37 protein-coding genes and 1 pseudogene (1 of these 38 running past the window's edge) are annotated in these 40,692 nt (G+C 60.3%); 21 read left to right on the forward strand and 17 right to left on the reverse strand.

Features of this window, described 5'->3' with window-relative positions:
- From NW846_RS04170 to NW846_RS04215, 10 genes are all read left to right on the forward strand, one after another.
- Nucleotides 1-591: the final stretch of an MFS transporter gene (locus NW846_RS04170; RefSeq protein WP_240527765.1), read on the forward strand. It extends 783 nt beyond the left edge of the window; 591 of the gene's 1,374 nt are visible here — the last part of the coding sequence; its start codon lies beyond the left edge, outside the window; it ends in the stop codon at nt 589-591.
- Nucleotides 592-773: 182 nt separating this feature from the next.
- The gene (locus NW846_RS04175; protein ID WP_011429021.1) at nt 774-1,964 is read left to right on the forward strand and encodes a glycosyltransferase family 4 protein; all 1,191 of its coding nucleotides are present in this window, start codon (nt 774-776) and stop codon (nt 1,962-1,964) included.
- A gap of 101 nt (nt 1,965-2,065) precedes the next feature.
- Complete coding sequence (locus tag NW846_RS04180; RefSeq protein ID WP_228375389.1) at nt 2,066-3,805, forward strand: PP2C family protein-serine/threonine phosphatase; 1,740 nt, start codon at nt 2,066-2,068, stop codon at nt 3,803-3,805.
- Nucleotides 3,806-3,898: 93 nt separating this feature from the next.
- Nucleotides 3,899-4,117 carry a hypothetical protein gene (locus tag NW846_RS04185; RefSeq protein ID WP_099812611.1) on the forward strand — a complete coding sequence of 73 codons (219 nt, stop codon included), beginning with the start codon at nt 3,899-3,901 and terminating at the stop codon, nt 4,115-4,117.
- Nucleotides 4,118-4,248: 131 nt separating this feature from the next.
- Nucleotides 4,249-5,718 carry an argininosuccinate lyase gene (gene argH / locus NW846_RS04190; protein WP_011429025.1) on the forward strand — a complete coding sequence of 490 codons (1,470 nt, stop codon included), beginning with the start codon at nt 4,249-4,251 and terminating at the stop codon, nt 5,716-5,718.
- Between the two features lie 91 nt (nt 5,719-5,809).
- Nucleotides 5,810-6,430: a hypothetical protein gene (locus NW846_RS04195; RefSeq protein ID WP_011429026.1), complete on the forward strand. Its 621-nt coding sequence runs from the start codon at nt 5,810-5,812 to the stop codon at nt 6,428-6,430.
- A 1,186-nt stretch (nt 6,431-7,616) separates the two neighbouring features.
- Entirely contained in the window at nt 7,617-8,744 is a 1,128-nt protein-coding gene (gene wecB, locus NW846_RS04200) for a non-hydrolyzing UDP-N-acetylglucosamine 2-epimerase (protein ID WP_011429028.1), read from the forward strand.
- Nucleotides 8,745-8,950: 206 nt separating this feature from the next.
- The gene (locus NW846_RS04205) at nt 8,951-9,175 is read left to right on the forward strand and encodes an ureidoglycolate lyase (RefSeq protein ID WP_206336818.1); all 225 of its coding nucleotides are present in this window, start codon (nt 8,951-8,953) and stop codon (nt 9,173-9,175) included.
- 738 nt (nt 9,176-9,913) lie between these two features.
- Complete coding sequence (gene ftsZ, locus NW846_RS04210) at nt 9,914-11,035, forward strand: cell division protein FtsZ (RefSeq protein ID WP_011429031.1); 1,122 nt, start codon at nt 9,914-9,916, stop codon at nt 11,033-11,035.
- 69 nt (nt 11,036-11,104) lie between these two features.
- Nucleotides 11,105-12,076, forward strand: coding sequence for a D-alanine--D-alanine ligase (locus NW846_RS04215; RefSeq protein WP_011429032.1), 972 nt, complete (start codon nt 11,105-11,107; stop codon nt 12,074-12,076).
- Nucleotides 12,077-12,095: 19 nt separating this feature from the next.
- Here the strand turns inward: NW846_RS04215 and NW846_RS04220 are convergent, their stop codons facing one another.
- Nucleotides 12,096-12,593 (reverse strand): hypothetical protein, encoded by a 498-nt coding sequence (locus NW846_RS04220; protein WP_041438022.1) that lies wholly within the window; start codon nt 12,591-12,593, stop codon nt 12,096-12,098.
- Nucleotides 12,594-12,733: 140 nt separating this feature from the next.
- On the opposite strand from NW846_RS04220, the gene bchM reads away from it, so the two are divergent.
- Nucleotides 12,734-13,399 (forward strand): magnesium protoporphyrin IX methyltransferase, encoded by a 666-nt coding sequence (gene bchM, locus NW846_RS04225; RefSeq protein ID WP_011429034.1) that lies wholly within the window; start codon nt 12,734-12,736, stop codon nt 13,397-13,399.
- A gap of 51 nt (nt 13,400-13,450) precedes the next feature.
- On the opposite strand, the gene NW846_RS04230 is transcribed toward bchM, so the two are convergent.
- The 5 genes from NW846_RS04230 to NW846_RS04250 all read right to left on the reverse strand — a co-directional run bounded on the left by NW846_RS04230 (nt 13,451) and on the right by NW846_RS04250 (nt 18,404).
- The gene (locus NW846_RS04230; RefSeq protein ID WP_414347554.1) at nt 13,451-14,218 is read right to left on the reverse strand and encodes a HEAT repeat domain-containing protein; all 768 of its coding nucleotides are present in this window, start codon (nt 14,216-14,218) and stop codon (nt 13,451-13,453) included.
- 99 nt (nt 14,219-14,317) lie between these two features.
- Nucleotides 14,318-15,064 carry a peptidylprolyl isomerase gene (locus tag NW846_RS04235; protein WP_011429036.1) on the reverse strand — a complete coding sequence of 249 codons (747 nt, stop codon included), beginning with the start codon at nt 15,062-15,064 and terminating at the stop codon, nt 14,318-14,320.
- Nucleotides 15,065-15,136: 72 nt separating this feature from the next.
- A complete protein-coding gene (locus tag NW846_RS04240; protein ID WP_011429037.1) occupies nt 15,137-15,931 on the reverse strand; it encodes a hypothetical protein in 795 nt (264 codons plus the stop codon).
- Nucleotides 15,932-15,992: 61 nt separating this feature from the next.
- Entirely contained in the window at nt 15,993-16,910 is a 918-nt protein-coding gene (locus NW846_RS04245; RefSeq protein ID WP_041438024.1) for a DUF1517 domain-containing protein, read from the reverse strand.
- Between the two features lie 547 nt (nt 16,911-17,457).
- A protein-coding gene (locus tag NW846_RS04250; RefSeq protein WP_414515374.1) for an IS630-like element ISSoc15 family transposase occupies nt 17,458-18,404 on the reverse strand; the annotation gives its coding sequence in 2 pieces (ribosomal slippage) (nt 17,458-18,068 and nt 18,068-18,404; 948 coding nt in all).
- Nucleotides 18,405-18,592: 188 nt separating this feature from the next.
- On the opposite strand from NW846_RS04250, the gene NW846_RS04255 reads away from it, so the two are divergent.
- Together NW846_RS04255 and NW846_RS04260 are read left to right on the forward strand one after the other, a co-directional pair.
- Nucleotides 18,593-18,781: a hypothetical protein gene (locus tag NW846_RS04255; RefSeq protein ID WP_414347108.1), complete on the forward strand. Its 189-nt coding sequence runs from the start codon at nt 18,593-18,595 to the stop codon at nt 18,779-18,781.
- Between the two features lie 13 nt (nt 18,782-18,794).
- Nucleotides 18,795-21,152 carry an ExeM/NucH family extracellular endonuclease gene (locus NW846_RS04260; protein ID WP_414515376.1) on the forward strand — a complete coding sequence of 786 codons (2,358 nt, stop codon included), beginning with the start codon at nt 18,795-18,797 and terminating at the stop codon, nt 21,150-21,152.
- 140 nt (nt 21,153-21,292) lie between these two features.
- On the opposite strand, the gene cbiD is transcribed toward NW846_RS04260, so the two are convergent.
- On the reverse strand, nt 21,293-22,411 hold the full coding sequence (gene cbiD / locus NW846_RS04265) for a cobalt-precorrin-5B (C(1))-methyltransferase CbiD (RefSeq protein WP_011429040.1): 1,119 nt from the start codon (nt 22,409-22,411) through the stop codon (nt 21,293-21,295).
- A 223-nt stretch (nt 22,412-22,634) separates the two neighbouring features.
- Between cbiD and NW846_RS04270 the strand changes: the two genes are divergently transcribed.
- A complete protein-coding gene (locus NW846_RS04270) occupies nt 22,635-22,988 on the forward strand; it encodes a hypothetical protein (protein ID WP_011429041.1) in 354 nt (117 codons plus the stop codon).
- Between the two features lies 1 nt (nt 22,989).
- Here the strand turns inward: NW846_RS04270 and def are convergent, their stop codons facing one another.
- From def to NW846_RS04290, 4 genes are all read right to left on the reverse strand, one after another.
- Entirely contained in the window at nt 22,990-23,586 is a 597-nt protein-coding gene (def, locus tag NW846_RS04275; protein WP_099812609.1) for a peptide deformylase, read from the reverse strand.
- 459 nt (nt 23,587-24,045) lie between these two features.
- On the reverse strand, nt 24,046-24,357 hold the full coding sequence (locus NW846_RS04280) for a DUF3593 domain-containing protein (RefSeq protein WP_011429043.1): 312 nt from the start codon (nt 24,355-24,357) through the stop codon (nt 24,046-24,048).
- Between the two features lie 3 nt (nt 24,358-24,360).
- On the reverse strand, nt 24,361-24,687 hold the full coding sequence (locus NW846_RS04285) for a DUF2499 domain-containing protein (RefSeq protein WP_011429044.1): 327 nt from the start codon (nt 24,685-24,687) through the stop codon (nt 24,361-24,363).
- Nucleotides 24,687-24,863 carry an NblA/ycf18 family protein gene (locus NW846_RS04290; RefSeq protein ID WP_011429045.1) on the reverse strand — a complete coding sequence of 59 codons (177 nt, stop codon included), beginning with the start codon at nt 24,861-24,863 and terminating at the stop codon, nt 24,687-24,689. Before NW846_RS04290 ends, NW846_RS04285 begins: the two co-directional genes overlap by 1 nt.
- Before the next feature lie 379 nt (nt 24,864-25,242).
- On the opposite strand from NW846_RS04290, the gene NW846_RS04295 reads away from it, so the two are divergent.
- Together NW846_RS04295 and NW846_RS04300 are read left to right on the forward strand one after the other, a co-directional pair.
- On the forward strand, nt 25,243-25,494 hold the full coding sequence (locus NW846_RS04295; protein WP_011429047.1) for an RNA recognition motif domain-containing protein: 252 nt from the start codon (nt 25,243-25,245) through the stop codon (nt 25,492-25,494).
- Between the two features lie 118 nt (nt 25,495-25,612).
- On the forward strand, nt 25,613-26,917 hold the full coding sequence (locus tag NW846_RS04300) for a metallophosphoesterase family protein (protein ID WP_011429048.1): 1,305 nt from the start codon (nt 25,613-25,615) through the stop codon (nt 26,915-26,917).
- A 265-nt stretch (nt 26,918-27,182) separates the two neighbouring features.
- On the opposite strand, the gene speA is transcribed toward NW846_RS04300, so the two are convergent.
- Entirely contained in the window at nt 27,183-29,108 is a 1,926-nt protein-coding gene (gene speA / locus NW846_RS04305) for a biosynthetic arginine decarboxylase (RefSeq protein ID WP_414515378.1), read from the reverse strand.
- Nucleotides 29,109-29,566: 458 nt separating this feature from the next.
- On the opposite strand from speA, the gene pstS reads away from it, so the two are divergent.
- The 3 genes from pstS to NW846_RS04320 all read left to right on the forward strand — a co-directional run bounded on the left by pstS (nt 29,567) and on the right by NW846_RS04320 (nt 33,952).
- Nucleotides 29,567-30,649 carry a phosphate ABC transporter substrate-binding protein PstS gene (gene pstS / locus NW846_RS04310; RefSeq protein ID WP_414347099.1) on the forward strand — a complete coding sequence of 361 codons (1,083 nt, stop codon included), beginning with the start codon at nt 29,567-29,569 and terminating at the stop codon, nt 30,647-30,649.
- Between the two features lie 249 nt (nt 30,650-30,898).
- Entirely contained in the window at nt 30,899-32,785 is a 1,887-nt protein-coding gene (gene dnaK, locus NW846_RS04315; protein WP_011429052.1) for a molecular chaperone DnaK, read from the forward strand.
- Between the two features lie 198 nt (nt 32,786-32,983).
- Nucleotides 32,984-33,952, forward strand: coding sequence for a DnaJ C-terminal domain-containing protein (locus tag NW846_RS04320; protein ID WP_011429053.1), 969 nt, complete (start codon nt 32,984-32,986; stop codon nt 33,950-33,952).
- Here the strand turns inward: NW846_RS04320 and NW846_RS04325 are convergent.
- Nucleotides 33,949-35,274 (reverse strand): (Fe-S)-binding protein, encoded by a 1,326-nt coding sequence (locus NW846_RS04325; protein WP_414515381.1) that lies wholly within the window; start codon nt 35,272-35,274, stop codon nt 33,949-33,951. The genes NW846_RS04320 and NW846_RS04325 overlap by 4 nt on opposite strands.
- Before the next feature lie 220 nt (nt 35,275-35,494).
- Here NW846_RS04325 and NW846_RS04330 point away from each other — a divergent pair, with 220 nt between their 5' ends.
- The gene (locus NW846_RS04330; RefSeq protein WP_011429055.1) at nt 35,495-35,815 is read left to right on the forward strand and encodes a hypothetical protein; all 321 of its coding nucleotides are present in this window, start codon (nt 35,495-35,497) and stop codon (nt 35,813-35,815) included.
- Here NW846_RS04330 and NW846_RS04335 read toward each other — a convergent pair.
- From NW846_RS04335 to NW846_RS04350, 4 genes are all read right to left on the reverse strand, one after another.
- On the reverse strand, nt 35,812-37,692 hold the full coding sequence (locus NW846_RS04335; RefSeq protein WP_414348203.1) for an AMP-dependent synthetase/ligase: 1,881 nt from the start codon (nt 37,690-37,692) through the stop codon (nt 35,812-35,814). The two genes, NW846_RS04330 and NW846_RS04335, sit on opposite strands and share 4 nt — an antisense overlap.
- Before the next feature lie 393 nt (nt 37,693-38,085).
- Nucleotides 38,086-38,343 carry a CRISPR-associated endonuclease Cas2 gene (gene cas2 / locus NW846_RS04340; RefSeq protein WP_240527297.1) on the reverse strand — a complete coding sequence of 86 codons (258 nt, stop codon included), beginning with the start codon at nt 38,341-38,343 and terminating at the stop codon, nt 38,086-38,088.
- Nucleotides 38,344-38,351: 8 nt separating this feature from the next.
- Nucleotides 38,352-38,534: a hypothetical protein gene (locus tag NW846_RS04345; protein ID WP_041438029.1), complete on the reverse strand. Its 183-nt coding sequence runs from the start codon at nt 38,532-38,534 to the stop codon at nt 38,352-38,354.
- Between the two features lie 244 nt (nt 38,535-38,778).
- Entirely contained in the window at nt 38,779-40,368 is a 1,590-nt protein-coding gene (locus NW846_RS04350; RefSeq protein ID WP_011429058.1) for a glycosyltransferase family 39 protein, read from the reverse strand.
- 229 nt (nt 40,369-40,597) lie between these two features.
- On the opposite strand from NW846_RS04350, the pseudogene NW846_RS04355 reads away from it, so the two are divergent.
- Nucleotides 40,598-40,692 (forward strand): annotated as a pseudogene (locus NW846_RS04355) (IS630 family transposase); the annotation flags it as partial.

The following is a 40,692-nucleotide window of genomic DNA, read 5'->3' on the forward strand; positions in this document are numbered from 1 at the left end:
GATCTCAAGCTGGGCCTGGAATACATCGGGCAAATGCCCTTGATCCGCGCGGCCCTGCTGCAAATGGTGGTGCTCTACTCGCTGTTTGCGGCGCTGGCGGTCTTGGCGGTGCGCATGGCCGAGGTGACGGCGGAGCTGGAGGCAGATCAGTTTGGGGTGTTGCTGGCGGCTGCCGGCCTGGGCATGGCCATTGGGGCCTTTTGGGTGGGGCATACGGGCCGGCAGGTGAGCCGTCGCGCCTGGAGTGGGCTGGGATCCCTGTTGCTGTGTCTGTCCTTGGCGGCCTTGTCCTGGACGGAGGGGAAGCTGTTTCCCAGCTTGGCTTGGATTGCCCTGCTGGGCTGTGGAGGGGCGTTGGTGGCGGTGCCCATGCAAACCCTGCTCCAGGAGGAGACCCCCGAACATCTGCGCGGCAAGGTTTTTGGACTGCAGAACAATGCGGTCAACATTGCTCTCAGTTTGCCGCTGGTTTTGGCGGGGGTGGCGGAAACCTATTTCGGCCTTGCCTGGACGTTTCTCGGCCTGGCGGCCCTGACCGGGTCGGCGGGGCTGTACCTCTGGGGTCTGCTGGGCAGAGAGGGGCACAGATAAGTTTTTCTGCTGGATAGCTGCGACGTAGGGCTGGGTATCTGTCAATGCCTTGTCGGTCTGGGTTTCTCCCCTGAGAGGGGAGGAGCGGGCCGAGGTGGGATGCGAGTCTGCTACCCTTATAGAGGCTTTGGAATCGCACATCCCCTTGTAGATCAGCGTTCTGGCGCCGTAGGGATCCGCCCATGCACATCGCCTGGATAGGCAAGAAGGCACCTTTCTGTGGCAACGTCACCTATGGCCGTGAGGTGACCAACGGCCTCTTGGAGCGGGGACATCAGGTGAGCTTTTTCCATTTCACCAACGAAAGCCCCTCCCCCAGCCTGGAGGCGCCTGCTGTAGAGGGATCCCGTCCGGGGAGCCGTTGGCGTGCTGAGCTGGCGGGGCGGGATGTCTCCCTGCCCTGTCTGTACAAGTCGCAGATTTATACGATCCCAGCTCCCAACGCCAGGCGGCTGCTCACCCAGGCGCTGCGGGAGTTGCAGCCGGATCTGGTGCATGCCTCGCTGACGATTTCTCCCATCGACTTTGTCTTGCCGGAGATCTGTGCGGAGCTCAACCAGCCGCTGGTGGCCACCTTCCACCCGGCCTTCGACCGGCGGCGGCGCAACATTGCCTCCCGCACCCAATACCTGGCCTACCAGCTCTATGCTCCTTGTTTGGCCCACTACGACCGCACCATCGTCTTCTCGGAAACACAGCGGCAGATCTTGGTCAGGCTAGGGGTGAGCCGCGAGCAGGTGGTGGTCATTCCCAACGGCGTCGACGTGGATAAGTATTCGCCGGGGCCCTCCACCCTTAAGCAACGGTTGGGGCTGGAGCGGATCTTCGTTTACCAAGGGCGGATCTCGCCGGAAAAAAATGTGGAGGCCTTGCTCAAAGCCTGGAAGCAAGCTCAAATGGGCGAGAAGTGCGGCCTGCTCATTGTGGGGGATGGGCCGCTGCTCAATACCCTCAAGCCCTTCTACACCCGCCAGCACGGGATCCACTGGCTGGGCTACGTTGCCGACGAGCAGCAGCGCATCGAGATCCTGCGCGGATCCGACGTGTTTATCCTGCCCTCTTTAATCGAGGGGCTCTCTTTGTCGTTGCTGGAGGCGATGGCCTGTGGGGTGGCGGCGGTGGCCACCGACGTCGGGGCCGACGGCGAGGTTTTGGCCGATGGAGCCGGGATCCTGTTGGATCCGGCTCGGGTGACGGTGGAGCTGCAAACGCTGCTGCCCCTGCTGCGGGATCAACGGGAATTTACGCAACTGCTGGGGATGAAAGCCCGCCAGCGGGTGCTGGAGCGCTACACCCTCAGCCACAACCTCAGCCGGTTGGAGCAGCTCTACCAGGAGCTGTGCCGGGGATCCCGTCAGCGCCGCCGCGCGTAAGGAAGACTATTGGGATTGGGCTGAAACTTTTGCGACAAAGCTTTTGATATTTTTGCTAAACTGCATCGTTATGTTTCCAAGGGATTGCCTCTAAGTTCCCGATGGATGAGTACGGCCCGCAAAAAGCCTTTCCGGCGCAGCCCCCTGCCGGGCTGTCGGGTTCGTCCTGGACGGAGTCTTTGCTTGCCCAAGGCGCGGACAGAAACTCCTTTCCCGCCAACGTTCCGGCTGCGTCGCTGCCGCCCACCGACGAGCAGGGCGATCTGCGCTCGGCCCAAGCTGGCCCAGATGGGGATCCCGCCGGTGCGCCCAAGGCGGCCTCGGAGGAGAGAAAGCTGACGGAAGTGAAACCGGCCATCTTGCCCGCCCCGCCGAAGCCGGAGCCGGTGGCAGAGCTGGGGACAGACCAGCAGCCGATGCTGTATTTGCTGGGGGGATTGGCCTTTGCCCTGCGCTCCTTCAACAACCTGAACCAGATCCTAGAGCTCACGGCTTTTGTGGCCAGCCAACTCACCGCTGCCGACGGCGGCGCGCTGGTGTTGTTCAACCCCAACGGCACCATCCAGCTAGATCAACTGCATTGTTCGGACCTCGACCGCCGCGAGCAGATTCGCGCCGAGATGGAGCAGATCGCCCAAGCTCTGTCTGCGCAGGAGCCCATTTTAAAAACCGAGGGATCCCTGTCTGTGAAGATCCCAGCCCTGGAACATCTCTTGGACGAGCGCCTGCGCCAGAGTCTGGGGCCAGATGTCCGCCTGTTCGGGACGCCGCTGTTGATTCGCAGCTCCGTCCAGGGGCGCCTGTACGTCTTCAGCCGTCAGCCCGGCTACCAGTGGAATGAACGTCGCCAACAACTGCTGCGGTTGGTGGCTGACCAAGCGGGCGTGGCCATCGAGAACGAGCGCTTGACGGCGGCCTTGCGCCGCAAAATGGCCCTGGAAAAAGAAATGGAGATCGGCTCCTACATCCAGACCCAACTGTTGCCCCGCCAGTACCCCCAGGTTCCGGGCATTCGGCTGGCAGCCCGCTGCCGTGTGGCCAGCAAGGTGGGGGGCGATTACTACGATTTCATTAAGATCCCCAGCGAGCGACCGGAAAACTCTAGGGCCGCCGCCGATGAGCCGGTTGGATCCCTGGCCCCTTCCCCTGAGCCATCCGAAGACTTTCGCCTGGCCATCGTAATTGGGGACGTGATGGGCAAAGGTGTCCCTGCCGGCATGTTGATGAGCATGACCCGCGCCATGGTACGGGCAGAAGCCCTCAACCGCCACTCGCCGGCCCGCGTTCTCCAACATCTCAACCGGGCCATGTACAGCGATCTGGAGAACTCCAATCGCTTTATCAGCCTGTTCTACTCAGAGTACGATCCCCGCTCCCGTCGCCTCTGTTTCAGCAACGCCGCCCACAACCCCACCCTCTGGTGGCGGGCCCGCAGCCGCGACATCCAGCCCCTCGACACAGAGGGAGCGCTGATCGGCTTGGAGGAACACAGCCAATACTCGGAAAGCTGCGTGCACCTGCAGCCGGGAGATGTTGTAGTTTATTATACCGATGGCTATGTCGAGGCCGCCAATACCCGCGGGGAGCGGCTGGAGACTTCAGGTCTGATGGAGGCCATCCAGCGGGCTGCCAGTCGCTACGAGTCGCCCGAGGAGATCCTGGAGAACCTTTTTGAGCAGATGGACGCCTTCCGGGGCCGCCAGGGATCCCACCCTGTTGTCCCAGGGCCGCCAGTGGATGCAGGGCTCTTGTTTCAGGATGAGATTTCCCTGCGGCCTGAGCCGGTGGACGATACGACGCTGGTGGTGTTGAAAGTACTGCCCGATTCTGAGCCAACCTAGCTACGAAGGTTCAAACTAAGGGTACCCTCTAGCTAGGGAAGCCACTTAGGTGGCGGCCCGCTTTCCCAGTTGACCTTTGCCTGAGGTACATGCATGCACTCCACTGCTTCTGGCTCTGAGCCCTCCTTAGTTTACTTGCCGGCCTCGCCGGCCTTGCAGACGGAAGCGATCGTCGCCCAGGTGTTCCGGCAGGACGTGCTGGGCGATATCCGCAAGGGCTGGAACAACTTCGTGGAATCGGGCCAAATTTGGGCCCTTTTGATAGGGATCGTGGCAGGCTACATGCTCAAGAGCATCACCAGCTCTCACTAAAGGCGGTGGCGCCCGGATTCCCTGGCCCCAAGGTGGCGGCGTTTTGGCTGTCGTTGCCTTGCTTGCTCTTTTCCGCCTCAACTGCAGCCAAGTCTTTCTGTGGTGGTCATCTCTCTCCCCGTTCCAAGCCCATGGCTAAGCCGACGGCACCTTCCACCCCGCGCCCCTGGAGCGGACGCTTTGCGGGATCCCTCCACCCTAGGATTGCCCGCTTCAACGCCAGCATTGGCTTCGACATTCGCCTTTTGCCCTACGATGTGGCCGGATCCCTGGCCCATGTGCAGATGCTGGGGGCCTGCGGCATCTTGAGCCGCGAAGAGGCAGAGCAAATTCGGCAGGGGCTGGAGCAGATCGAGAAGGAAGTTGCCGAGGGCATCTTCCAGCCTGACCCTGAGGCAGAAGATGTCCACTACGCCGTCGAGCGCCGTCTGGTGGCCTTGGTGGGGGAAGTGGGCAAAAAACTGCACACGGGGCGCTCCCGCAACGACCAAGTGGCCACCGACCTGCGCCTCTACCTGCGGGATGAAATCGACACCATCCGGCAGGCTCTCTGGGAGCTGCGGGGGGTTTTGTTGGACTTGGCCAGCCAGCATGTGGAGACAATCCTGCCCGGCTACACCCACCTGCAGCGGGCCCAGCCCATCAGCTTGGCCCACCACCTTTTGGCCTATGAAGAAATGCTCTGGCGGGACTGGCAACGGTTGGGACGGGTGCGGGAAGAGGTCAACGTCTGTCCCCTGGGCTCCGGGGCCTTGGCCGGCACTTCCTTGCCCATCGACCGGCAACTGGTTGCTCATCTGCTGGGCTTTGAGCGCATCAGTGCCAACAGCCTAGACGCCGTCAGCGACCGGGACTACCTGGTGGAGTTCCACGCTGCCGCCAGCCTGATCTTGGTGCATCTCAGCCGTCTCTCGGAAGAGCTCATCCTCTGGGCCACCCAGGAGTTTGGCTTTGTCGCCCTCACCGATGCCTGTGCCACGGGCTCCAGCCTCATGCCCCAGAAGAAGAATCCCGATGTGCTGGAATTGGTGCGGGGCAAGACAGGGCGGGTGTTCGGCCATCTCCAAGCTCTGCTGGTCACCTTGAAGGGGCTGCCCCTGGCCTACAACAAAGATTTGCAAGAGGACAAAGAGGGGCTCTTCGATACCGTCGATACTGTGAAGGCTTGCTTGGAGGCGATGACCATCCTGCTGCGGGAAGGGATCCAATTCCAAACCCAACGCATGGAGGCCGCGGTGCAGGAAGACTTCTCCAACGCCACCGACGTGGCCGACTATCTGGTGCGAAAAGGGATCCCCTTTCGCGCCGCCCACGATCTGGTGGGTCAGATCGTGCGTACCTGTGTGGCAGAGGGAATTCTGCTCAAAGATCTGCCCCTGGAGCGGTGGAAAAGCTTTCATCGAGCCTTTGAGGAGGATATCTTTGCGGCCATCGATCCCCGCCAGGTGGTGGCCGCGCGGCTCAGCGCTGGAGGCACTGGCTTTGCGGTGGTGCGGGAAGCCTTGCAACGGGCCCAGGCCCGCTACCAACAGACAGAGCCGGCAGAAGAACCCCCGCTGCCCCCCTCCTCACCTGGCTCTGGGCTGCCCTTGGAGAGCTGAGCAGCGGCCCTGCCTCCATTCCCGCTTGCCCCCTCTGTCCGCGACCCCAGAGCGACCTCCCAGCCATTGGCCTTGAGAAAGCGGAGGAAGGATGCGATCCCAAGCCATCTCCCCACCCCCCTCTGCCCTGGGAGAAGTGGTGGAGGCCAACACCACCACCCTTGTGGCCCAGTGCCTAGAGCCAGAACGCCTGAGCTTCCCGCCCCTGCCCGCCCTCGGCAGTTGGATCCGCTCGCAAGACGAGGAGACCGGCAACTGGATCTATGGAGTGGTCTGCTATGCCGCCATCACTCCCATCGACACCGTTCACCGTCCCAGGGCCTTGGGCCTCTCCCCCCGGGAACTGCGGGAGCAGCAACCCCAGATTTTCGCCATGTTGCGCAGCGATTTCCGCGCTGCCATTGTCGGCTTCGTTGGCGGGGGGCGGGTTTATCAGTATCTGCCGCCGCGCCCGCCCCAGATCCACCAGCCAGTTTACCCCTGCTCTGAAAGCGAGGTAAGGGAGTTTTGCCGCTCTTTTGAGTTTTTGCGCACCCTGCTGCGTGTCAACGGGATCCCCAGCGACGAGTTGGTGGCCGCTGTCATCCGTCAGACTTACCGGATCTTGAACCGGGATCGCCACTGGTTGGTGCAAGCAGGGCGGCAGTTGAGCTCGCTGTTGCGGGACGACTACGAATACCTCAGCGCAATTTTACGAAAGATTGAAGCCTAAGCGAAGAAGTATTGAGAATAGTCCTGAATCCCGCCGAAATTTCATCTGAGAGTGATAGCCTGAGGCGAAATCCTTGTGAATCATCCCTTTTGTACCCCATTGCTTGCGTCAAAATGTTTAACAAATTTAATCCCTCTGACAAACCCTCCAAAGGCAACTGGGCAGGTCGCACTTTTTCTGCTGCTGTGGGCGCTTCCCTGGCAGCGGCTGTTTGCATGGCTCATGGCCAGCCGCCCTTTATATCGCTGCTAGTGGCCAGTTGTGCAACGGTGTTTACCCTCGTTTGTGATGAGATGGGCTGGATATAGGCTCGGGGTCAGCTTTGGGCTCTCAGCCCCTCTGAGGCAACCATCGAACGACATGCAAGATACCCACGGATCAAACGCCGCTAAGAGTCTCTCCGCCCCTGCGCAATTTGTTTCGGCGAGCCATAGCCCTCGGCAAGCTATTGGAGGGCAGTAGAAGAGGGCGGATACGGATTCCTGTCTCTCCAGGCTTTTGGCTGGATCTAGAGGCCCTGGTAACTGTCCCCGGCCCGGCAGCCTCTGGGCCCACTTGGGCGAGGTGGGCAGGGAGCGAGCAGCGCTGTTTGGTTTTGATGTTTTTTGCCGGATCCCTGCCCAGGGCTGGCTTCGGCGAAGCAAAAGGTAGAGCAATCGGGGGTTAAGATCGGGGGGAGCGCCCTCTGCTGGTTTCTGATACATTTACGCTGAACACTGCTGAACATCACTGTTCAACTATGCAGCGATAGCATTCTGCTTGTTTCCATTCGCGTTAGCGGGACGGAGTCCAAACAGAATGGCGGTATCCCGCAAAGCTTTGAGTAGAATACCCAAAGCGCAGTTTCCGTGTCGTCTTACTACCAATTTTCTGCTTTGCTTTGGCTACCATGTTGGCAGACTCGAAAGTAAACAGAAAGATCAACTGGTAGTAATCCGTACTGAACATATTATACATTATTTTCAGTATAGTTGAGCTTATTATTGACTAGAGTCATGCTCTTTGCCTATAGTTGGCCCCGGAAACATCCCCATCTACAGAGGCTGTGCTGCCGTAACTTGAGAACCAGGCAGGCGGGAGCCTCCGATCCCAGTCAGGGCCTTTCCAAAACCCGATTTGACGGCCGATCTGTCTGGAGCGGGGCCAGAGTTGCTCGCTTCCCCCAGGCGCCGATGCCCTTGAGCCTATGACCTCCCTTCCTCTGGTTTCTGTGATCTTGGGCACGCGGCCCGAAGCCATTAAGCTGGCTCCGGTAATCCAGGCCCTGCGGGCCAGTCCCCACCTGCGCACCGAGGTGATCCTGACAGGGCAACACCGGGAGATGGTGGATCAGGTGATGCGGCTCTTCGGCCTACGGGCGGATCGGGATCTGGAGATCATGCGTCCCCGCCAAAGCCTGACCGACATCACCGAAGCCACCCTGCGGGGTCTAGAACCCTACTTGCAGGCGCAGCGGCCCCAACTGGTTTTGGTGCAGGGCGATACCACCACCGCCTTTGCCGCTGCCCTGGCTGCTTTTTACCAACGCATTCCAGTAGGCCATGTGGAAGCCGGCCTGCGCACCGACGATCTCTACCACCCTTTTCCCGAAGAGGCCAATCGCCGTCTCATTTCTCAGTTGGCCAGCCTGCACTTTGCTCCCACGCCGCAAGCGGTGGATAACCTGAAGCAAAGCCGCGTGATCGGCTCTATCTATTGCACGGGCAACACCGTCATCGATGCCCTGCTACAGGTAGCTGCGCTTGGGATCCCCTGCCCCATCCCTGGCTTGGACTGGGGGCGCTATCGGGTTTTGTTGGTTACTGTGCACCGGCGGGAAAACTGGGGGGATCCCTTAATAGCCATCGGCCAGGCTCTGCTGCAGATTTTGGCGGAGTTCCCCGACACGGCCCTCCTCTTGCCTCTCCACCCCAACCCCGCGGTGCGAGAGCCCCTGCAGGCCCTGTTGGGATCCCGGGAGCGAGTTTTTCTTACCGAGCCCTTGGACTATCCCTGCTGGGTCAGCGCCATGCAGCGCTGCACTCTCATCCTCAGCGATTCCGGCGGCATTCAAGAAGAGGCGCCAGCTTTGGGCAAACCGGTGCTGGTGCTGCGGCAGACCACCGAGCGCCCTGAGGCGATTGCTGCCGGCACCGCCCGCCTGGTGGGCGCCCATCCCGAAAAGATCCTGGAGGCGGCCCGAGAATTGCTCACGGATCCCCAGGCCTACGCCCGCATGGCCCAGGCTCAAAACCCCTTCGGCGACGGCACCGCTGCCAGGCAAATTTGCCACATCATCGAGAGGCAGTTTAACTCGCCCAGCTCACCAGAATAAGGCCCGCAGAGACTCAGACTGGGGTGAGAAAACCGTTGCCTGCTCCTCCCTTTCTTCGGCTGCCCCGAAAAAAACTAGGATCGACTGCTGGTACACCGGCAAAGCCGTCATCCGCACCGCCAAGATCCTGCCCGGCTACCCGGCCGTGCTCTGCCGGAGCGCCACCTGCGTATGTGTTTATAGCCTTGGGACAGGAGCCATTCATCATGGTCATGGCTCCCCCCAAAACCCTCCCCGACCTAGACAAAGTGCAAGCCCTGCGCTTCCCCCCTGGGCACGGGCTGCTGCTGCACCGCGGCACCTGGCACGCTTTCCCCCTCGCCTGCGAGCGCCCCGTTGTGGTGCTGACTGCCAACTCCGACGAAGTGGTAGAGGCCCTGGCCAGCAGGACGACGGCGCAGGATCAGGGGGATCCCTGTGCCAGCGGCTGAACGCCGAGATCCATTTGCAGCCGCTCTAAGCCCATGGCGCGGATCCCCGACGGCACCCCCCCACCGGCTCTTTCGGCGCAGAAGCCTTCGGCTTTAGCCGTGGGGTAGTTTGCAGAATACCCAAACCTCAGCATTAAAAATCGGCAAAAATTGGCGGTTGGTCTGCCAGGCTCGAATTGGGAGGGGTGAGTATTCTCGAATACTCCGAAAAGAAAACGCAAAGTTAGCTTTTAGGCAAGCGCAAGCTCAGCTCCGACCGAAGCGCGCTGGGGGCAACAGTTCGTCCTAATTTGGGCTCTATCTACTAGGTGTTCGGGAATACGTACCCTTCGATAGGAACCTCGCTTGTACAAAAGAGGAAGCTTAACTGCGAGAGAAGATTCATAGGCAAAGTACGAAACATGAAAGCGCCCAGATTATCCGGATGAGGCTCTTTTTGGGGGCCGCATCCGCCTAGCTAGAAGATCCGCAAACGTCTTCACCGTTGGCATCTGAAGAGAGTTGCCTTATATTAAATCAGCTAGCATGTTCGATATTTGCCAGAATTAAGCTATCTTGAGGGCTGACATGCCATCTAACCATTGGTCAGACTTCCATCCTCCCAGTCCTGGGCAAGGCTTGGAGCAAACTCAGTCAACGCCTTCCCATTGGAGTGAGCGCTACACGGGGGAGGACTCTCAGGTCGAGTATGAAAGAAACGGAGCCCAGACCAAGGCAGCGGCTCATCCAGAGGAGAACATGCTGAGCAATGCCGCGAAAATTAAGGTGGTGGGCGTGGGGGGTGGAGGTGGCAACGCGGTCAGTCGGATGGCGGCCAGCAACCTCAAGGGTGTTGAGTTTTGGAGTATCAACACGGATGCTCAGGCCCTTGCGCAGTGCTCGACATCAACGGTGAACCGCCTGCAAATCGGGCAAAAGTTAACCCGCGGGCTGGGGGCAGGCGGCAACCCGGCCATTGGTCAGAAAGCCGCCGAAGAGTCCAGCGAAGAAATTGCAGCGGCTCTCAAAGGGGCAGATTTGGTCTTTATTGCCGCCGGCATGGGAGGGGGCACGGGCACCGGTGGAGCCCCTATCGTCGCCCAGATTGCCAAGGCTAGCGGCGCCCTGACCGTGGGAGTGGTGACGCGGCCTTTTTCCTTTGAGGGCAAGCGGCGCACCAAGCAGGCCGAAGAAGGGATCCAAGCGCTGCAGGAGGCGGTCGATACCCTGATCGTGATCCCCAACGACAAGCTGCTCTCGGTGATCTCTGAGCAAACTCCTGTGCACGAGGCTTTTCGCGTCGCGGACGATGTCTTGCGTCAGGGGGTGCAGGGCATTTCGGATATCATCCTCATCCCCGGCATGATCAACGTGGATTTTGCCGACGTGCGCAGCGTGATGGCCGATGCCGGCACTGCCTTGATGGGCATTGGCATGGGATCCGGCAAGTCCCGCGCCCGCGAAGCTGCCATTACCGCCGTCTCCTCTCCCCTTTTGGAAACTTCCATCGAAGGGGCCAAGGGCGTGCTCTTCAACATCACCGGCGGGCTGGATCTGTCGTTGCACGAGGTCACGGTAGCCGCTGAGATTATCGCTGAGGCAGTGGATCCAGAAGCCAACATCATCTTCGGCACCGTCCAGGACGAGCGCATGCAAGGGGAGGTGCGCATCACCGTCATCGCCACCGGTTTTGACGGATCGCGGTCGGCTGCCGCTTCTGGATCCAAAGCCTCGGTCGCCAACAAGGGGGGGGTGGGGACGCGTAGGACCACTGCCTCTGGCTCTGAGCCACCGCCTCGACAGCCCCCTGAGCCTGAGCCCCCTGCATCCGGGGGCTTGGACATTCCCGAGTTTTTGCGCCGCCGCCGTCCTCCTTCGTAGGTTAGAGTGAGGGAATGCGGCTATCCTGGTGCCGGTTGCTGGGAGTGGGGAGTGCTTTGGGGTTAAGCCATGAACATTGTTATCTTGGCAGGGGGTCGTTCGGCAGAACGTCAGGTTTCTTTGGTAACGGGCAAAGCCTGTAAGCGGGCGCTGGAGGATCTGGGGCATCGGGCGAAGTTGATCGACCCCGAGGAGGATCTGCCGCTGCGCCTTTGGCAGGAACGGCAGGCAGGCTGCGACTTCGTCTGGATTGCCCTGCATGGCCCCGGCGGTGAGGATGGGGTGGTGCAGGGGATGCTGGAGTGGCTGGGCTTGCCCTATCAGGGATCCGGGCCGTTGGCCAGCGCTCTGGCCATGGACAAGCTGGTCTCCAAGCAGATCTTTCGGGCCGAAGGGATTCCCACTCCTGAGTGGCTGGTCTGGGATGAAGCGCAGCCGCTCTCCTGGGCCGAGTGTGTGGCGCGTTTGGGATCCCCGCTGGTGGTGAAGCCCAGCAACAGCGGCTCGACGGTGGGGATTAGCCTTGCGCGGGATGAGGTGTCGTTGGCTCAGGGGCTGGCGTTGGCCAGCTCGGTCTCCTCGCGGGTCTTCCTGGAGCGCTACATTCCCGGCAAGGAGATCACCCTCTCCATTCTCTCCGGCCAGGTTCTCCCGGCCATTGAGATCATCCCTGCCCAGGGAGATTTTTACGATTACGAAGCCAAGTACGCCCCCGGCGGCTCACGGCATTTGATCCCCTGTTCCCTCAGCGCGGCAGGGCTGGCCCGCTGCGAGGCGGCAGGGCTAAGGGCCTATCGGGTGTTGGGATGTGAAGGTCTGGCGCGGGTGGATCTGCGGGTGGATGCCGACGAGAACCCTTGGGTGCTGGAGGTGAACACCCTGCCCGGGATGACCCCCACTTCGCTTTGCCCAGAGGCGGCGGCAGCTCTGGGCTGGACGTTTACGGAGCTGGTGGAGCGGATGCTGCAGGATGCCCTGCAGAGGGCGGCATTGACTCGCTCGGCCCCGTCTGGATCCCGGCCTTCGCCACAGCCGGCCTGATCCCCAGCCAGACTGCTTTCTAGAGAAAGAAAAGAAGCAAAACCGCCACCGCCATCCCGACCATCAGCACTGCTCCTGCCGGCCACAGCCAGGCAATAGGGGATCCGCCTTTGCCAGCAGCTTTTTGGCCGGGACCCTTTTCTTTGGGCTCAGGCTGGGGGCCGGCGGAATCGGGAGCAACCAGCGTTAGATCCTGCAGCAGCCGGTTGCCTTGCTTTTCCAGCACGAGCGTGGTCTCCTCAGCGCTCAAGAGAGGATCCCGCAGCGGCTGGGTTTGCTGCCACTCGTATTCGGAATGTCCTGACGCTCGCCCATAGACCGTCACCTGCTCCAGACCGGATAGGCCCAACGCCTCCAGCGCGGCTCGCACCTGTTGGGTGAGATGGGGGTAGTCGAGCTGGGTTTGCGGGGAGCGGTTGAGGAGAACGTGCAGGTGAGCCTGGCGACGCTTGACGGCGATCTTGACAGGGACGGCCAAGCGAGCCTGCAACGCCTGGGCAATCTCAGCTTCCGTCATTGAGTTTTATTCCAGTGAAGGCAAGTTAATTCTAATACAGCCATGGGACAGGCGCTGGGAGTGGCGGCAGCGGCTTCGGGGTAGAATGTATCCGCATCGGCAAGGAAGGCCCCTGAGGAGGTCGTGTAGCTGGAAGTTCTATGCAAGAAAAAGCCATTGTCCGCAATTACTTCAACACCGTCGGTTTCGAGCGCTGGCGGCGCATCTACGGCAACGAGGAAGTCAATTTTGTCCAGAAAGATATTCGACTGGGCCATGCCCGCACAGTCGAGACGGTGTTGCAATGGCTGGGGGATCCCTCCGGTCTGCGCATTTGCGATGCCGGCTGCGGAGTGGGCAGCCTTAGCTTGCCTTTGGCCGCCCGAGGGGCGCAGGTGTTTGCCAGCGACATTTCCGAGCAAATGGTCAACGAAGCGCGTCGCCGCCAACAGATGGAGCTGGGATCCACAGACAACCCCCAGTTTCAGGTTTTGGATTTGGAGGAACTGACGGGGGAGTACGATGTCGTCGTCTGCCTGGATGTGATGATCCACTATCCCGAAGCCGACGCCCTGCGCATGCTCAACCACCTAACTTGCCTGGCCCGCTCTCGCCTGATCTTCAGTTTTGCTCCCAAAACCCCCTGGCTGACGCTGCTGAAGAAAGTAGGGGAGTTCTTCCCTGGCCCCAGCAAAACCACCCGCGCCTATCAACACCGCGAGGCGACGTTGGTGGGCCACCTGGCCGAGTGGGGCTGGAAAGTGCAACAACGCCGAACCATTCGAAGCCGCTTCTACTTTGCCTGGCTGCTTGACCTGGTTCGCTGAAGCCGTCGCTCCTAGCTTGCTCTGGGGCCGAGCTGCCTGGGCTCGACCAGGTCAGTCGAAGTTACCCAGTTTTTCCAGCAAATCCGGATCTGCCAGCTTTTGCAGGGCAAGTCGCGCATCATCCTGGACTCCCCAGTCAGGGTCGCCGCTGGCGCTGGCCAGCAACTGCTTGGTGAGCATTTGATAGAGAGCTGTATAGGGCGTCGCCGGCTTCAGATGTTGCCCTAGGATCCCTAGGCTCCAGGCGCAGTTGCCGCGGACTGCCGCCACCGGATCGTGGGCCAAGCCCCGACAGAGGGCTGCCGCCACCTCTTGCAAGGCCGGGCCGGGCAACACCTGAGCTTGGGCCAATTGTCCGAGGGCGCTGGCCGCCCACAGTCGCACGGCTGTGATATCTCCGGCCAATACTTCCAGCAACACCGGATAGGCCCGCGGATCCTTGGCATTGCCCAGGGCCCACACCAACCCTTTGCGCACATAGCCATTCCAATCCCGGCGCAAGCTGTCGATCAGCAGCTCCACCTCACAGGGATCCGAATTTCGACCTAGGGCATAGGTCGCCCCTACCCGCACCAATGGGCAGGGATCCCTGAGCAGAGCCAACAGGGACGGCACGGCACGGGGCTCTTCGATCTCACAGAAGGCGCGGGCCGCCTGCATCCGCAAACGGGGATCCGGATCCTGCAACTGCTGCAGCATCCGCTCCACATCTACCTCCGGCGGCGAGTGAGGTGGCAGCTCGTCTAGGGGAGAAAAGGCATCTTGGTACATGAAGGGGCGCGGGCAGATTGGTGCCGTTGGCGGGGAGGGCAGGAGCACGAAAATCTCTTCTCCCCAGGCAAGAGGCCAGAATGAAGGCGGAAAAAGCAGCCAAGCAAGCAAATCCTGGCTGCAGCCCATCATAAGCCGCCGAGGTCCCTAGTTTGCAGTTGAATCTGGAGATCCGGGAACCTGCAGCAAGTCCGCTCCTTCCAGCACCCGCGCCGAGCGGATCACATCCCCCACCTGCAGGCGCTCCACCCACTCCATGCCACTGGTGACATAGCCGAACACCGCATAGCGCCCATCTAGGATCGGCAGAGCAGAGAGGGCGATGTAAAACTGGGAAGAGGCCGAATCCAGCGGGCTAGAACGGGCCATGGCCACCGCGCCCAAGCGATGGGGCAAGGCCAGCTTGCTCAGGGCGATGGGATCCTCAATCAAGGTGTTGTAGCGGGGGTGAGGCTCCCCACGCACCTGAATCTCCAAAGGGATGGTGCGCAGGCGGTTGCTGCCCGGCTCGGTAGCGCCACCGGTGCCATCTCCCCGCGGATCCCCTCCTTGCACCACAAAAGGTTGGGGATCTTTCTCCACTCGATGGAAGGTGAGACCGTTGTAAAAGCCCCGCTGCACCAAATCCACAAACTGGCCAGCCGTGAGGGGCGCCTCCTCCCCGTGAATCTCCAAGATCACCTTGCCCGCTCCCTCAGCAGTTTGCACCTCTAGCTCCACCAGCGCCTTGCCCTGCAGTTGCGGGCGATGGGCGTAGGCCGGTGGGATCCCCGATGGAGAGCCAGAGGAGGGGAGCGCACGGCGACAAGCGAACAGACCAAGACAGAGGTACCCCAAAGCCAAGCCCAACCCCACTCTGCAGCGGCTCATTCGCCCCAGCTTGGTAAATTGCATCTGCCCCTTCTCCCTTTTTCGATTTGATCCAACTTTCCACAGGGATCCCTCTCCAGATGTCAAGAGAGATATCTAGAGCCGTTGCGACAACCCCAATTGCAAGGTGACGCTTTGAGCGCCATTGCTTACCCTCACCCCGTAGGGGCTGATGGAGGTGACCCGCCACTCTGCTTTCACCGCCTGGCCAACCGGCACCTGTCGCACCACGTTGTCGATCAGAATCAGAGCCTTGGGATCGCCCGGATCGTGGATCAACCCCACCAGCTTCATCTGCGGCGGCGGTTGAGGCGGGATCCGCACCGGCGCAGACCTGAGGGAGGGAGGAGAAGCGCTGGTTGCCGCTGCAGGGGTAGGAGCGGTGGCCGCTGGCGGCCTTACGGGGGTTGTTTTCGCCTCTGGCTCGGCTAAGGTGATCCTAGGTGGCTCCTGAGACGAAACTTCCTCAGAGGGATCTCGAGGAGTTTTACCTCCCGCCTCTGGGGGCCGAGATGGTTCCTGTTCCTGGGCCAGCCGGAAATCCGAGTTGGGAGAATCGGAGGCCTCAGTCACAGGATCCCTCAGCCAAGGAGAATTGGCCTGAGAAAAGACTCCCGCCCGGCGGCGCAGGGTCGTCCAGAAGGCTAGCCCTGCTACCAGAGTGGCCGCCAAGGCCAAACCAAGTAGGATCCCTGAGGCCATAGAAGAGCGCCGCAAAGGCAGCGGCGGGCGCGTGCCCCAATAGGGGTACTCTTCCACCAGCCCTTCTTCAAGGCTGTGCTCCAAATCCTCAAGCAGCTCATCCAGCAGGGAATCTGCTTGACTCTTGTAACGCAATACAGCCCAAGGAGAACGACGGCTCCTGTCTGCCGAAGCATCAAACCCGGACATAGAACCTCCCTTGGCGGCGAGACCCCTAGCCGACAGCAGCCGTCTCCTCACTCCAGCGCTCTCACAGGAGCCGCATTTCCGGGTACTCGGTCAACAGCGCCTCTGCCGACAGGGTGTCTCCTTCCAACTGCGGCGTCCACAGCACTTCGATCGCCACAATTCGCTCCGCCGGAATGGAGGCCAACTGCAGCAGGCACTGCCGCAGATCCGCCGCAGATTTAACTACAGGTAGTGTACCTAAGTTGCCGCGATACGCAACTAGTAGAGTAACGACCAGATACTCGCCGACATCCGGGATCCCGGCAGCAGCGCGTTTAAGGACCGCTTGGGGAACCTGTTGGATTTGGTTGTTGCGGTTGCTGAGGGTTTCGGCGCTAAACTTGCTGCGCTCTTGCAAAGAGGCTTGGTAGAACAGAGACTCGGCGCGGGAGAGAGGCAGCTTCTCTGCTTGGGCATGGCCATAGGCCCAGTAGTCGCTGTAGCGCATCAAGCCGAGGGTGACCTCTTGCAGGAGTTGGCTCAGCCCTTCCGGCGATTGGGTATCCGCTTCCAGAGCCAGGGCGTTCATGTCTTTTTGCAGTTGCCGGGCGCTGGCCAGCAGGCCCACTTTCACCTGAGCCAGGGTTACTGGCGGGTCAGCAACCCCCTCGTCGCCATCTTCGGAAACAGCCGAGCGCAGGCTGCGCACCAGAAAGCTACCTGCCCCGATGAGCAGCAGCAGTGTCAGCAGGCCGCCACCACCACCCCAGAAAAAGGGCACCACCAGGGGAAAGCCGAACCCCCCTCCATAGCTGGGGTACACCGGAGCCGAGCGGGGGCCAACGGAGCGGGGGGCAGAGAAGGTCGGAGAGCGGAAAGAGCCACCGCCAATGCGACCACCACTGCGCGCCCAGACGGCACTGACGGGGGCCAAGGCCAAGATCAAAGCCAGGGCAATGGCCAGCAGGGGCCGGCAGCTTCGACTGATTCGTTTCAGCATGTTCACGTGTCCATCACGGGGCTAGTCTTCCTCAATTGTATGCTCTTTCCTTAGACAGCAGAGGGCAGGGATCCGAACCTTTTAGCGGGCTATTTGAGCCATTGCTTGTGAATCCCCACCGATTTACTCCTCAGCATCCAACTCAGGATTACTTCAATCTGGCCCATCGAGACTATCGACGGAGGCGACCGCAGTCTTGACACTCCCACCGCCTGAAGGCGGGGGATTCTTACGCAGTCCACAAAAGAACCCGTAACGGCGTTGTCAAAGCGCCTCTAGACAGTTCCTGAAGGCAAAGCCCCAAGGTTCTGCTGACTTTCTTAAGCACAGGTTGGCGGCAGCATTCGCATCAGCGTTGACCAACCACCCCTCTGCCGTTTGGTACAGGCCCCGCTTGACACGCTTTCCAGAAGGTCTCCACCCGTCGGGTTTTTCACCATAATTAGTTTCCATCTAGGAAGCTTGCCTGCGAGCTGTACGCCTCCTCTACCTCAGTAAACTCCATCCATAATGCTGACATAATTGCGCAATACAGCCTGTTAAGGGCTCAAGGGGTACAATAGCAGCACTTAGCAAACCAACTTCGGAAGGAGGATGGATTGATCAGTAGTAAAGAAGTCTTCACTATCTGCTCCATGCTATATTTCCCAATTCTGCAAAGCTGCCGAATAAAATGCTTCAACACCGACCACATCATCTCAATGGGATTCAACTCCGGCGCATACACAGGCAGGTATAGGATTCGTGCTCCTGTCCCCCTAATCAATTCCTCAACTTCCCGACTCTTGTGGATATTTAAATTGTCCATAATCACAACCTTCCTCGCATCTAGCTTCGGACATAGCTCGCTTCTCAAAAACTCCAAAAAATCTCCTTTCTTCATCCCACCCTTGATGACACGACAGCCAACTACACCTCTCAAGGAAATAGCTCCAATAACCGTATACTTTTCACCCTTGTATCTCTGACGATAATGATAAGCCCTTTGACCACGTAAACTCCGAGATACTCCCCGCTCCATTCCCTCCCAGACTCCCGTCTGGTCGATGGCAATCAAATCCTCCGCTGGAATATTCCTGACTTCTTGACTATAAGCTAGTCGTTCCCTTTGCACCTCCTCTTCTTTGACTTTTGCACTGCGGTAGGTCTTTTTTTTAGAGTCATTCCTTGCTTTTTCAAGAAATTATGTATTGTGACGATGCTTACATTGATTCCTAAGCGCTCGCGCAACAGTTCTTGATACTGCCACAGGTAGAAGTCTGGGTGTTCTGTAATAATTGCCATCACTTCCTGCCGATGTTGTTCCAAAATGCCCACTCGCTTGGTGCCTGCTTTCTTAGGGGCTAAATCTTGAGTTTGTTGGTACTGTCGCACCCAGCGGTGTACTGTTCTTTTGGTCACCATGAAGCGTTTAGCTACCTGGCGGATGGAGGTGTTACCTGCCTGGTAGGCTGCTACAACTCTTTGCCGCAAATCCAAAGAATGAGTCGGCATTCCTTTCTCTCCTTCCTCTTGAATACCTGTACCCTATTTTAAATTAAAAGGCTGTATCAGTAGTTGCGGTAAAAATGGGATCCCCGAAGGAGGAGTGTGCGGATGTGGGTTAGGGCTGCTCTGCGCCGTGCTGCGCAACTGATGGCAGCGTTAATGTTTTGCCTAGTGCTCTCAGTTTCTCTGAAAGAGTGCGGATCAGGGGGAGGATCGTTGCTCCCGCTTTCTCCTTTACCCACCCCGACAGCCACGCCCACCGCAACACCGACAGCGACACCGACTGCAACACCCACACCGACTCCCACGCCCACCGCAACACCGACAGCGACGCCGACTGCAACACCCACGCCGACGCCGACACCTCCTTTAGGAGCCTGTGATCCGAACGCCAACGTGACCCCGATTGGCACTGTCCAAGGCACTGGCTTCGCTTCGCCGCTGGTAGACCAAACTGTTACCGTTTCCGGGATCGTGGTGGGAGACTTTGAGAAAGAAGGAGTAGCCAACCAAACCTATCTTCAGGGCTACTACCTGCAGGATGATGGCGACGGCAACCCGGCCACTTCCGATGGCATCTTCGTTTTCAGCGGTACGGCCAACAACGTCAGCCTGGGGGATAGGGTACAGGTGACGGGGAGAGTGGCCGAGTTTCGCCAGCAAACTCAGATCTCCAACGTTACCAACTTCACTATCTGCAGCTCCAACAATCCCCTGCCATCTCCGGTTCAGATCGCTCTGCCGCTAACTCCCGAGCAGCGGGAAGCTCTGGAGGGCATGCTGGTTACCTTCGGCAACCAGCCCCTGTTTGTAACCGACTCTTTCCTGCTGGGACGCCACGGGGAGCTGAGTGTAGCCACAGAGCGGTTGTTCACCCCCACGCAAATTGCGGATCCCAGCCAAGCGGCCGCCCTCCAGGAAGAGAACAACCGCAAACGGATCCGCATCGATGACCGGCTGCTCACCCAAAACCCGGATCCGGTTATCTATCCCACTCCTGGCGGTCTCAGCGCTGCCAACACGGTGCGGGGCGGGGATCGCGTCAGCAACATCGTTGGGATCATGACTCAGTTACGGGGCCGGAACGTCGCTGGCGACGTGGATGCCACCATCGACTACCGCATCCACCCCAACGATCCCAGCAACTTGCCGACGTTTCAGTCCGTCAACCCTCGCCCGCAAACTCCACCCGCGGTAGGCGGATCCCTGAAGGTGGCCAGCTTCAATCTGTTCAACTACTTCAACACCTTCGGCAACATTTGCTTCCCCAACAATTCCGAGTGTCGAGGGGCCAGGAACGCCGCAGAGTTCACCCGCCAGCGGGACAAGATCATCGAGGCGATTCGCCGCATGGACGCCGATATTGTGGGCCTGAACGAGCTGGAAAACGACGGCTATGGCCCGAACAGCTCCATCCAAGATTTGGTGAACGGTCTCAACCAGGTCATGGGGCCGGGAACCTACGCTTTTGTGGATGTAGGGGTAGCCAACCTAGGCGGTGATGCCATTACCAATGGTTTCATCTATAAGCCGGCTACGGTTGAAATTGCGCCTGGCACCAACCCCGCCTTTCTGGATACCGGGGAACTCACCCAAGATCCCTCGCTTCGTCGCCACCGCCCTCCCTTGGCCGTCACCTTCCGGCAGAAGAGCAACAACGCCATCTTCACGGTGGTGGTCAACCACTTGAAGTCGAAGGGATCCCCCTGTGATCCTGTCGACAACGATCCCTTCCAGGGCAATTGCAACGGCAACCGCAGGCGGGCTGCCCAGGAAATCCTGAACTGGTTGTCCACCAACCCCACCGGCTCCACCGATCCGGATGTGCTGATTATCGGGGATCTCAACGCCTACGCCAAGGAAGACCCGATCAAAGTCTTGGAGGAGGGCGGATTTACCAACCTCAACGGCCCCAACAGCTATTCCTTCAGCTTCCAAGGTCAGTGGGGATCCCTGGATCACGCCTTGGCCAACGCCAGCTTGAGGCCGCAAGTGACCGGGTCGGCCAAGTGGCACATCAACGCCGACGAGCCAGTGAGCCTGGACTACACCACGAGCTTCAAGAGCGCCTCACAGCAGAGCCTCTTTTACGCCCCGGATCCCTTCCGTTCTTCCGATCACGACCCGGTGATCGTCGGCTTGAACCTGACGCCGACGCCAACGTCAACCCCGACGCCAACACCCACACCGCCCCCAACGCCAACCCCGACCCCAACCCCCACGCCAACAACACCAACACCTCCTCCAGTTAACCTGCCTCTAACCGAAGACTTTGACAACTGCAACCCCGCTCCCGCTGGCTGGCAGATTGTGGATGTGGATGGCGACACCACCCGCTCTTGGCGCTGCGTCAATTCCTATGCCGAGGCCAACGCCTTCGGCGGCCAGCAACCGGGTGATGATTGGCTGATTACTCCGCCTCTGAACCTGGCTTCGGCCAACAACCCGGTTCTGACCTTCCGCAATCAGAGTTCCTTTACCGATAGCGGCGTTCCTTTTCCGCAACTAAGCGTTCTTTACTCCACCGATTACAACGGTGCGGGCACTCCGGCGGCGGTGCAGGCAGCCACTTGGACGGCCCTGACGATTCCCAATCCCTCTACAGGCCAATTTGTGGATTCTGGAAACATTTCTCTATCTGGGATCCAACCTCCTGGCCGTGTTTACATTGCCTTCCGCTATCGGTCTTCTGGCACAACTTCTGGCAGAGCCACTCGCTGGCGGGTGGATACGGTTAGGATTGCCGGGAATTAGGACTGGGATCCAAGTGCCAAACTGACTTCGATGGGCAGGAGCTGGGGGAGCGGCTTTGCTTCTCCAGCTTTCTTTTGCTCGCTTTTTTCCCTGAAAAGGGAGCCATATCAGGATTGGGGTAGGGTGGCGGCGTCCTTGTCTCAATCGAGACGACCTGGGATCCCCGCCTGAGCGCAGACCTGGCCCTGGCGATCGAACAGGGTTACCTGCACCGGCAGGGATCGAGCGGCATACTTTTGCACATAGGCTGTCGCCCGCTGGCGGATTTGTCGGGAAAGCTCCTGCAGCACCGGCTCTGCCCAGCCCAGATCCTTCAGATACTGCACCGCTGCCTCTACCGTCCTCAGCTCCAGCACCTGCCGCGCCTGCTCGGCTGTTCCCCCGCAGCGGATGAGGGCTGCCGCCAAGATCTCCAGGCGGGCATCGGCCACATGGCTGGAAGTGGTGAAAATGCCCCCCGCCAGCTTGATCAACTTGCCGTGGTAGCCGATCAAATGAATCGAGTCTGCCCCTCGCAATGCCGCTTCCACCAGCAGCGGCCCGATCCAATTGGCCACCAGTAGAATTTGTTCTGCTGGGATCCCTTGCCGCAAGGCCACCTGCTGCCCATGGCTGCCCACGCAAAAGGCCAGATGCCGGTGGTTGGCCAATTTCTGTTGCAATTCGCGGCGGGCCCGCTCCAGGCTCTCGGCACTGGCAGAAGGCTCCACCTCGGCCCGCGTTCCCAAGAGAGCCAGTCCCTCCAGCACCCCAAACGCCGCATTGGAAGTCCGCTCCGCCAAGAGTTTTCCCTCCGGCAAGATGATGCGCACCCGCAGGCGATACCCATCCGGGATCCCAGGCGAAAGATTGATCTCAAACAGGCGCCGAGCGTAAGCATAGATGGCCGGGCTGCCATCAGCATGCCGCCCCAGCCCCTCTCCCGCTTCCAGGAGCAAAGGCGGAGTGGCGGGATCCCGTTCCTCCAAGCCCACCCAGGCCCAGACCGGCGTGTTGCGGGTGAGATCCAGATGAGGGCCGGGATCCGAACGGGTAATGGCCAAAGCGGTGTTCTCCGAGAGAGCAGCCACCTGCTCCACTGGGATCCGGATGCAAACATCAGGGAACTGGGGCTCCACCTGCACTGCAATGACAGGATGAGCGCCGTCCTGCTCCAAAGGGATCCCCAGAAGGCGGCGGAGAGCGGCTTTAGCAGCAGCCACCGCAAACACGGGCAAGGTATAGCCCTGTTGTGACGAGGGGGGAACCGCATCCTGCATTTTTTGCCTGGAAATAGAGAGGAACCTGCTCTGGAAAAAACTTTGGAGAGAGCCTGTCTCAATTGTGGCCGACGCCAGCCAGCAGGACTGGCTTGATAGGGCAAACTCCTGAAGCCGACTTTAGTGCTCCAACCGCGTAATCGTTAAATGATCTGGGGGAAGAAGGGGAGGAGCGAGAACTTATCTCTTTCAATGAAAGTAAAGAGTCAGAACCGGGGCAGCTATGAGCGAAACCTTGCAGCACTATTTTGAGCGTCTGGAGTTGCAAATTCAGGAGCTGAAAGCTGCCATCGAGCGGATGCCGGAGCAGGTGGCGGCTGCTCTCCTGGCAAAGCAGGAGGCTAAAAAAAATGCCCCCGCCCCCTCCCGTTACAGCGTTCTCACCTCAGACTTGGTGGAAGATGGGAGCCACAACTTTTTGCTGGAGGAGGATCCCCCTGTAGTAAGCAACCGCAGCCCGGCGTATGAACTTGCTCCTGAAGCCCAGATCCAGCGCCTGAGCGCCCAGCTAACCGCTGCCTACAACCGCATTGCTGCTCTAGAAGAACAGCTCTTGGCGCAGCGCCTGCGGCAATGACCTAGCGAGGTTTCGGTGGAGGGGTGGCAAGTGTGCTGTTTTTGCGCTGCACATCTTGCATCTGGAAGCCGTGCTTGCGCAGCTCCTGATCCAACAGCAGCTCGTTTTCCACGTGATCCACAAACAGCACACCGTTGAGGTGATCGATTTCGTGTTGGATAACCCGCGCCAGCAGATCGTCGGCTTGGAGGGTGCGGGGCCGCCCGGTTTCGTCCTTAAACGAAACCACCACCCCCTGCGGCCGCATGACCTCGCAGAAGACGCCCGGAATGCTAAGGCAGCCTTCCTGGCCGGCTACAACTTCGCCGAGGTACTCGCGGATCTCCGGGTTGATCAGCACCAGCGGTGGCACTTCCGGCTTATCGGGATAGAGATCTACCACAATCAAGCGCTTGGGAATGCCCACCTGGGGAGCTGCCAGGCCAATGCCATCGGCGCTGTACATCGTCTGCAGCATGTCTCGCGCCAACTGGCGGATCTCGTCGTTGACCTGGCTGACGCGCTTGGCCGGCTGCCGCAGCACCTTGTCACCCATGCGATGGATGCGCAGAGGCGGGTTTTTCAGCTTGGCTTTGGGGACAGAAAGGGTGGCCACCATCCGGCAGGTCTCTCAGAATAAACAACAGCAGACATCCCGTCTGGACTTCCATTCTACATTCAGTCCAAGCCGTGCCGAAGCGATGCGTCTGCTGTTCAGCTCCCCTCTGCCTCTGCCAGAGAAGCTGGGAATAGTTGCGTCAGCAGCACGGAGTGCTTGGGCTCGGCAGCGGGTAGGGCCGAAGGACTGGCTCGGGCTTGTTTGCAATCACCAAAACCTTGGCGGCGCAGGCCCCGTCCTCCCCCTTTCCCCCCGTATACGGGAGGATGCAAGGGGGGCTGGGGATCAGCCGCCTTCTATGCCATGTTCGCCAGCCCCACCCCGTTTGGGGAGGGTGCAGCGTTGTCAGTATCTGGGCTTAGGTCCAGGTTGGGGTTATGGCCTCCCCCACAAACATATGGCAGTCTCCCGCCCCTGTAGCTCGCGACAAGCGAGAAAGAATCCGGACTGGGGAGAAGGTCAATACAACTCGGAGCTGTCTTCCTCGACCTCTGGGGATCCCTGTTGGTCAATGGCTTGCTTGAAGCCCAGGGCCACCAGAATGTTGGAGAGGGTGAGGAAAGCCTCTGCTCCCCCATGCAAGGGATCCACATTGGCCAGGGAAGTGCCGTAATGCAGTTGGGCATACAACCCTGCCGGGATGCTGACGGCCACAAACAGTAGCAGCAGCCAAAACCCGATCAAAGCCAGGCGCGGGATCCGGCGGAGCCGCGACAGGAAAAACAAGAAGGCCAAATAGGGAAATAGAGAAAGGGCAAACAAACTGTCCATCGCCTAGCTTGGATCCCTCCTCCCAAGGGACTGATCCGCCTGCTCCGCCCGCCAAATGCGGTAGGCAGCCCAGGCCAGAGTGCAATTGCCCAGAAGTGTCAAGCTCGCCTGGGCAGTTACCACCCAGTTGAGGGCGGGATCGTTGTCAAACCAGTGCCAGGTAATGGCACACATTGCCCCCACCAGAGCAGGCAACATCGCCCAGCTCAAGCCGCGCCACTCTGGCCGGCCCGTTCGCTCCCCAAACTGCCACACGCAAACAATGGCCGCCAGCCATTCCAAGACGCTGGCAATGTGAATCCACCAGGTGGGAAACGAAAGGGCGTGCATCAAACCTCAAGAGAATGGCGCAGCAACTGGCGGTAGGTGGCCTCCTGCAACAGCATTTGCTTGTGCAGCTTGACCAGGATGTCCTTGGCCTGCTCAGGGCTCATGCGAGCTACCAGCGTCTCGAAAGCCCGCTGGCGAAATTCTTGCTCCAGAGAGAGACCTAGCGTTTCCTCCATTGTCGTCACCTTGAGACTCTTAGGGTAGGTGAGAGACTCGCGCTAGGATATCCCAGCGCTGCTCCCAACAAGCACTGCAAGCAGGACAATACATATCTTAACAATCTAGTTTAACAAGTTGCAACAAAACGACAAGGGCCTCCGGATACCGGTCGAGCCAGAGCTGGAGGGGAAACTCAACAAAGGAGCGGGAAAAGTACACGCCCGTAAAGTTTGACAAAAGCACATTTTGGATGGGAAAGTGCGAAGATTTTTGAGCGGCGATCCCTTTACATCCTGTCATGTTGTGCGATTAGGCGGGGCCCCGTGATAAAAGTGAAGTACCTTGAGCTTTGGTTGCCGCTCTTTCCGATTCGCGCCTTGCTTTGCTTGAATTGCCATGACCATTTTTGTGGGAAACCTAAACTATAAAGCCTCAACAGAAGAGCTAGCAGCTTTCTTCCAGCAGAGGTGGAACGTTAAGTCGGTTACAATCCCGATAGACCGAGAAACGGGCCAGACACGGGGCTTCGCGTTTGTGGATTTGGCCACGGAGGCCGAGGAAGAGGAGGCCATCGACGTCGCCAACGGCCAGGAATTTATGGGCCGACCTTTGCGTTTGGATCGAGCCAGGCCGCGCCGACAGGCTTAGCTTCAGCGGGGATTCCTCATCTGACTCCGAGTGGGGTGCCAATCCAAAAGTTGGCAAGGCAGGCAAACGGCGGGCAGGAGTGAGGGCAACGGATGGAAGGGCTTCAAGGCTGCTTGAGATGGTGAAGCTGCTGCATTTTTCCGATATTCATTTGGGCAGTGGCTTGGCCTACGGCTCCATCAACCCAGCTACGGGGCTGAACACGCGTTTGGAGGATTTTGTCGCTTCTTTGCGCCTATGCATTGATCATGCCCTCGATCAGGCTGTGGATCTGGTGCTGTTTGGGGGCGATGCCTTTCCCGACGCGACGCCGCCGCCGCTGCACCAAGAGCTCTTTGCCCAACAATTTCGCCGCCTGGCCGATGCCCGGATCCCGACCGTTCTCTTGGTGGGCAACCACGACCAGTACGGGCAGGGGCAAGAGGGCAACAGCTTGGCCATCTACCGCGCTCTGGGGGTGGCGGGATTCGTTGTGGGGGATCGGCTGCAGACCCATTGGATTGAAACTCGCAGCGGCCCGGTGCAGGTGACCACCTTGCCTTGGCTAAACCGCTCCACCCTGCTTGCCCGCCAGGAGAGCCTGGATCTCAATGCCGAAGTATTCACTCAGCAGCTCCTGCAGCGCCTCGATCTGGCTCTGGAAGGGGAGATCCGCACTTTGCAGCCAGGGATCCCGGCGATTTTGTTGGCCCATGTGATGGTGGATACAGCCCGCTACGGGACGGAGCGGCATCTTTCGGTGGGCAAGGGAGTGACGGTGCCCCTGTCGCTGCTGGCGCGGCCCGCCTACCAATACGTGGCTTTGGGTCATGTGCACCGTCACCAGGTGTTGTGTCGGGATCCCTTGGTAATCTATCCCGGCAGCATTGAGCGAGTCGACTTTGGGGAGGAACAAGAGGAAAAAGGTTGTGTGTTGGCAGAGGTGACGGCCACGGGGGCGAGCTACGAATTTTTGCCCTTGCCCACCCGCACCTTTCACTCCATCCGCCTTGATCTCACCCCCTATCCCCCCCAAGAGGTGCAGGCCAAACTGCTGGAGGCCATTGCCAAGGCCCCTGTACCCGGCTCCATCCTGCGCCTGATCTACCGCCTCCGCCCTGACCAGCTCGATTGCGTTGACGAGCGGACCCTGCACCAGGCCCTCGCCCCTGCCTTCAGCTATACTCTCGTCCCAGACGTGGTCAGCCCCAGCCGCATTCGCCTGCCGGCCCTGGATCCCAGTTGTCTAGAGCCCCTGACGGCCCTGGAGCACTATCTGGCCGACCGCAGCGATCTGGCCCCCTTGCGCAACGAGTTGCTAGCCGCTGCTCGTCAGTTGTTGGCGGAAGCAGCAGATCCCTTGTCAGAGGGAAATGCCAACAGGGAGGAGGCAGATCCTGCAAGCCTTGCTGAAGGGGAAGAGCAGCAATTGCCCTTGTTTTAAGGCCCTGCCTCTGTTTTAACCTTGGCCGCTAGCTGAGGGGTTCTTGCCGAGTGATCTGGATCACCTCGAGAGGGGGGAAAACGCCAGAGACTGGAGCTGGGTTGAAGACGTTGGCAGCGACGGCATCAGCTCACTCACAGGGAACTGACCAAGACTGGTGGCTGGGATGCCACCAGTCTTTTTTGTTTTGGCCAGAAATAAGGATCCCGGTTGTGGGCCGGGATCCCTTGCTGTTTTGACCTGGACTTTGGGGCTGTCCCCGAACCTAGGGGTGCAAGTAGGTGTAGGCCCGCAGGTTGTCTTCAAAGTGCTGCTGCAAAGCGCGGGCCTGGGCCAGGCTGATCTGCCCCCGTTGCAGAGCGGCTTCGGTGGCGTGGTGGAGGGTTTCCACCAGGTCTTCGCTGTTGTACTGCACCCAGCTCAGCACCTCGCCGATGGTGTCCCCCTTGATGACTTGGGAAACGTGGTAGCCGCCGGGGCGGGAGCGAATATGCACCGCGTTGGTATCGCCAAACAGGTTGTGCAGATCCCCCAGGATTTCTTGGTAGGCGCCCCCCAGAAACACCCCCAGCAGGTAGGGCTGCCCGTTGGGATCGTGCAGCGGCAAAACCGAGGTGATCTGCCCGTCTTCGCCAAAGAAGCGGTTGATCTTGCCGTCGCTGTCGCAGGTCAGATCGGCCAGGGTGGCCCACTGGCGCGGCTCCTCGTCCAGACGGTGGATGGGCATGATGGGGAACACCTGGTCGATGGCCCAGCTATCCGGCAGGGATTGGAAGAGGGAGAAGTTGCCGTAGTAGATGCTGGCCAGCATCTCGTCCAGATCCAGGAGATCTACGGCCACCGGCTGCCCCGCCTGGTGCTGCTCGTAGGCCAGCGTGCAGATCTTGTCGGAGCAGTTCCAAAACAGCCGCTCCACCTCGGCCCGCTCCCGCAAGCTGAGGGATCCCTCGGTAAATTGGCGCAGGGCGGCCTCTTTCAGCTCCTGGCAGCGGCGATAGTCGGCCACCAGGGTCTCGGGCCGGATCTCGTAGTAGAGCTGGTTCAGCTTTTGGATCACCTCAGCATCGGAGGTGAGCTGGGTGGGCATGGGGTAGGGGCTGGCGGCGTTGACATCCTGGATGTCGAAGACCAGCACCGACTGGTGGGACATCAGGGCCCGCCCGCTTTCGGTCACCAGCACCGGCGGCTGGATCCCGTGCGGCTGCAGGGCGGTCAGCACCGTCTGCACCACGGTGGCGGCGTAATCTTCCAGGCTGTAGCTCTGGGAAAAGTGGCTGGTGGACTGGGATCCGTCGTAATCGACCCCCAAGCCGCCGCCGACATCCAGATAGCCCATCGGCGCCCCCAGCTTGACCAGCTCGATGTAGATCTGGCTGGCCTCCCGCACGGCCCGCCCATGCACGCTCACCATCGAGATCTGCGAGCCGATGTGGTAGTGCAACAGGCGCAGACAGTGCAGCTTGCCGACTTCCCGCAGCCGCTCCACCACTTGCAACATCTCGGTGGCCGTGAGGCCGAACTTGGCCCGATCCCCAGCCGAGGTGCCCCAGCGGCCACTGCCCTGGGCGGACAGCTTGGCCCGCACCCCCAGCAGGGGATCAATCCCCAGGTGCTCGGCAGCTTGCAGCACCAGCTCCAGCTCTTGCAGCCGTTCCAGGACGATGATGGGGGTGCGCCCCAGCCGCTGGGCCAAGAGGGCCGTTTCCATAAAGTCGCGGTCTTTGTAGCCGTTGCAGATCAACAAAGCCCCAGGTGTATCCAGCAGAGCCAGGGCGATCAACAGCTCCGGCTTGGATCCCGCCTCCAGGCCAAAGTGGTAGGCACGGCCGTGCTTGACCACCTCTTCCACCAGGTGGCGCTGCTGGTTCACCTTGACCGGGTAAACCCCTCGGTAGACGTTGGGGTAGCCAAAGCGCTCGATGGCCTGCTGAAAGCTCTCACAAATCCGCCGCATGCGGTCGGCCACGATCTCGGGAAAGCGAATCAACAAAGGCAACTGCAAACCCCGCGCCACCAGATCCGTTACCAGGTGGTACAGGTCGATGCCCCCTTCCTGCTGCTGTGAGCCCTGTGGGGTTACCTCCACATGACCGGCGGCGTTGATACGGAAGTAGGGATCCCCCCAACCAGAAATGCGATAGAGCTTTTCGCTGTCTCGCAGTGTCCAGGGAGAACGAGTCAAAGTCGGCATAGTAGTCCCCCAGATACCGAGATGTGAACAGCGCAGGATTTCTGCACAGAACCCACAATATATTGCCCTATTCCAAGATATGTCAAGATTTTTCCAAGGCAGGGGGGATCCGGCCCCAAACCGGCTAAGCCTTGCCAGATAAGGCTTTGGCCTGAGGATCCCTCTGCAGTTGCTGCAGAACTCAACTCTCTCGTTCTCTTTTTTTCGCTGTTTTCCTTTGTTTTTCTCGCTCAAGCTTCGTTTTTTACTCTGGATCCAGAAGCGGGGTTGGGATCCCAACTGTTGCCCAAGAGCGCAGCGAATCCTGCAAGGATCGGCGACAAGTTGGTGGAGGGAAGAAGCTGCCTTTTGCGGAAGGTTGTCCCCTCTGGTGCTTCCCAGAGCTCAGGATGGCCACCCTTGACAGGGCTCCGTAGGCAAGACAAGGATCGGGGCGGAGAGCTTGGAGCGCCTCAGCTATGGTGCAACTGCCCCGCCTTCGCCGCCGAGAAATGCTGCTGTCGTTGCTGGCTGCTGCTGGCCTGAGCGCCTGCCAAAGGGGATCCCGTTCTGGGCAGGCTGGCCCTGTTGCCGACAGCCAGCTTGCCGCTGAGACCTTGTTGATCAACGGGGCCGGGGCCACCTTCCCGGCTCCCCTGTATTTGCGCTGGTTTTCCGACTACCGCCAGGTGGATCCCAAAGTCGAAATCAACTTCCAGCCGGTGGGCAGCGCCGCCGGCATCCGCCAATTTATCGACCAGACGGTGGACTTTGCCGCCAGCGACGTGGCCATGACCGATGCCGAAATTGCCGAAGTCAAGCGGGGCGTGGTCATGATCCCGATGACGGCAGGCAGCATTGCCGTCGGCTACAACCTGCCCGGGATCCGCTCCGGCCTCAAACTGTCCCGCTCGGTGTTGGTGCAGATCTTCCGCGGCCAAATTACCCAGTGGCGGGATCTGCAGATTTTGGCCCTCAACCCCGACCTGGAGATCCCCGACCTGCCCATCGCCGTCTGCTACCGCTCCGACGGCAGCGGCACCACCGACACCTTTACCCGCCACCTGGCCGCCATCGACCCCACCTGGGCCTCCGAGATCGGCGTCGGCATGTCCCTGGAGTGGCCGGTGGGCATTGGGGTGAAAGGCAACGAAGGCATGAGCGCCCAGATGCTCCTCAGCGAAGGGGTGATCGGCTATGTGGAATCGGTCTATGCCCGCGACCTGGATCTGTCGGTGGCGGCCCTGGAAAACCGCCGCGGCGAGTTCGTCCTCCCCACCCCGGAAGCCTCGGCCCTGGCCCTGAGCGAAATCGAGCTGCCCGACAACCTGCGGGCTTTTGTGCCCGATCCCGCCGGCGCGGGGGCCTACCCCATCGTCACCTACACCTGGATCCTGGCCTACCGCCAGTATCGGGATCCCGCCATGGCCAACGCCCTGCGGGCAGTGCTGCGCTGGGCCCTCAGCGAGGGACAAGCTCTGGCCGCAGAGATGGGCTACCTGCCCTTGGCCGAAACCGTTGTAGCCCGCAGCCTGGAAGCCCTGCAGCTTATCCAGAGCTAGCCGCCCTTGCCCCAACCGGTCCTGGAAGCAAGGCCGCGGCAGGTACGGAGATCCGTAACTGTTCTGCCTTCCAGTCGCCAGAAATGGGCGGCATTCTCGCCCTGACCCAGATGCCCTGCTGGTTAGGATCGACCTAGGAAACGGCTAAATACCTGCTGAATTTTCACGGATTGGCTGCCCAAGCTACTTCATACAGCCTGGCGGCGGTAGCCGAGGTCACGTCTTGAACAAAAGGAGAACAAGGAGCCGATGGGAAAAGTTGTAGGAATTGACTTGGGCACAACCAACTCGGTTGTCGCCGTAATGGAAGGGGGCGTCCCCACTGTCATTCCCAATGCCGAGGGGAGCCGCACTACACCCTCAGTGGTCGCTTTCACCAAAGATGGGGAGCGCCTGGTGGGCCAGATGGCCCGTCGCCAAGCGGTGCTCAACCCCGAGAACACTTTTTACTCGGTCAAGCGGTTCATCGGGCGCAAGTACGATGAGCTGAACGTCGATGCCAAGCGGGTCTCCTACCAGGTGCGGCGGGATGAGCGGGGCAATGTCAAGTTGTACTCACCCCGCATGAACAAGGAATTTGCCCCCGAAGAGATCTCGGCCATGGTGCTGCGCAAGCTGGTAGAAGACGCCAGCCGCTACCTAGGCCAACCGGTCACCCAAGCCGTCATTACTGTCCCGGCCTACTTTAACGACTCGCAGCGGCAGGCCACCAAAGATGCCGGGAGGATCGCCGGCTTGGAAGTGCTGCGCATCATCAACGAGCCGACGGCGGCTTCCTTGGCCTATGGCTTGGACAAGCGCAACAACGAGACCATCCTCGTCTTCGACTTGGGCGGTGGCACCTTCGACGTCTCCATTCTGGAGGTGGGGGATGGCGTCTTCGAGGTGAAGGCCACCAGCGGCGATACCCAGTTGGGTGGCGACGACTTCGACAAGAAGATCGTCGACTGGATGGCCGAAGAGTTCAAGCGAATGGAAGGGATCGACCTGCGGCAAGACCGGCAGGCCCTGCAGCGGCTGACGGAAGCCGCCGAGAAGGCCAAGATCGAGCTGTCCAGCGTCTCCGAGACTACCATCAACCTGCCCTTCATCACCGCCACGGCCGATGGTCCGAAGCACCTGGAGTTGAAGCTCTCCCGCGCCCAGTTTGAACACCTCTGCGCCGACTTGCTGGAGCGCTGCAAAGGGCCGGTGGAGCAGGCCCTGCGGGATGCCAAGCTCACCAAGGCCGACATCAACGAAGTGGTGCTGGTGGGCGGCTCCACCCGCATCCCGGCGGTGCAGCGGCTGGTGAAGGAGCTGCTGGGCAAAGAGCCCAACCAAACTGTCAACCCCGACGAGGTGGTGGCCGTGGGTGCTGCCATCCAAGCTGGCGTGCTGGCGGGCGAGGTCAAAGACGTGCTGTTGCTGGATGTCACCCCCTTGTCTTTGGGGGTGGAAACCCTGGGCGGTATCGCCACCAAGCTGATCCCGCGCAACACCACCATCCCCACCCGCAAGTCGGAGATTTTCTCCACCGCCGAAGATGGGCAGACCTCGGTGGAAATCCACGTGGTGCAAGGGGAGCGGGAGTTGGCTCGCGACAACAAGTCCCTGGGCCGCTTCAAGCTGGACGGGATCCCGCCGGCTCCCCGCGGTGTGCCGCAGATCGAGGTGACCTTCGACATCGACGCCAACGGCATCCTCAAAGTGACGGCCAGAGACAAGGGCAGCGGCAAGGAGCAGAGCATTTCCATTACCGGCGCCTCCACGCTGGATAGCAAAGAGGTGGAGCGGATGATCGCCGAGGCGGAAAAATACGCTGCCGAAGACCGCGCCCGCCGCGAGAAAATCGAGCGCCGCAACAAGGCCGACTCGCTGGCCTACCAGGCTGAGCGGCAGTTGAAGGAGCTGGGAGACAAGGTCTCCGCCAGCAAGCGCAGCCAAATCGAGACCCTGGTGCGAGAGCTGCGGGAGGCCATCCAGCGGGACGACGACAGCGCCATCCAGAGCAAAGAGCGGGAGCTGCAAGAGGCCCTCTACGCCATGAGCAGCGAGCTCTATCAGCAGCCCGGCGCCGCTTCCAGCTCCACCTCTGGGACAACCTCCGGCGGCAGCGACGACGTCATCGACGCCGACTTCACCGAGAGCAAGTAACGACAATGGGATCCCCCTGGGGCCCGCAGGGCGGATCCCGCCTTTGTCTGGAGCATCGATAATGGGGAGGGACGGGATGGGCGATAGCGTCTAGCCCGCCTCTTTCTCTTTTCGTCAACAGGTCAGAGGGAGGGATCCCTTGATGCCTGGCCTCTTGGTTTTCTGACCCTTCTCAGTGACTTGCCTGCGGACGCCTCCATGCAAAATTTCAAGGACTACTACAAGATTTTGGGGGTCAGCCAGACGGCCACCGCCGACGAGATCAAGCAGGCCTATCGGCGCCTGGCCCGAAAATATCACCCGGATGTTAACCCGAACAACAAAGCTGCCGAAGAGAAGTTTAAGGAGATCAACGAAGCCTACGAAGTTCTCTCGGATCCCGGCAAACGCAGGCAATACGACCAATTTGGCCAGTACCACCAGCAGGGCGGGTTCCGCTACCGGCGGGATACCTACAGCCAGCCTTACAGCAGCAGCCCTTTTGGCGACAGCTCCTTCAGCGAAGACTTTGGGGGAAGCGGTTTTGGCAGTGGCGTCGATTTCAGCCAATTTGAGGATTTTCAAGACTTCATCGATCAACTGCTGGGCCGGGTGCGCAACTCAGGTGCGGATCGCAGCAGTAGCTCCGCTGGCAACGCCAACTACGATGCGGAGGCCACCATCCAGCTCACCATTCCCGAAGCTTTTGAAGGGGGCAGACGCCGCCTACGGGTGGGCGGGGATCGCGTGCTCGAGGTCAACATCCCAGCAGGGATGACGCCAGGGAAGCGGATTCGCCTGCGCGGCCAAGGCCACCCCAAACCCAACGGCGGCGCCGGCGACCTGTACCTCAAGATCGAGCTGAAGGAGCACCCCTTCTACCGCCTTGAGGGGTTTGACGTCTACTGCGATTTGCCCATCAGCCCCAGCGAGGCCGTCTTGGGCGCCCAGGTGGAGGTGCCCACCTTGGATGGAGTGGTGAAGCTGCGGATCCCACCCGGCATGCAGCCGGGGCGAAAGTTGCGCTTGGCAGAGAGGGGTTTTCCCAAGGGCAATGGAGAGCGGGGCGATTTCTACGCGGTAGTTCAGATCTATTTGCCCACCCGTGTTTCGGAGGAGGAGCGGGAGCTCTACGAAAAGCTGCAGCGGGTTCAGTCCTATGATCCCCGTGCCGCCCTCAAGCTCTAGCTAGAAGGAGGAGTGGGCGGTCGGAGAGCGCGATCCAGGAGTTCCATCGGGTGATAAATGGGGATCCCGGCCTTGCCTTGCAGACGCAGGTGCTTCTGGAGCTGCAGGCGGCAGCCGGTATTGGCGGAGACGATCCCCTGGGCGCCGGTGTTGAGCAGGTTGGCCACCTTCTGGGATCCCAGCTCGTCGGCCACCTCGGGCTGCAGCAGGTTGTAGACGCCGGAGCTGCCGCAGCAGAGGGCGGCATCGACAGGATCCCGCAGCTCCAGCCCGGGAATTTGCTGCAGCAGTTGTCGCGGCTCCTGGCTGAGGCGCTGCCCGTGCAGCATGTGGCAGGCATCCTGATAGGCCAGCACCAAGGGATCCGGCTGCAGGGGGTACAGGGGAGCGGTCAGCCCTACCTGCGCCAGAAACTCCTGGATATCCTTGACTTTGGCCGCAAACTGAGCCCCTTTCTCTTGGTAGTCGGGATCCCTGGCCAAAAGGTGGCCGTACTCCTTGAGGGTGTGGCCGCAGCCGGAGGCAGTCACCAAAATGGCATCCAACTCGTAGCCGGCAAAAGCATCCACCATCTGGCGGGCCAGGGCTTCTGCCTGCTGCAGTTGCCCTTGGTGGTGGGGCAAGGCCGCACAACAGCCCTGGGCGGGCGGGATCACCACCTCACAGCCGTTGTGGGTCAAGACGCGAATGCTGGCCTCATTCACCTGCGGGGCAAACAGGCGCTGCACGCAGCCGAGGAGCAGCCCCACGCGAAAGCGGCGTTCGCCCACCGCCGGGATCCGCTCCGGGTAGCGCTTGGGCAGCAGTTGCCCCACCTCAAGAGGGGGCAAGAGGGATTCCATGGCCGCCAGGCGCGGGGAGACCTTCGCCAGCCCTTGGCGGATCCAGGCGCCGACCCCCATTTTTTGGTAGAGCCAAAGGGGCCAGAGCAGAGGCCGCAGCCGCGCCGGGTAGGGGAAGAGCCAGAAGATGAACTGGCGGTACAGCCAATCCCAAAGGTTGCGGCGGTGGTTGCGCTCGATCTGCGGGCGGGTGGCGGCGATCAGCCGGTCGTAGCGCACCCCCGAAGGACAGGCGGTAACGCAGGCCAGACAGCCCAGGCAGGTATCGAAATGGGAAACCACTGCTGCCGAGAGAGAGATTTGGCCTTGATTGAGGGCGTCCATCTGGTAGATGCGCCCCCGCGGCGAGTCTGTCTCCTTGCCGAGGACGCGGTAGCTGGGGCAGGTGGTCAGACAAAACCCACAGTGCACACAGGCATCGATTAGCTTTGGATCCGGCGGATCCAGGCTGTCAAAACTCGGCCTTTTGGATGAGCTCATCGGCCTCGACCTATCGCGCTTTCAACACTTCATCACCCCCGTAAAGAGAGAATTGGCCGTTCGGGGATCCTGTCCCCTCCTTTTGCTTCCGGGGTTTTTTGCATCTTAATCTGGGAACAGAGCGTCTGAGACTTCTATCCAGATCCAAACGCTCTTTTCGTCCGTACTACCCTAGAGAAGGGACATACCCGGCCGATTTCTCCTCGTCGTTCATTTCCCAATGAAAGTGCAACACCTCTTCACCCCAGCTCTTGTGGGGGCAGCTCTCTCCAGTTTGAGCCTATCTGGAGCGGCTTTTGCCCAGGCCAACCTGCGGGAGCTGCCCCCCGATCTGGCCGAACAGCTCACTACAGAGCAGATCTTGCAAGCCTGCGCCGCCAACCAGGCAGACACCTTGCCCAGCCCCTTCCCAGACGTGGTGCCGACCGATTGGGCCTACAAGGCGGTGCTCACCCTCTACTACTGCGGCGCCTACCGGGGGGCCATTCCCCCGGAGACCTTCCGGCGCTACCTGGAGCAACAGCGGGGATCCCAAACTTAGCTCCCTGTCGGATACATCTCCTGGATGAGGTGGGCGTAGCGCTCGGCCACCGGGTTACGCTTAATTTTCAGCGTCTGGGTCATGAGGCCGTTTTCCACGCTCAGGGGCTCTGGCAAAAAGCGGAAGTCGGCAATTTGCTCGTGGGGCCGGTAGCCAGGACGCTCTTGGATGCGGGCCCGCACCTCCTGCAAAATCAACGTGCGCACCTGCGGGTGGCCCAAGAGCTCGGCCTCCGCAGCCGGGATCCCTTGCTCAGCGGCCCAAGCCTTAAGGGCATCGAGGTTGGGGTAGATGAGGGCGGCCAGTTTCTTTTGGTCTTGCCCGACGATCACGATCTGGCTGATGTAGGGGGATTGCAGGCAGGCATCTTCCAGCGGCTGCGGCTCGACATTTTCGCCGTTAAGCAGCACGATCACGTCCTTGGCCCTGCCGGTGATCACCAGTTGTCCGTCGGGGGTGAGCCAGCCCAGATCCCCTGTTTCAAACCAGCCGTCGGGGCTGAGCACCTTGGCAGTCGCTTCCGGATTGTTGTAGTAGCCCATCATCACCTGCGGCCCCCGCGCCAGGATCAGCCCTTTTTCGCCAGGGGGCAACGGCTGCCGCGTCTCCGGATCCACGATGCGAAACTCCGTCCCTGGCAAGGGGGGGCCCGCCGTGCCGCGCACGTTGTTGTCAGGACGCCGCGCGCACAGCACCGGCGAGGTTTCCGTGAGGCCGTAGCCATTGAGGATGGAAATGCCCACCACCTCGTAAAACAGATCCAGGTAGGCGGGCAGGGATCCGCCGCCGCTGATGGCCTGTTGAAAATTGGGGCCCAAAGCCTGCCGCACCTTGCGGTAGATCAGCGCATCGGCCAGGCGGTGGACAGGCCAGAGCAGCCCCTGTTGCAGGCGGGCCCCCAGGCGCACCCACGGGCTGACGCCGTAGTGTAAAATCGACCGGTTGCCGGCAATCCGCCCGGCGAGCACGTAGCCTTCGCTGGCCGCCATCAAGGTGCGGATCAGCCGCTGCATCAGGGGGCTTTTTTCCTTAAATTGCCGCTGGATCCCTTCGTAAACGGTCTCCCAGATGCGGGGCACCGCCACCAGATAGTGGGGCTGCTCCTGTTGAAAATCTTGCTTGATAAAGCGAGGGTTGGTGTAAACCAACGTGCAGGCCTGGCTGAGGAGAAAATACTCACAGGCCCGCTCGTAGGAGTGCCAGGTGGGCAGAATTGTCAGCACCTTATCCCCAGGCCGGGGCTGCACCACCACATGCAAGTTTTCCACCTGGTGCATCAGGTTGCCGTGGCTGAGCATCACCCCCTTGGGCCGACCGGAAGTGCCAGAAGTGTAGATGATGGTGGCCAACTGGGATCGCTCCAGCCGCGGCGGCTCGTAGCGGCGCTCCCGGCCTTTTTGCAGCCACTGAGAAAAATTCAATACCCCCGGCTCTTCTTCATCGGAAAGCAACAGCAGCCGCTCCAGGCCCAGCTCCTGCACAACCGGCCGCACCCGGCTTAGGGTCTTCGCATCCTGGGCAATCAAAGCGGTGCTGCCGGAATGGCGCAAAATGTAGCCCAGCTCCGCCGGATCCGCCACGGCGCTGCGCGGCACATTGACCGCTCCCGTAAACAGCGTGGCCAGATCTGCCATCAGCCAGCGGGGGGAATTGTCGGCAAAAATGGCCACCCGATCCCCAGGCCGAATGCCCAAAGCCTGCAAACCGGCAGCCAAGATCTGAATGCGGCGAAAGAGCTGCCCGTAAGAAATCTCAAAGACCGGCTGGGCATGGGGATCCCTGAGGGCAGTGTAATCGGCAAACTTTTCGGCCAGGACTTGCCAGATGTCGAGCAGCGTCGTCCCAGCGGGGGTAGCAGCAGCGGAGACAGTAGTCATAAATCTGTACCCTAAATCACATTTACAGTCTAGTAAACTTGGGCTTTTTCCCAAGACACCCCCAGGACAGTTCTCAATCTGTCACCAAATCCAACCCCTTCCCCTTGCGGGGAAAAGGTAGGGATCAACCCTACTCCCGGAAAAGCCTGAACTCATGAGGTTTTCAAGGTGCGCTCGCGAGGAAGTACCGAGACTTCCCGCCACAGATGTTAACCTCGCTTCCCCGAATAAGCGCAACTCAGAAAATTCGCTCTTTTGGGGACGTCATGCTGCATTTTCCCGCCAATCCCGGCAAAAGCTACTAGATCTTATGGCACCCGCAAAAGAAGCTAGCAATGGCTCCCCCCGATGGATCGGCCCCAAAACTTTACAATCTCGGCTAAGCTGAGAATCTCACAAAATAAGGTAGTCCGGCGGCTCGTAGGGGAGAGGCCCGCCGAAGACCTTGGTACGTCGTTTGGCGGTGGCATCCAGAGGGTAGGCCTGCAGGCTATCTTCCTCGAGGTTGAGCAGAGGCAGCCACGACTTTTCCAGCTCGGCAGTGTCCAGGGGGCATTCAACAACGGAGTATTGCGCTCGCTGGCAGCACTGTTCCAGGCGCTTGGCCAACTGTTGTCGGCGCTTATCGTCCACCACGTCGTAGCAAACCAACCATAGCCTCAGCGCAGCTCCATTGCTTCGTACTCTAGGTTGCCGCTCACCAGGCAACGGCCCAGCCAGCGGGCTTGCTCCAGCACGATTTGGCTCAGGGCTAGGCGACGCGATTGCGGAGGGTAAAGCAAAGGCTCGCAGAAGCGGCGCTCCAGCTCACCCAAAAACAGCTTTTTGGCCAGGGATCCCATGCTCCATCCGGCGACGGCTCGCAGTCTTCCGGGGTGAGCAAGCCGGCCTTGATGAGTTGGCTTACCCAGCATTTCGCTCATCCCTCTCACAAAGGCCTCGGCCTAGATGCCCTTAGATTCGTCGTCAAAGTACCAGTATGCTTTCCTAGAGATCCAACCGAATAACCTTGCTGCCCAAAATTTGCCTAATGCTCTCCAGACTGTCTTTTCTTGCGTTGAACCCAAAGGTATCTCGCTGTGGCTGCTAGCGCAAGCGGGAGTAGGGACGGGGATAGGGTTGGCGCATCTGCCGAGCCAGGTACACCTGAAAGGTTTGCGCCACCGCGCCCGCCCGCCGCAGGGGAACCTCTGCCACTGGCTCAATTTGTTCAAAGTAGGTGCCGTAGACAGCCTGGATCCCTGCTCTTGGCCAAAACAGCTGGGAGGTGACCAGCAGCCCATCTTTGCCCAGCCAGTCTTCAGGTTGGGACCAAAAGGCAAAGCCGCGCAGATCTTCATCCAGGCAGGTGAGGGGCTTCTCCGTCAGCGGCGCCAAGGCCATGCCGATCTGCCCGCCCAAAAAGTAAACGTTGGTGAAGATAAAATCCGCCTCTGCAAGAGCCTGGGCCAAGCGGGGATCCGTCTGAAACTGCCGCCGCAACTGTTCGATGTCAATCAGCTGAGTCGAGGGATCCCGTTCCACCGGCCACAGGCCCAGCCCGCCGGGATCCTGGAGGAGGCCGTAGCGCACATGGGCCAGCCCCACTGCCACCAACAGGCCCACTGCCACCGCCGTCCCCGCCAAGAGTTGCCTTGCTCCTGGCCACCGTTCCCAGCGGGATCCCAACAGCAAGCTCAGCACCCAAAACCCCGGCATGGGCCAGGTGGGGAGGATGGGCCGGTAGCCTCCCATGAAGGTAAAAGCCAACACCAGCGGCAGCCCACAGGCCAAGATTAAAAGCTGTTTCAGCTCCTGATCCGTGAGGCGTCTTCCCTGAACCAGCGCCAGCCCCACCCGCCCACCCTCGGCCAAGCTCAGCCCCAGCAGAGGGATCCCCAAGGTCGGGAAAAGGTACCCCATCTCCTGCAGCACCGTCAGCCCCAGCTCCTGCAGTTGATACCCTGCCTCCGGCACTGCTCGCCCCCCCTGGAAGCGGAAGGAGACCCAATCCTGTTGGGTGTTCCAGATTAAAACGGGGCTGAAGGCCGCCAAAAACCCCACCACCGCCAAGAGCGCCCATCCCGACCGAAGAGCGCAGCGGTGGGCCGGGCTGAGCAGACAAAAGAGCACCAGGCCAAACCCCAGCGCCAGGCCGTGGTATTTGCCCAGGCAGGCCAGCCCCACCAAGAGCCCAATCAGCGCCAGCCGCGGCCCCGGTCGGTAGCGCGCTGCCCCATAGACCCCCAATTTCCCCTCCGCCAAGGGAGCCGGAAAAAACTCCTGGGCAGCCACCCACAGGGTTGCCGCCGTAAACACCATCAGCGGGCTATCCGGCAGGGTCAGCACCCCAAACCCAATCCAGAAAATGGGGGCGATGCTGATGGTTGCCAGGGTGATCAGCCCCGCCTGTGGCGAAAAAAGCCGCGTCGCCGTCAGGTAAAGCAACAGGGAAGAGCCGGTGTAGGCCAGCAGGGATCCCAGTCGAATCGAAAAAGCCGACACCTGCCCCGTCAAAACAGGCCCCAAGCCCGTTGTCCAGGCCACCAGCGGCGGATGGTCAAAATAGCTCCAGTCCAGATGGCGGGTGTAGAGGTAGTAGTAGGCTTCGTCAAAGCCCGGTGGCAACAGAGCAGCCACCAAGCAGCGCAGAAGCAGGCCCAGGCCCAAAATCCACAGAGCAGCTTTCGGCAGCACAGGGGATCCCCTTGAGCGTGTGGACAGGTGTTATTGTCTCAGCTTTGGCCAGACTTGTCCCCAAAAAACCAAGTGGGGGCTCAGAATAAACTGAGCCTAAGACGTTGCCTCCGGCAGCTTTACCGGACACCCCAAAAGCTGGCCCAATTGCTCTGCTTCCGCCCTTGCCTTGCTACAGCCTTTTAATTTAAAATAGGGTACAGGTATTCAAGAGGAAGGAGAGAAAGGAATGCCGACTCATTCTTTGGATTTGCGGCAAAGAGTTGTAGCAGCCTATCAGGCAGGTAACACCTCCATCCGCCAGGTAGCTAAACGCTTCATGGT

Origin of the sequence: Synechococcus sp. W60.3, from assembly GCF_047502615.1 — a bacterium.
Classification (GTDB): domain Bacteria; phylum Cyanobacteriota; class Cyanobacteriia; order Thermostichales; family Thermostichaceae; genus Thermostichus.

What these genes read in the sequence shown, in the direction of transcription:
- NW846_RS04175 (WP_011429021.1), top strand. Translation starts at nt 774, where the DNA reads ATGCACATCGCCTGGATAGGCAAGAAGGCACCTTTCTGTGGCAACGTC.
- NW846_RS04180 (WP_228375389.1), top strand. Translation starts at nt 2,066, where the DNA reads ATGGATGAGTACGGCCCGCAAAAAGCCTTTCCGGCGCAGCCCCCTGCC.
- NW846_RS04185 (WP_099812611.1), top strand. Translation starts at nt 3,899, where the DNA reads ATGCACTCCACTGCTTCTGGCTCTGAGCCCTCCTTAGTTTACTTGCCG.
- argH (WP_011429025.1), top strand. Translation starts at nt 4,249, where the DNA reads ATGGCTAAGCCGACGGCACCTTCCACCCCGCGCCCCTGGAGCGGACGC.
- NW846_RS04195 (WP_011429026.1), top strand. Translation starts at nt 5,810, where the DNA reads ATGCGATCCCAAGCCATCTCCCCACCCCCCTCTGCCCTGGGAGAAGTG.
- wecB (WP_011429028.1), top strand. Translation starts at nt 7,617, where the DNA reads ATGACCTCCCTTCCTCTGGTTTCTGTGATCTTGGGCACGCGGCCCGAA.
- NW846_RS04205 (WP_206336818.1), top strand. Translation starts at nt 8,951, where the DNA reads ATGGTCATGGCTCCCCCCAAAACCCTCCCCGACCTAGACAAAGTGCAA.
- ftsZ (WP_011429031.1), top strand. Translation starts at nt 9,914, where the DNA reads ATGCTGAGCAATGCCGCGAAAATTAAGGTGGTGGGCGTGGGGGGTGGA.
- NW846_RS04215 (WP_011429032.1), top strand. Translation starts at nt 11,105, where the DNA reads ATGAACATTGTTATCTTGGCAGGGGGTCGTTCGGCAGAACGTCAGGTT.
- NW846_RS04220 (WP_041438022.1), bottom strand. Translation starts at nt 12,593, where the DNA reads ATGACGGAAGCTGAGATTGCCCAGGCGTTGCAGGCTCGCTTGGCCGTC.
- bchM (WP_011429034.1), top strand. Translation starts at nt 12,734, where the DNA reads ATGCAAGAAAAAGCCATTGTCCGCAATTACTTCAACACCGTCGGTTTC.
- NW846_RS04235 (WP_011429036.1), bottom strand. Translation starts at nt 15,064, where the DNA reads ATGCAATTTACCAAGCTGGGGCGAATGAGCCGCTGCAGAGTGGGGTTG.
- NW846_RS04240 (WP_011429037.1), bottom strand. Translation starts at nt 15,931, where the DNA reads ATGTCCGGGTTTGATGCTTCGGCAGACAGGAGCCGTCGTTCTCCTTGG.
- NW846_RS04245 (WP_041438024.1), bottom strand. Translation starts at nt 16,910, where the DNA reads ATGCTGAAACGAATCAGTCGAAGCTGCCGGCCCCTGCTGGCCATTGCC.
- cbiD (WP_011429040.1), bottom strand. Translation starts at nt 22,411, where the DNA reads ATGCAGGATGCGGTTCCCCCCTCGTCACAACAGGGCTATACCTTGCCC.
- NW846_RS04270 (WP_011429041.1), top strand. Translation starts at nt 22,635, where the DNA reads ATGAGCGAAACCTTGCAGCACTATTTTGAGCGTCTGGAGTTGCAAATT.
- def (WP_099812609.1), bottom strand. Translation starts at nt 23,586, where the DNA reads ATGGTGGCCACCCTTTCTGTCCCCAAAGCCAAGCTGAAAAACCCGCCT.
- NW846_RS04280 (WP_011429043.1), bottom strand. Translation starts at nt 24,357, where the DNA reads ATGGACAGTTTGTTTGCCCTTTCTCTATTTCCCTATTTGGCCTTCTTG.
- NW846_RS04285 (WP_011429044.1), bottom strand. Translation starts at nt 24,687, where the DNA reads ATGCACGCCCTTTCGTTTCCCACCTGGTGGATTCACATTGCCAGCGTC.
- NW846_RS04290 (WP_011429045.1), bottom strand. Translation starts at nt 24,863, where the DNA reads ATGGAGGAAACGCTAGGTCTCTCTCTGGAGCAAGAATTTCGCCAGCGG.
- NW846_RS04295 (WP_011429047.1), top strand. Translation starts at nt 25,243, where the DNA reads ATGACCATTTTTGTGGGAAACCTAAACTATAAAGCCTCAACAGAAGAG.
- NW846_RS04300 (WP_011429048.1), top strand. Translation starts at nt 25,613, where the DNA reads ATGGTGAAGCTGCTGCATTTTTCCGATATTCATTTGGGCAGTGGCTTG.
- speA (WP_414515378.1), bottom strand. Translation starts at nt 29,108, where the DNA reads ATGCCGACTTTGACTCGTTCTCCCTGGACACTGCGAGACAGCGAAAAG.
- pstS (WP_414347099.1), top strand. Translation starts at nt 29,567, where the DNA reads ATGGTGCAACTGCCCCGCCTTCGCCGCCGAGAAATGCTGCTGTCGTTG.
- dnaK (WP_011429052.1), top strand. Translation starts at nt 30,899, where the DNA reads ATGGGAAAAGTTGTAGGAATTGACTTGGGCACAACCAACTCGGTTGTC.
- NW846_RS04320 (WP_011429053.1), top strand. Translation starts at nt 32,984, where the DNA reads ATGCAAAATTTCAAGGACTACTACAAGATTTTGGGGGTCAGCCAGACG.
- NW846_RS04325 (WP_414515381.1), bottom strand. Translation starts at nt 35,274, where the DNA reads ATGAGCTCATCCAAAAGGCCGAGTTTTGACAGCCTGGATCCGCCGGAT.
- NW846_RS04330 (WP_011429055.1), top strand. Translation starts at nt 35,495, where the DNA reads ATGAAAGTGCAACACCTCTTCACCCCAGCTCTTGTGGGGGCAGCTCTC.
- NW846_RS04335 (WP_414348203.1), bottom strand. Translation starts at nt 37,692, where the DNA reads ATGACTACTGTCTCCGCTGCTGCTACCCCCGCTGGGACGACGCTGCTC.
- NW846_RS04345 (WP_041438029.1), bottom strand. Translation starts at nt 38,534, where the DNA reads ATGGGATCCCTGGCCAAAAAGCTGTTTTTGGGTGAGCTGGAGCGCCGC.